General features: G+C 62.8%; 53 protein-coding genes and 1 riboswitch (1 of these 54 cut by a window edge). Of the genes, 29 read left to right on the top strand and 24 right to left on the bottom strand.

All coding sequences use genetic code 11. The features are described from left to right. On the bottom strand, positions 1 to 195 hold the 5' end (the start) of the coding sequence (locus tag LXM96_RS09720) for a DUF1993 domain-containing protein (protein ID WP_317208208.1). The gene continues 396 nt to the left of window position 1, outside the view; 195 of the gene's 591 nt are visible here — the first part of the coding sequence; its start codon is at positions 193 to 195; its stop codon lies off the left edge, out of view. Positions 196 to 270: 75 nt separating this feature from the next. Between LXM96_RS09720 and LXM96_RS09715 the strand changes: the two genes are divergently transcribed. From LXM96_RS09715 to LXM96_RS09700, 4 genes are all read left to right on the top strand, one after another. Then, positions 271 to 1,344: an ABC transporter substrate-binding protein gene (locus LXM96_RS09715; protein ID WP_239998284.1), complete on the top strand. Its 1,074-nt coding sequence runs from the start codon at positions 271 to 273 to the stop codon at positions 1,342 to 1,344. Between the two features lie 195 nt (positions 1,345 to 1,539). Beyond that, positions 1,540 to 2,484 carry a Bug family tripartite tricarboxylate transporter substrate binding protein gene (locus LXM96_RS09710; protein WP_239998558.1) on the top strand — a complete coding sequence of 315 codons (945 nt, stop codon included), beginning with the start codon at positions 1,540 to 1,542 and terminating at the stop codon, positions 2,482 to 2,484. Next, positions 2,481 to 2,975, top strand: coding sequence for a tripartite tricarboxylate transporter TctB family protein (locus LXM96_RS09705; protein WP_239998283.1), 495 nt, complete (start codon positions 2,481 to 2,483; stop codon positions 2,973 to 2,975). Before LXM96_RS09710 ends, LXM96_RS09705 begins: the two co-directional genes overlap by 4 nt. A gap of 24 nt (positions 2,976 to 2,999) precedes the next feature. Further along, the gene (locus LXM96_RS09700) at positions 3,000 to 4,517 is read left to right on the top strand and encodes a tripartite tricarboxylate transporter permease (RefSeq protein ID WP_239998282.1); all 1,518 of its coding nucleotides are present in this window, start codon (positions 3,000 to 3,002) and stop codon (positions 4,515 to 4,517) included. Positions 4,518 to 4,584: 67 nt separating this feature from the next. Here LXM96_RS09700 and LXM96_RS09695 read toward each other — a convergent pair whose 3' ends face one another. Next, the gene (locus tag LXM96_RS09695) at positions 4,585 to 5,553 is read right to left on the bottom strand and encodes a glutaminase (protein WP_239998281.1); all 969 of its coding nucleotides are present in this window, start codon (positions 5,551 to 5,553) and stop codon (positions 4,585 to 4,587) included. Between the two features lie 212 nt (positions 5,554 to 5,765). Here LXM96_RS09695 and LXM96_RS09690 point away from each other — a divergent pair, with 212 nt between their 5' ends. The 5 genes from LXM96_RS09690 to LXM96_RS09670 all read left to right on the top strand — a co-directional run bounded on the left by LXM96_RS09690 (position 5,766) and on the right by LXM96_RS09670 (position 10,675). Further along, complete coding sequence (locus tag LXM96_RS09690; protein ID WP_317208207.1) at positions 5,766 to 7,499, top strand: catalase; 1,734 nt, start codon at positions 5,766 to 5,768, stop codon at positions 7,497 to 7,499. A 56-nt stretch (positions 7,500 to 7,555) separates the two neighbouring features. Further along, positions 7,556 to 7,738 carry a hypothetical protein gene (locus LXM96_RS09685; RefSeq protein WP_239998280.1) on the top strand — a complete coding sequence of 61 codons (183 nt, stop codon included), beginning with the start codon at positions 7,556 to 7,558 and terminating at the stop codon, positions 7,736 to 7,738. Positions 7,739 to 7,797: 59 nt separating this feature from the next. Then, positions 7,798 to 9,009: a TIGR03862 family flavoprotein gene (locus tag LXM96_RS09680; RefSeq protein WP_239998279.1), complete on the top strand. Its 1,212-nt coding sequence runs from the start codon at positions 7,798 to 7,800 to the stop codon at positions 9,007 to 9,009. Positions 9,010 to 9,130: 121 nt separating this feature from the next. After that, positions 9,131 to 9,850: a YoaK family protein gene (locus LXM96_RS09675; RefSeq protein ID WP_239998278.1), complete on the top strand. Its 720-nt coding sequence runs from the start codon at positions 9,131 to 9,133 to the stop codon at positions 9,848 to 9,850. A gap of 33 nt (positions 9,851 to 9,883) precedes the next feature. Continuing rightward, entirely contained in the window at positions 9,884 to 10,675 is a 792-nt protein-coding gene (locus LXM96_RS09670; protein ID WP_239998277.1) for a YdcF family protein, read from the top strand. 3 nt (positions 10,676 to 10,678) lie between these two features. Here the strand turns inward: LXM96_RS09670 and LXM96_RS09665 are convergent, their stop codons facing one another. Next, positions 10,679 to 11,152: a hypothetical protein gene (locus LXM96_RS09665; RefSeq protein WP_239998276.1), complete on the bottom strand. Its 474-nt coding sequence runs from the start codon at positions 11,150 to 11,152 to the stop codon at positions 10,679 to 10,681. Positions 11,153 to 11,270: 118 nt separating this feature from the next. On the opposite strand from LXM96_RS09665, the gene LXM96_RS09660 reads away from it, so the two are divergent. After that, a complete protein-coding gene (locus LXM96_RS09660) occupies positions 11,271 to 11,915 on the top strand; it encodes a trimeric intracellular cation channel family protein (protein ID WP_239998556.1) in 645 nt (214 codons plus the stop codon). 7 nt (positions 11,916 to 11,922) lie between these two features. Here LXM96_RS09660 and irrA read toward each other — a convergent pair whose 3' ends face one another. Further along, entirely contained in the window at positions 11,923 to 12,339 is a 417-nt protein-coding gene (gene irrA / locus LXM96_RS09655) for an iron response transcriptional regulator IrrA (protein WP_239998555.1), read from the bottom strand. A gap of 289 nt (positions 12,340 to 12,628) precedes the next feature. Here irrA and fabA point away from each other — a divergent pair, with 289 nt between their 5' ends. From fabA to fabI, 3 genes are read left to right on the top strand one after another with little or no spacing between them, the layout of a single operon-like run. Next, a complete protein-coding gene (gene fabA, locus LXM96_RS09650) occupies positions 12,629 to 13,144 on the top strand; it encodes a 3-hydroxyacyl-[acyl-carrier-protein] dehydratase FabA (RefSeq protein ID WP_239998275.1) in 516 nt (171 codons plus the stop codon). Between the two features lie 42 nt (positions 13,145 to 13,186). Then, on the top strand, positions 13,187 to 14,410 hold the full coding sequence (fabB, locus tag LXM96_RS09645; protein WP_239998274.1) for a beta-ketoacyl-ACP synthase I: 1,224 nt from the start codon (positions 13,187 to 13,189) through the stop codon (positions 14,408 to 14,410). A gap of 6 nt (positions 14,411 to 14,416) precedes the next feature. Beyond that, positions 14,417 to 15,223 carry an enoyl-ACP reductase FabI gene (fabI, locus tag LXM96_RS09640; protein ID WP_239998273.1) on the top strand — a complete coding sequence of 269 codons (807 nt, stop codon included), beginning with the start codon at positions 14,417 to 14,419 and terminating at the stop codon, positions 15,221 to 15,223. A gap of 76 nt (positions 15,224 to 15,299) precedes the next feature. Here fabI and LXM96_RS09635 read toward each other — a convergent pair whose 3' ends face one another. The 5 genes from LXM96_RS09635 to rbfA form a co-directional block, all read right to left on the bottom strand. After that, positions 15,300 to 16,307: a class I SAM-dependent methyltransferase gene (locus LXM96_RS09635; protein ID WP_239998272.1), complete on the bottom strand. Its 1,008-nt coding sequence runs from the start codon at positions 16,305 to 16,307 to the stop codon at positions 15,300 to 15,302. A 79-nt stretch (positions 16,308 to 16,386) separates the two neighbouring features. Further along, positions 16,387 to 18,534, bottom strand: a complete 2,148-nt coding sequence (gene pnp, locus LXM96_RS09630) for a polyribonucleotide nucleotidyltransferase (protein ID WP_239998271.1) — start codon at positions 18,532 to 18,534, stop codon at positions 16,387 to 16,389. A 300-nt stretch (positions 18,535 to 18,834) separates the two neighbouring features. After that, a complete protein-coding gene (gene rpsO / locus LXM96_RS09625; RefSeq protein WP_239998270.1) occupies positions 18,835 to 19,104 on the bottom strand; it encodes a 30S ribosomal protein S15 in 270 nt (89 codons plus the stop codon). Between the two features lie 156 nt (positions 19,105 to 19,260). After that, positions 19,261 to 20,193, bottom strand: a complete 933-nt coding sequence (gene truB / locus LXM96_RS09620; RefSeq protein ID WP_239998269.1) for a tRNA pseudouridine(55) synthase TruB — start codon at positions 20,191 to 20,193, stop codon at positions 19,261 to 19,263. A 9-nt stretch (positions 20,194 to 20,202) separates the two neighbouring features. After that, positions 20,203 to 20,613 (bottom strand): 30S ribosome-binding factor RbfA, encoded by a 411-nt coding sequence (rbfA, locus tag LXM96_RS09615; protein ID WP_239998268.1) that lies wholly within the window; start codon positions 20,611 to 20,613, stop codon positions 20,203 to 20,205. Between the two features lie 419 nt (positions 20,614 to 21,032). On the opposite strand from rbfA, the gene LXM96_RS09610 reads away from it, so the two are divergent. After that, entirely contained in the window at positions 21,033 to 22,118 is a 1,086-nt protein-coding gene (locus LXM96_RS09610; RefSeq protein ID WP_239998267.1) for a DUF475 domain-containing protein, read from the top strand. A gap of 68 nt (positions 22,119 to 22,186) precedes the next feature. Here the strand turns inward: LXM96_RS09610 and LXM96_RS09605 are convergent, their stop codons facing one another. Next, complete coding sequence (locus tag LXM96_RS09605; protein ID WP_239998266.1) at positions 22,187 to 23,203, bottom strand: GntR family transcriptional regulator; 1,017 nt, start codon at positions 23,201 to 23,203, stop codon at positions 22,187 to 22,189. 224 nt (positions 23,204 to 23,427) lie between these two features. Between LXM96_RS09605 and LXM96_RS09600 the strand changes: the two genes are divergently transcribed. The 13 genes from LXM96_RS09600 to scpA all read left to right on the top strand — a co-directional run bounded on the left by LXM96_RS09600 (position 23,428) and on the right by scpA (position 37,525). Then, the gene (locus tag LXM96_RS09600; RefSeq protein WP_239998265.1) at positions 23,428 to 24,171 is read left to right on the top strand and encodes an SDR family oxidoreductase; all 744 of its coding nucleotides are present in this window, start codon (positions 23,428 to 23,430) and stop codon (positions 24,169 to 24,171) included. Next, positions 24,168 to 25,256, top strand: a complete 1,089-nt coding sequence (locus tag LXM96_RS09595) for an Ldh family oxidoreductase (protein WP_239998264.1) — start codon at positions 24,168 to 24,170, stop codon at positions 25,254 to 25,256. The genes LXM96_RS09600 and LXM96_RS09595 overlap by 4 nt, the downstream gene beginning before the upstream one ends. A gap of 80 nt (positions 25,257 to 25,336) precedes the next feature. After that, complete coding sequence (locus tag LXM96_RS09590) at positions 25,337 to 26,326, top strand: C4-dicarboxylate TRAP transporter substrate-binding protein (protein WP_239998263.1); 990 nt, start codon at positions 25,337 to 25,339, stop codon at positions 26,324 to 26,326. A gap of 33 nt (positions 26,327 to 26,359) precedes the next feature. Then, positions 26,360 to 26,845, top strand: a complete 486-nt coding sequence (locus LXM96_RS09585) for a TRAP transporter small permease (protein WP_239998262.1) — start codon at positions 26,360 to 26,362, stop codon at positions 26,843 to 26,845. A gap of 9 nt (positions 26,846 to 26,854) precedes the next feature. Continuing rightward, complete coding sequence (locus LXM96_RS09580; RefSeq protein WP_239998261.1) at positions 26,855 to 28,138, top strand: TRAP transporter large permease; 1,284 nt, start codon at positions 26,855 to 26,857, stop codon at positions 28,136 to 28,138. A 146-nt stretch (positions 28,139 to 28,284) separates the two neighbouring features. Next, positions 28,285 to 28,983, top strand: coding sequence for a ParA family protein (locus LXM96_RS09575; protein ID WP_239998260.1), 699 nt, complete (start codon positions 28,285 to 28,287; stop codon positions 28,981 to 28,983). A 351-nt stretch (positions 28,984 to 29,334) separates the two neighbouring features. Next, entirely contained in the window at positions 29,335 to 30,867 is a 1,533-nt protein-coding gene (locus LXM96_RS09570; RefSeq protein ID WP_239998259.1) for an acyl-CoA carboxylase subunit beta, read from the top strand. A gap of 8 nt (positions 30,868 to 30,875) precedes the next feature. Then, positions 30,876 to 31,112: a DUF4160 domain-containing protein gene (locus tag LXM96_RS09565; RefSeq protein ID WP_239998258.1), complete on the top strand. Its 237-nt coding sequence runs from the start codon at positions 30,876 to 30,878 to the stop codon at positions 31,110 to 31,112. Continuing rightward, on the top strand, positions 31,093 to 31,371 hold the full coding sequence (locus tag LXM96_RS09560) for a DUF2442 domain-containing protein (protein ID WP_239998257.1): 279 nt from the start codon (positions 31,093 to 31,095) through the stop codon (positions 31,369 to 31,371). Before LXM96_RS09565 ends, LXM96_RS09560 begins: the two co-directional genes overlap by 20 nt. A gap of 108 nt (positions 31,372 to 31,479) precedes the next feature. Further along, positions 31,480 to 32,397, top strand: a complete 918-nt coding sequence (gene yghU, locus LXM96_RS09555) for a glutathione-dependent disulfide-bond oxidoreductase (protein ID WP_239998256.1) — start codon at positions 31,480 to 31,482, stop codon at positions 32,395 to 32,397. Positions 32,398 to 32,421: 24 nt separating this feature from the next. Next, positions 32,422 to 32,799, top strand: coding sequence for a hypothetical protein (locus LXM96_RS09550; protein ID WP_239998255.1), 378 nt, complete (start codon positions 32,422 to 32,424; stop codon positions 32,797 to 32,799). 2 nt (positions 32,800 to 32,801) lie between these two features. After that, positions 32,802 to 34,808 carry an acetyl-CoA carboxylase biotin carboxylase subunit gene (locus tag LXM96_RS09545; RefSeq protein WP_239998254.1) on the top strand — a complete coding sequence of 669 codons (2,007 nt, stop codon included), beginning with the start codon at positions 32,802 to 32,804 and terminating at the stop codon, positions 34,806 to 34,808. 581 nt (positions 34,809 to 35,389) lie between these two features. After that, complete coding sequence (gene scpA / locus LXM96_RS09540) at positions 35,390 to 37,525, top strand: methylmalonyl-CoA mutase (RefSeq protein WP_239998253.1); 2,136 nt, start codon at positions 35,390 to 35,392, stop codon at positions 37,523 to 37,525. 40 nt (positions 37,526 to 37,565) lie between these two features. Here the strand turns inward: scpA and LXM96_RS09535 are convergent, their stop codons facing one another. Then, complete coding sequence (locus LXM96_RS09535) at positions 37,566 to 37,928, bottom strand: hypothetical protein (protein WP_239998252.1); 363 nt, start codon at positions 37,926 to 37,928, stop codon at positions 37,566 to 37,568. Between the two features lie 63 nt (positions 37,929 to 37,991). Further along, the gene (locus LXM96_RS09530; protein WP_239998251.1) at positions 37,992 to 39,098 is read right to left on the bottom strand and encodes an NAD(P)/FAD-dependent oxidoreductase; all 1,107 of its coding nucleotides are present in this window, start codon (positions 39,096 to 39,098) and stop codon (positions 37,992 to 37,994) included. A 196-nt stretch (positions 39,099 to 39,294) separates the two neighbouring features. Here LXM96_RS09530 and LXM96_RS09525 point away from each other — a divergent pair, with 196 nt between their 5' ends. Then, positions 39,295 to 41,445: a DUF294 nucleotidyltransferase-like domain-containing protein gene (locus LXM96_RS09525; protein WP_239998250.1), complete on the top strand. Its 2,151-nt coding sequence runs from the start codon at positions 39,295 to 39,297 to the stop codon at positions 41,443 to 41,445. 31 nt (positions 41,446 to 41,476) lie between these two features. Here the strand turns inward: LXM96_RS09525 and LXM96_RS09520 are convergent, their stop codons facing one another. The 7 genes from LXM96_RS09520 to LXM96_RS09490 form a co-directional block, all read right to left on the bottom strand. Further along, positions 41,477 to 42,475, bottom strand: coding sequence for a TRAP transporter substrate-binding protein (locus LXM96_RS09520; RefSeq protein WP_239998249.1), 999 nt, complete (start codon positions 42,473 to 42,475; stop codon positions 41,477 to 41,479). A gap of 10 nt (positions 42,476 to 42,485) precedes the next feature. Further along, on the bottom strand, positions 42,486 to 44,246 hold the full coding sequence (locus LXM96_RS09515) for a TRAP transporter large permease (protein ID WP_239998554.1): 1,761 nt from the start codon (positions 44,244 to 44,246) through the stop codon (positions 42,486 to 42,488). A gap of 104 nt (positions 44,247 to 44,350) precedes the next feature. Continuing rightward, positions 44,351 to 45,295, bottom strand: coding sequence for an ABC transporter substrate-binding protein (locus tag LXM96_RS09510; protein ID WP_239998248.1), 945 nt, complete (start codon positions 45,293 to 45,295; stop codon positions 44,351 to 44,353). Further along, positions 45,292 to 46,074, bottom strand: a complete 783-nt coding sequence (locus tag LXM96_RS09505) for an ABC transporter permease (RefSeq protein ID WP_239998247.1) — start codon at positions 46,072 to 46,074, stop codon at positions 45,292 to 45,294. Before LXM96_RS09505 ends, LXM96_RS09510 begins: the two co-directional genes overlap by 4 nt. A 137-nt stretch (positions 46,075 to 46,211) precedes the next feature. Then, a riboswitch (TPP riboswitch) is annotated at positions 46,212 to 46,315 on the bottom strand. Positions 46,316 to 46,384: 69 nt separating this feature from the next. Further along, entirely contained in the window at positions 46,385 to 48,358 is a 1,974-nt protein-coding gene (locus LXM96_RS09500; protein WP_239998246.1) for a protein-L-isoaspartate(D-aspartate) O-methyltransferase, read from the bottom strand. Between the two features lie 66 nt (positions 48,359 to 48,424). Continuing rightward, the gene (locus tag LXM96_RS09495; protein ID WP_239998245.1) at positions 48,425 to 48,931 is read right to left on the bottom strand and encodes a DUF4142 domain-containing protein; all 507 of its coding nucleotides are present in this window, start codon (positions 48,929 to 48,931) and stop codon (positions 48,425 to 48,427) included. 113 nt (positions 48,932 to 49,044) lie between these two features. Next, entirely contained in the window at positions 49,045 to 49,260 is a 216-nt protein-coding gene (locus LXM96_RS09490; protein ID WP_239998244.1) for a hypothetical protein, read from the bottom strand. Between the two features lie 272 nt (positions 49,261 to 49,532). Between LXM96_RS09490 and bcsN the strand changes: the two genes are divergently transcribed. Further along, complete coding sequence (gene bcsN, locus LXM96_RS09485; protein ID WP_239998243.1) at positions 49,533 to 50,564, top strand: cellulose biosynthesis protein BcsN; 1,032 nt, start codon at positions 49,533 to 49,535, stop codon at positions 50,562 to 50,564. An 89-nt stretch (positions 50,565 to 50,653) separates the two neighbouring features. On the opposite strand, the gene LXM96_RS09480 is transcribed toward bcsN, so the two are convergent. From LXM96_RS09480 to LXM96_RS09460, 5 genes are all read right to left on the bottom strand, one after another. After that, a complete protein-coding gene (locus LXM96_RS09480; RefSeq protein WP_239998242.1) occupies positions 50,654 to 51,499 on the bottom strand; it encodes a formate/nitrite transporter family protein in 846 nt (281 codons plus the stop codon). Positions 51,500 to 51,529: 30 nt separating this feature from the next. After that, positions 51,530 to 51,883: a nitrite reductase small subunit NirD gene (nirD, locus tag LXM96_RS09475; RefSeq protein ID WP_239998241.1), complete on the bottom strand. Its 354-nt coding sequence runs from the start codon at positions 51,881 to 51,883 to the stop codon at positions 51,530 to 51,532. Continuing rightward, positions 51,880 to 54,336 carry a nitrite reductase large subunit NirB gene (gene nirB / locus LXM96_RS09470; RefSeq protein WP_239998240.1) on the bottom strand — a complete coding sequence of 819 codons (2,457 nt, stop codon included), beginning with the start codon at positions 54,334 to 54,336 and terminating at the stop codon, positions 51,880 to 51,882. Before nirB ends, nirD begins: the two co-directional genes overlap by 4 nt. Positions 54,337 to 54,706: 370 nt before the next feature. Further along, complete coding sequence (locus LXM96_RS09465) at positions 54,707 to 55,987, bottom strand: CmpA/NrtA family ABC transporter substrate-binding protein (RefSeq protein WP_239998239.1); 1,281 nt, start codon at positions 55,985 to 55,987, stop codon at positions 54,707 to 54,709. Between the two features lie 42 nt (positions 55,988 to 56,029). Next, entirely contained in the window at positions 56,030 to 56,617 is a 588-nt protein-coding gene (locus LXM96_RS09460) for an ANTAR domain-containing response regulator (protein WP_239998238.1), read from the bottom strand. Between the last annotated feature and the right edge of the window lie 270 nt (positions 56,618 to 56,887).

Here is a 56,887-nt window from a genome sequence, read left to right as displayed (position 1 = left end):
ATGCGGGATGCCGTTTTCGTCGGCGAAGGCCTCGCCCTTCTTCAAAATCTCCGAGAGGTTCTGGAAGGTGCGCAGGAAGACCGGAATGCTGATGTCGTACAGCGAAAGAGACATGATGGGGTCCTTGTCGAGGGCTTGAGGCTGCGAGAACCGCTGACAGGTAAGCAGGCCGGCACCGAAAACAAGCGCGCCCATCGTTCTCTCCTGATCACCATCACAGGCGCTGCACCGCTTCTTGTTTCCCGCCGGGGGCTGGTGCATGGTCGGCGCATGTCACTGCTGCTCTTCCTCGCCGTTCTGCTGGAGCTTCTGATGCCGGTTGCCGCCCAGGGTTCCGCCACGAGCTTCCCTGCTTTGTCCGGGCGATCTGATGCTCCCGTGCTCGTGGTCTATTCGTCGCTGGACGAGCCCTTGGCAAAGCCGATGATCGCCGGCTTCCAGGCCGCCAATCCCGATGTTGCCGTGCGTTACGAGGAGATGCTGACGGGGGAGATCTACGACCGGATCGTCCGTGAAACCGATGCCGGCAAGTCGAGCGCCGATTTCGCCTTCTCCTCCGCCATGGACCTGCAGGTGAAGCTCGCCAACGATGGCTATGCGCAGCGAAGCGATCTGCCGATGAGCGACCGCTGGCCCTCCTGGGCGAACTGGCGCAACACCGCCTATGCCCTCACCTTCGAGCCGGCCGTCTTCGTCTACCACAAGCCAAGCTTCGCAGACGAACCGCCGCCCTCGACGCGGGCGGAATTCGTCGATTTCCTCAATCGGCGTGGCGACGACGTCTACGGGCGGATCGGCACCTATGACATCGAGCGCTCCGGCGTCGGTTTCCTGTTCATGTCGCGCGACCAGGAACAGTTTGGCGACATCTGGTCGGTGATCCGCACCATGGGCTCGGCGGGCGTCAAGCTCTACTCCACCAGCCAGGCCATCCTGGAACGAGTTGCCGACGGGCGCTTCGTGCTCGGCTATAACATCCTCGGCTCCTATGCCGCCGACTGGGCATCCCGCCATCCGGATGTCGGGATCGTGCTGCCGAAGGACTACACGGTCGTCATGTCGAGGATCGGGCTCGTGCCGCAGGCCGCCGCCTCGCCCGATCTTGGACGGCGATACCTGGAGTTCTTCATGTCGAAGGAAGGCCAGACGATCATGGCGCGCGAGCTGCAGATCCCCGCGGTGAGCCCGGAGGTCTCCGGCAACAATACCGCAACGACCATGCGGGAGATGCTTGGCGGGCAGTTGAAGCCGGTGCCGGTCAGCCTTGGCCTGATGGTCTACCTCGACCAGGTGAAGCGCGCGCGGCTCATCTCCAGATGGAACGACGTCCTGCGGCAGCAGTGAACCCTATTCAAGCCATCACAACTGCCATGTCAGGTAGATGTCAGCTTGGTGTGATCGCTTACGCTCATTCGGTTGCCGTGGAGGCGGCGGACCGATGCAACGGGAGGACTGGCCATGCCACATTGGGCAAATGGCAATTCTCCTGCGCACAACCATAATCTTCGCGTCCAGGTGACGCCTACGGAGGATACAGCCTTGAAACCCTTCTTTCTCGCATCCATTCTTGCGGGCGCAATTGCCCTGCCCGCCTATTCTGCCGACTACACAATCATGGCACCGGCCGCTCCGGGCGGTGGCTGGGACCAGACTGCGCGTTCGCTGCAGACCGCACTGCAGGAGGAAGGCATCTCCGGCAACGTGCAGGTCGTAAACGTTCCCGGCGCCGGCGGCACGATCGGACTTGCCCAGTTCGCCAGCCAGCAGAAGGGCAACCCGAACGCCCTCATCGTCGGCGGCTACGTCATGGTCGGCGCGATCCTGACCAACCAGGCACCGGTCACGCTGAAGGACGTCACGCCGATCGCACGCCTTACCGGCGAATATGAAGCGATTGTCGTTCCGGCTTCTTCCGAAATCGAAAACATCGACCAGCTGGTCGAGGCGCTGAAGAAGGATCCGGGCTCAGTATCCTGGGCAGGCGGTTCCGCCGGCGGTACCGACCATATTGCTGTCGGCCTTCTCGCTAAGGCGGCCGGCGTTGATCCGACCAAGATCAACTACATCGCCTATTCGGGCGGCGGCGAAGCGTTGGCCGCGATCCTCGGCAGCCAGGTCACGGCCGGTGTTTCGAGCTACGGCGAGTTCCAGTCGCAGATCGAAGCCGGCACGCTTCGCCTGCTGGCAGTTTCCAGCGATGAACGTATCGAGGGGATTGATGCGCCGACGCTGAAGGAAGCTGGCTACGACGTGGTCCTGCAGAACTGGCGCATGGTCGCCGCCCCTGCCGGCCTGTCGGAAGAGCAGGAAGCTGCGATTCAGGCCGACATCAAGAAGCTCGTCGAGTCGGAGACTTGGCAGGAGACGCTTGAGACCAAGAACTGGGCAGACACCTATCTTGCCGGCGACGAGTTCCAAGAGCAGCTGTCGAAGGACATTGCGTCCACGGAGCAGATCTTGAAGGACATCGGGCTGGTTAAATGAGCTTGAACCACCCGACATCGACAACGAAGCAGCGCCGCCCCGATTGGGCGGCGCTTGCCATCGCCGTCGTTCTTGCCGTGATCGCGGCGGTCATCTTCTTCGACGTCGCCCGCGTCAAGGGCGCCGCAGGCTATTCGCAGGTCGGCCCCGCGACCGTCCCCGAATGGATCGCCTTCGGCCTGATCGGACTTGCGGTGTGGACGGCGATCGAGGCGTTCCGGGGCGAATTCCCTGCGCGCGACCGGCAGGAACTGGGACCGATCGTATGGGTCGTGGCCGGATTGATCGCGCAGATGCTGCTCCTCAACCGTGCGGGCTTTTCCATCGCAACAGGCGTTCTATTCGCCTTGGTCGCTGCAGGCTTCGGCCGTCGCAAGCTGTGGCTGACGATCCCGATCGGCATCATCCTCTGTCTGGGCATCTGGCTGATCTTCGCCGGCCTGCTCCAGCTTTCTCTTCCGGCGGGTCCGCTGGAACACCTGTTCCTCTGACACGACCGCCAGGATATCTCGCTCATGAGCACGTTCGAATTTCTTCTGCAGGGCCTGGTCGCGGCGATGGAGCCGATGAACCTTCTCTACGCCCTGATCGGCGTCACGCTCGGTACAGCGGTCGGCGTTCTGCCGGGGATCGGCCCGGCACTGACGGTCGCGCTGCTTCTGCCGGTCACCTATCGACTCGATCCCACCGGCTCGCTGATCATGTTCGCCGGCATCTACTACGGCGGCATGTATGGCGGGTCGACGACGTCGATCCTTCTCAACACGCCCGGCGAAAGCGCCTCGATCGTCACCGCGCTGGAGGGCAACAAGATGGCCCGCGCCGGGCGCGGCGGTCCCGCACTTGCGACCTCGGCGATCGGCTCCTTCGTTGCGGGGCTCATCGCCACCCTGCTCCTCGCCTTTCTTGCGCCGTACGTGGTGCAGATTGCCATCAAGTTCGGCCCGCGCGAATACTTCGCGCTGATGGTACTCGCCTTCGTGACCGTGTCGTCCGCATTTGGTGACTCCGCCCTGCGTGGCCTCACGGCACTCTTCGTCGGCCTCGCCTTCTCCGTCGTCGGCATTGATCAGTTGACCGGCCAGACCCGTCTTGCCTTCGGCGTACCTGACCTGCTCGACGGCATCGAGGTGACGACGATGGCGGTTGCAATGTTTGCGATTGGGGAAACGCTCTTCATCGCCGCACAGGGCATGCGCGGGCCGGAGACGGTCGAAGCGGTCAAGGGTTCCGTCTGGATGAACGCCCAGGACTGGGCGCGCTCGTGGAAGCCCTGGCTGCGTGGCACCGTCATCGGCTTTCCGATCGGCGCCATGCCGGCCGGCGGGGCCGAGATCGGAACCTTCCTCTCCTATGCAGCGGAAAAGCGGCTGACCAAGCATCCGGAAGAATTCGGCAATGGCGCCATTGAAGGCGTCGCCGGACCGGAGGCGGCCAACAATGCCTCGGCTGCCGGAACGCTCGTGCCGCTCCTGACGCTCGGCCTGCCGACCACGGCGACCGCGGCAATCATGCTGGCCGGGTTTCAGCAGTACGGCCTCCAGCCCGGCCCGCTGCTCTTTGCAACCAACCCGCAGCTCGTCTGGGGCCTGATTGCCTCGCTTCTGATCGCCAACGGCATGCTGCTCGTCCTGAACCTGCCGCTGATCGGTCTGTGGGTGAAGCTTCTCACCATCCCGAAGCCCTGGCTCTATTCGGGCATCCTGGTGTTTGCGACGCTCGGCACGATCGGCGCCAACCCGTCGGTGTTCGAGCTTGGCATGCTGTTGACGTTCGGCCTGCTCGGCTACGTCATGCGCGTGTTCGGCTATCCGATTGCACCGGTGGTGGTTGGCCTGATCCTCGGGCCGCTTGCCGAGCAGCAGCTGCGACGCGCGCTGGCAATCAGCCAGGGCGACGTCACTTATCTCTTCACCTCCCCCATCGCCGCCGTCCTCTTCGTGGTCGCGGCACTCGCCTTCATCGTCCCGCTGATCCTGCGGATCCGCGGTCGCGGCGAGGTTCTTTCGCAGATGGCGGCGAACGAAGACTAGAGCTAGTCCTCCCAGGACGAAGGGAGGTGCAGCTTCGGCTGCGCCTCCCTTTTTTTGCGCCTGTTGATCAGGGTCCGAAGACCGACCAGCCCGTCCGGTGCGCCAACATTTCCAGTGCGAGCGACCCGAGCAGGGAATTGCCGTTGTGGTTGAGGCCGGGCGACCAGACGGCCATTGAGGCCTTGCCGGGTGCCACGGCCAAAATGCCACCGCCGACGCCGCTCTTTCCCGGCAGGCCTACGCGGTAGGCGAAGTCGCCGGATCCGTCATAGTGGCCGCAGGTCAGCATCAGCGCATTGATGCGCCGTGCCCGCTGCCGCGAAACCACCGTATGACCCGTCAGCGGATTGCGCCCCGCAGCCGCCAGGAAGAGGCCTGAGTGAGCGAGCTGCGCGCAGGTCATCGCCAGTGCGCAATGGTGGAAATAGACCCCCAGAACATGGTCGACGGGATGGTCGAGTTTCCCAAAGCCGCGCATGAAGTTGGCCAGCGCGAAATTGCGGTAGCCGGTGGCGAGCTCGGACTTTGCCACCGCGGGATCGATGGCGATCTGCTCGTCGTCGGCAAGATACTGGACGAAGCGGACGATCTCGCCGATTGCCTCGCGGGGCGTGTGCCCCGCCAGCACAAGGTCGCTGACCGCGATGGCGCCCGCATTGATGAAGGGATTGCGCGGCTTGCCCTCCTCATGCTCCAGCTGAACGATGGAGTTGAAGGCCGAGCCGGATGGCTCGCGCCCGACGCGCTTCCAGACGTTTTCGCCGTGCTTGCCGAGCGCCAGCGTCAGCGTGAAGACCTTGGAGATGCTCTGGATGGAGAAGGCTTCGTCGCAATCACCCGCCTTGTAGACGCCACCGTCGACATCGACCACGGCGATGCCCAGCTTGTGCGGGTCGACATGGGCAAGCTGCGGGATGTAGTCGGCGACCTTGCCTTCGCCGAGCCGCGGCGTCAGCGCCTGGTAGATCTCGTCGACGATGCCCTGCAGATCCAAGTGCGTACCCCGGTCGCCATCTACGAGATCTGCAACGTCCATCGGCATTTCCTTCAGCTCAACGAGATGAACAACTACGAAGGCCCTCCCGCCTTGTCAAAGCCTCCTTGCTCCTCCGCCGTTGTTGGGTCGGCAAGCGTTAGAAATCCTCCGTCGTATTTTTCTGGAACCGATGTCCGCGCTGTTGGTTGACTGACGGGAAGCTGCGCCCCGGGGGGCGCCGCACCCTCACGATCTCCAAAACAGGAGGGAAGATGATGGACGAGAAGAACATGTCTCAGGGCGGCAAGAACATGCCCTCCGAAAGCGAAGAGCGGGTGCTCACCAACCGGCAGGGCCACCCGATTGCCAACAACCAGTCGCAGAGGACCGTCGGCTCGCGCGGCCCCGCAACGCTTGAGAACTATCAGTTCCTCGAGAAGATCACCCATTTTGACCGCGAGCGAATTCCCGAGCGCGTCGTGCACGCCCGCGGCTTCGTCTGCTACGGCGAGTTCGAGGCAACCGGCAAGATCGGCGACGAGCCTGCGTCGAAGTATACCCGCGCCAAGCTGTTCCAGCAGGCGGGCAAGAAGACGCCGCTCGCCATCCGTTTCTCCACCGTGATCGGCGGCCGCGATTCCTCGGAAGCGGCGCGTGACCCGCGCGGGTTCGCCGTCAAGTTCTATACCGAAGACGGCAACTGGGACCTCGTCGGCAATAATCTCGCGGTCTTCTTCATCCGCGACGCCATCAAGTTCCCTGACGTCATCCACTCGCTGAAGCCGGATCCGGTCACCTTCCGCCAGGAGCCGAACCGCATCTTCGACTTCATGAGCCAGACGCCGGAATCGATGCACATGCTGACGCATCTGTTCTCGCCGCGCGGCATTCCGGCAAGCTACCGCCACATGGAAGGCTTCGGCGTCAACACCTACAAGATGGTCAACGCCCAGGGCGAGACCTGTCTTGTGAAGTACCACTTCCATCCGCGCGCCGGGCTCGCCAGCCTGACGGCCGAGGAAGCGGCCAAGGTGCAGGGCCAGGATTTCGGCTCCGCGTCGAAGGACCTCTTCACCTCCATCGAGCGCGGCGACTACCCGCAGTGGGACATGTTCGTGCAGATCATGGAGGATCACGATCACCCAGAACTCGACTGGGATCCGCTGGATGACACGAAGATCTGGCCGGAGAAGGACTTCCCGCTCCGCCACGTCGGCACGATGACGCTCAACCGCAATGTCGAGGATTTCTTCAACGAGAACGAGCAGATCGCCATGGGTACGGGCGTGCTCGTCGACGGGCTCGACTTCTCCGACGATAAAATGCTGGTCGGACGCACCTTCTCCTATTCCGACACGCAGCGCTATCGTGTGGGCACCAACTACCTGCAGCTCCCGGTCAACCAGGCAAAGAACGCCAAGATCGCGACCAACCTGTCCGGCGGCACCATGTCCTATCGCCGCGAGATGGCACCGGGGCAGAACCCGCATGTCAACTATGAGCCGTCGATCCACGACGGCCTGAACGAGAGCCCGGTCGAGCTGCCGAACAATCCGCCGGAAATCCATGGTCGGCTGACGCGCAGCGTGCTGGAGCGTCGCAACGACTATGTCCAACCGCGCGGCCGCTACTGCACGATGATGGACTGGGAACGCGATGACCTCGTCTTCAACATGGGCGACCTGCTCGGCCAGTGCGAGCGGGACGTCCAAGAGCGCATGGTCTGGCACTTCTTCCTCGTCCATGACGACTACGGTCGCCGCGTCGGCGAAAAGCTCGGCATCAGCGCGGCCGACGTCAAGGATCTTGGGCCGCTGCCGAAGCAGGTGCTGACCGACGAGGACCAGCGCCGTCTGCAGAACCTCGGCGAAAACGGCGACAAGATCGATCCTTCGGTCTGGGGTCAATGGACCAGCTCGGTCAAGAACCACAAGGCCTCGGCCGAAGAGGTGCTGATGGGCAAGCTGCCGGATGCCGGCATGAGCCAGAGCCAGGCGGCTGAATGACAGGACGGAGGCCGGTGTCCGCACCGGCCTCCTATCTTCTCAGAAAGGAGCAGGTGATGGCTGAACAGGATGAGCTCGCCGGACGCCGCGAGAATACGGACGCCGTACCACCGGGAACGCCGAATTCCGGCGAGAACCTTTGCCGTCGCTGCGGCGGGACGGGCGAAATCGACGGCGCCGATTGCCCAGACTGCCGCGGGACCGGCAAGGTCCTGACCCCGGTCGGCGGCGCCGGCTGAGAAAGCCTCTGCCCCCGCTCCATCCGCCGTGATAGGGAGGCGCGATGGAAGGCAGGTGCATGAGCGGACACGAACTTGCGATCATTGGTGGCGGGCCGGCGGGGCTGATGGCCGCCGAGGTTCTGGCCGAAGCCGGTAAGCGTGTCACGATTTATGAGGCCATGCCGACCTTCGGCCGCAAATTCCTTCTTGCCGGCAAGTCCGGCCTTAACATCACCCATTCGGAGGATTTTGCGCAGTTCCACACCCGCTTCGGGATTGCGTCGGAGCGTTTGAGGCCCGCCCTCCACACGTTTGCGCCGGACGATGTCCGCCGTTGGGCCGCTGATGTCGGCACCGAAACCTTCGTTGGCTCTTCCGGACGCGTGTTTCCCACCGCCATGAAGGCGTCCCCTCTGCTACGGGCCTGGCTGCGCCGACTTGAGGGAGGCGGCGTCCGGCTGATGACACGCCATCGGTGGATCGGGTTTGAGGAAGACAGCTTTGTCTTCGACACGCCCACTGGCCGCCTGTCGGTTCAACCCGACGCCGCGGTTCTTGCGCTCGGTGGCGCCAGCTGGCCACGGCTGGGCTCCGATGCCGCCTGGGCTCCGTGGCTTCAGGCGAAGGGGATCGAGATATCCCCGTTCCGGCCAGCCAATTGCGGCTTCGACGTCGCCTGGAGCGATGTGTTTCGGGAGCGCTTTGCCGGCGCCCCATTGAAGTCGGTCGCCACAACCTCTCCGGCAGGGACCTTTCAGGGCGAATTTGTCGTCTCGAGCCATGGCATCGAGGGAAGCCTCGTCTACGCCCATTCCGCCGCCCTTCGGGATGGGCTGGAGAAAAAGGGGAAAGCGGCCCTTGTCGTTGACCTGGCACCGGGGCGGAGCAAGGGGCGGCTCGCCCGGGAGCTCGACCGCCAGAGCGGCAAGGCAAGCTTTGCCAATCGGCTGCGCAAGGGAGCCAGCTTGGAGGGCGTGAAGGCGGCGCTCCTGCGGGAGCTTGTCCCGGATGCTTCCCGGCTTCCCCCGCAGCAACTCGCCTGCCTGATCAAGGCCCTGCCGATCCCGCTCCTTCGCCCGCGCCCGATCGAGGAGGCAATCTCCTCGGCAGGCGGCATCGCGTGGCGGGAGATCGACGATCGCTTCATGCTCGAGCGTATGCCGGGGCTCTTCGCTGCCGGAGAGATGCTTGATTGGGAAGCGCCGACCGGCGGCTATTTGCTGACCGCCTGCTTTGCCACCGGCCGTACCGCCGCCCGAGGCGTGTTGGAGTGGCTGGCCGCGCGCTGACGCCGGCGCTTGTCACGCGGCAAGACGTCATACCTAGGCATGGCTTCCAAAACCGGGAGATCGGCGCATAGAATGTCCCGGCGCACCCGATCCCGTGGTGCCGCGCCGGGGGCCGCATCGCATGACGCTTGCCAGACGCCGACACCTCGTTCGCACGAGGCGCACCGTGACCGGGCTTGTCCTCGTCGCGGCAATCTCCTTCATCGCCGGCATGACCGATGCCGTCGGCCTGCTCTTGTCCGGCGATTTCGTCTCCTTCATGACCGGCAACACCACGCGGGCAGCCCTTTTCTTTGCCGAAGGCGACTACGGGCACGCAATCATCCTGTTCTTTGCGCTCTGGGTATTCGTCATCGGCAATGCGCTCGGCATCCTCCTTGCCCACACCCTGTCCAGCCGCCGCACCTTCGTCGTGCTGACAGGCGTCGCGGTCACCATCGCCATAGCCGCCCTGGTGCCGGAAACAGGCTATCCGCGCGTCCGCTTCTGCCTCGTGACCCTCTCGATGGGCATGATCAACGCAACGGTCGAGCATATCGAAGGCCTGCCGATCGGCCTCACCTATATCACCGGTGCCCTATCGCGCTTCGGGCGCGGTATCGGCCGGTGGATCGTCGGCGACCGGAACCCGACCGGGTGGGTGATCCAGACCATCCCGTGGACCGGCATGGCCGCGGGCGCCGTGACGGGCGCCTTCCTCACCAACTGGCTCGGCAGCAATGCCCTCTGGGTGGTGGTGCTCTGCGTGGCCGGAGTCGCAATCGCCACGGTCTTCCTGCCGCGGCCGCTGCACCTGCACTTCCAGCAGCCGATCGTTACGAGCAAGCAGCCGCGCCGTTGACAGGCGCCGCCGAATGCTGCGACAGGATCAGCCATGTTCCTCATTTCGAAGCTTTTCTGGCTGGCTGCACAACCGCTCTCCCTTGCCTTCCTGTTTGCGGCGCTCGCAGCCTTGCTCGCGTTTTTCGGCTGGCGGCGTTCCGGTGGCGCGGCAGGCTTGCTCTCCGCCCTTGTGCTCTTCGTCACCCTTTATACCACCGCAGGCGGCGTTGCCCTGCAGGTGCTGGAAGAGAGATTTCCGAAGCCAGAGGTCGAGCCGCAGGATCTATCCTGCATCCTTGTGCTTGGCGGGGCACTGGAGAATGAGGTTACGACCAGCCGTGGCGGCGTCGAACTGAACCAGGCGGGCGACCGCTACCTCGAGGCGCTCCGACTGGCACTGCGCCACCCGAACGCCCGGATCCTCATCTCCGGTGGCGACGGTTCGATCAGCGGCGCCTATGAAGGGGAGGCCGGCGCGTCCGAGCGGCTGTTTTCCGCCTTCGGCCTTCCTCCGGAACGGCTGGTGAAGGAGAACGCTTCGCGCACGACCTACGAGAATGCTCTGCAGACAAAGGATCTTTTAGCGCGCGAGAACCTCTCCGATTGCCTGCTGGTCACCTCGGCCTTCCACATGCCGCGCTCGGTAGGCCTGTTCCGCAAGGCCGACATCCCGGTGACGCCCTGGCCCGTCGACTACCGGACCAGCGGCGTGCTTCGCCTCGGCTTCGACTTTACGCAGCCGACCTCGAATGCGCAGCTGACATCGACGGCCGTGCGGGAATGGATCGGCCTCTTTGCCTATTACCTCACCGGGCGGATCGACAGCCTTTTCCCCGCGGCGTGATCGCTACTTCTTTGAGATCGTGACGAAGCGGCCGCCTCGGACACGGACGGTCATCTCGCAGGGCTTCTCATCTGTGCGCTCGCAGAAGCGAGGATGCATCTTCATCACGAAGACCATGTTGCCGAAGCGCTTGACGAAGTCGTAGCCGTAGATGCGGGCGGTGGCGATCATGAAGTAGCCGCCCTCCTTGGCCCGCAGATAGAAGTTATAGGGGCAGCCGTCTTCGTTGCAGTCCGGTCCGCGCGTGCCGTCGCAGGTCAGTTCGGCATGATTGGTGACGGCATCGACGATGCCGTCATTGTTGATGTCGAGCCGGGTCAGGAACCCGCTGCCGAACTGCGCGATATCGCAGGTCTTGCGGAAATGGTCCTTCTCGTAGATCTCCGGATCGTTGATCAGGTCCTGCTGGGCATGAGCGGCCGCTGGCAGAAAGGCCAGCGCCAGAACTTGGGCAGCGATGATGAAGCTTTTTTTCACGGGCCACGGCTCCTTCACTCTTCGCTCGCTGCGGCAGCCAGCGTAAGAAGTCGAAATTCGGGCGGAGGCTAGCAAGGCGCACTTGCGCGACGCTGATGTCCTTGAGTCGTTTTTGGAGGTGAATGTGCTGATCGTGCTCAATTACGCAGGCGTCGTGGTGTTTGCGGCCACCGGAGCGCTTGCCGCCTCACGAAAGCAGCTCGACCTGATCGGCTTCCTGTTCTTTGCCGCCATCACGGGCGTCGGTGGCGGAACGCTGCGAGACCTGATCCTCGGCCAGGTGCCGGTCTTCTGGGTGCGCGAGCCGGCCTACATCGTCGTCTGCGTCGTGACGGCCATTGTCGTCTTCTTCACAGCCCATCTCATCGAATGGCGTTATCGGCTTCTGATCTGGCTCGATGCGGTGGGGCTTGCCGCCTACAGCGTCATGGGTGCTGCGCTTGGGCTTGCAGCCTCCGGTTCACCGACGATCGCAATGGTCACGGGGACGTTGACCGCCACCTGCGGCGGCGTGCTACGCGATCTGCTGGCGGAAGAGCCCTCGGTACTGCTGCGTCCGGAAATCTACATCTCCGCCGCATTGGCCGGTGCGGGCGCCTTTACCGCCGCCGAGGCCGCGGGCTTGCCATCTTATGCTAGCTCTGCAGCCGGCTTTGCCGTTGCCTTGGCGCTCAGAGGCGGCGCAATACAATACGGCTGGACGATCCCGCGTTACCGTTCACGGCCGGGACGCAATGCAGATGATGCTCTCAAGAAGCGTTGAGAGGGCTTCAGCCCTTCTTTTCCCTCAGGCGGATCACCACGTCCACGTGAGCGATCTCCATGCCTTCCGGCGCCTCGGGCAGATTGCCGATGGCGATGTTGTTGACCGGAATGTCGAGAACCTCGTTGCGGCCTTCGACGAAGAAGTGGTGGTGATCGGAGGTGTTGGTATCGAAATAGGTGCGCGCGCCTTCCACCGCCAGCACGCGGATCAGCCCCGCCTCGGTGAACTGGTGCAGCGTGTTGTAGACTGTGGCGAGCGAAACGGGCACGTCGGCTTCGATGGCTTCCTCGTGCAGCTCTTCCACGGTCAGGTGGCGGTCGCCCTTGGCGAAAAGAAGATCGGCCAGCGCGATACGCTGACGCGTCGGGCGCAAGCCGCAATCCCGCAACCTTGTCTCAATGCTGATCATGGCTTCTGCCATCGCGCCTGCACGCCCCACGTCCGTCTGCGACATCTATCTTGACTGTCGGATATAACTTTTGCAGCCACGGCTTTCAATAGGCCCGTGAAAGCGCCTGTGCTGCCGCAAAAAGATGTTATTTGCCCACCAACCTCTGGTTTGCAGTGATGGCTTCCTATATGCGAACTGAAAAAGGGGCAGCGCCACTTGCGCAAGCTGGGCGGCCTGTCATCTAAACAGTGATAAGCTTCAAATCCGGCAGAATGTGCAATAAAAGGTCACACGCCGACGAGAAGGGACCCAGAGGTTAATGACGGAAAGACAGTCGAGTTTCAGCTACGAAGAGCTCCTTGCCTGCGCACGCGGCGAGCTATTTGGTCCTGGCAATGCGCAATTGCCGCTGCCGCCGATGCTGATGGTTCACCGCATCACCGATATCTCGGAAACCGGCGGCGCGTTCGACAAGGGTTACCTCAGGGCCGAATACGACGTTCATCCCGACGACTGGTATTTCCCCGTCCACTTCCAGGGCAACCCGATTATGCCGGGATGCCTTGGCCTTGACGGCATGTGGCAGCTGACCGGCTTCTACCTCGGCTGGCTCGGTGAAGAAGGCCGCGGCATGGCGCTGTCCACCGGCGAAGTGAAATTCAAGGGCATGGTGCGCCCGCACACCAAGCTTCTGGAATACGGGATCGACTTCAAGCGCGTGATGCGCGGCCGCCTGGTGCTCGGCACCGCCGACGGCTGGGTTAAGGCCGACGGCGAGACGATCTATCAGGCATCCGACCTGCGCGTCGGTCTGTCGAAGGAAAAGGCCGCCTGAGCTTCGGCACCGGCGCGGCATCAAGCAGAAAAGGTCATCAAGATGAGACGGGTTGTTGTCACGGGTCTCGGCATCGTGTCCTCCATCGGAAACGACGCTACCCAAGTCACCGAATCTCTCCGCCAGGCAAAGTCCGGCATCTCCTTCTCGCAGGATTTCGCCGATCACGGCTTCCGCTGCCAGGTCTGGGGACGGCCTGATCTCGATCCGACGGATCTCGTCGACCGGCGCGCGATGCGCTTCCTTAGCCAGGGCGGCGCCTGGAACCACGTCGCCATGAAGCAGGCGATCGCCGATTCCGGTCTCGACGAGAAGGACTACAGCCAGAACGAGCGCACCGGCATCATCATGGGCTCTGGTGGTCCTTCGACGCGCACGCTGATCGAAGCCGCCGACATCACAATCAAGAACGGCAGCCCGAAGCGCATCGGTCCCTTCGCCGTTCCGAAGGCAATGTCGTCGACGGCGTCGGCAACGCTCGCAACCTGGTTCAAGATCCATGGCGTGAACTATTCGATTTCTTCGGCCTGCTCCACCTCGGCGCACTGCATCGGCAATGCTGCGGAGATGATCCAGTGGGGCAAGCAGGACATCATGTTCGCCGGCGGCCACGAAGACCTCGACTGGACGATGTCGAACCTCTTCGACGCCATGGGCGCCATGTCGAGCAAGTACAACGATGCTCCGGCAAGCGCCTCGCGCGCTTATGACGTCGACCGCGACGGCTTCGTGATTGCCGGCGGCGCGGGCGTCCTCGTTCTCGAGGAGCTGGAGCACGCCAAGGCGCGCGGCGCCAAGATTTATGCCGAGATCGTCGGTTACGGTGCAACCTCGGACGGCTACGACATGGTTGCCCCGTCCGGCGAAGGCGCGATCCGCTGCATGCGCCAGGCACTTTCGACCGTCAAAGGCGATGTCGACTACATCAATACCCACGGCACTTCGACTCCGGTTGGCGACTCCAAAGAGATCGGCGCGATCCGCGAGGTCTTCGGCGATAAGATCCCGCACATCCAGTCGACGAAGTCGCTGACGGGCCACTCGCTCGGCGCGGCCGGCGTGCAGGAGTCGATCTACGGCCTCCTGATGATGCAGGAGAAGTTCATCGGCGAGAGCGCACACATCCAGACGCTCGATCCTGAATTCGAAGGCGTGCCGATCGTCCGCAAGCGCATCGACGACGCGAAGATCGATACCATATTGTCCAATTCCTTCGGGTTCGGCGGCACCAACGCCACGCTCGTCTTTCAGCGCTTGAACGGATAAGAGTTTATGACGGGGATCATGCAGGGGAAGCGCGGCCTGATCATGGGGGTCGCCAACAATCACTCCATTGCCTGGGGAATTGCAAAGACCCTCGCCGCCCACGGTGCGGAACTGGCCTTCACCTATCAGGGCGAAGCGCTGGGCAAGCGGGTCAAGCCGCTGGCGGCGGAACTGGGTCCCGGCTTCCTCCTGCCGTGCGACGTTGAAAACATCGAGACCGTTGACGCCGCGTTCGACGCCATCAAGGAACGCTGGGGCAAGCTCGACTTCATCGTCCACGCGATCGGATTTTCGGACAAGAACGAGCTGAAGGGCCTTTACGCCAACACCACGCGCGACAACTTCTCGCGCACCATGGTGATCTCCTGCTTCTCGTTCACCGAGGTCGCCAAGCGCGCCGCCGACCTGATGAACGAGGGCGGCTCCATGCTGACGCTCACCTATGGCGGCTCGACCCGTGTGATCCCGAACTACAATGTCATGGGCGTCGCAAAGGCGGCACTCGAAGCGTCCGTCCGCTATCTGGCGGCCGATTACGGCCCGCAGGACATCCGCGTCAACGCGATCTCAGCCGGCCCGGTACGCACGCTTGCCGGGGCCGGGATCTCGGACGCCCGCGCCATGTATTCCTGGAACCAGAAGAACGCCCCGCTGCGCCGCACCGCAACCATCGAGGATATCGGCGGTTCGGCTCTCTATCTCCTGTCGGACCTCTCGCGCGGCGTGACCGGCGAGATCCACTACGTGGACGCCGGCTACAACATCACCTCCCTGCCGACGCTCGAGCGGTTGCGCAAGGCGGACGTGGAATAAAGATCTCATTCCTCCAACGTAGAAAGGCCGCTCATACGCACCTGAGCGGCCTTTTGCTTCTCGAATATTTGGTGGTCTACCTCCGCGCCCACAAGACCTTGAACCGGGCATTGCGGCAGGTTTCGCCGCTCTCCTTGAACTCGTTCGCCAGCACCGGCTCGTAGGGCAGCCCGCGGTTGGCCACGAGCATCAGCCGGCCGCCGCTCCTCAGCGCCGCTGCCGCCGTGCGGATCATGGCCTTGCCCAACTCCGGATCCGCCGCCTGCGCCTCGTGGAAAGGCGGGTTCATGATCACGAGGTCGTACTTCTCCTTCGGCGGCTCAGCCGCAAGGTCCTGCCAGAAGAAGCGGGCGTTGAGGTCTGGGCAGTTGCGCGCAACGTTGGCCTTGGCGAACTCCAGCGCTCGGTAATCGGCCTCGAAAAGGTCGATCCGGTTCGTGCGCGGCGCCTTCTCCGCAAGCATTACGCTGAGATAGCCCCAGCCTGCCCCGAAGTCTGCGGCATTTCCGTCGAAGTCCGCCGGCAGGCGGCTCGCCAGGAGCTCGGAGCCGGGATCAACACGGTCATGGGAAAAGATGCCGGGTGCGGCTTCGAACCGTCCCTCCACCTCAACCGTTGCCTTCTTCAGCGCCTTGATGGCAGCTTCAGCATTCTCCGGGCGGCCGAACCAGATCGCCACGCCGTGATACTTCGGTGTGTAGTCGAGCCCGATACCGAGCTTCAGCAGCGTGGTGCGTAGCGTCTGGATACCGTCTTCCTTGCCGCCGGCAACGACGATCACACTGCCTGTGCGAGTGCGCTGCAGCGCCTCGGCGACGCGGTCCTCGTTCTCGCCGCGATGCTTGCCGCACAGCACCAGCGCCATGTCGTAGTGCTCACCCTCGGCAAGCGGTGTCGCCCCGTCCTTCAGCGTCCGGAACAGCGGGCGGAAGGGCTGAACGGCGGAGATCTCACCTTCAAACCCCTCCGGCAGCGTATGACCGCCTTCGGCGCCCAGAAAGAGGATGCGCTCGGACACTTCGGGCAGCGGGACGGAGCCGATGTTGAACGGGTGGAACAGGGTCTTCAATGCGTCGCGGCTCATGGTGCCTCACCTTCGGCGGTAGATATAGAAAAGGCGCGGGAGTTGGATCCCGCGCCTCTAATCTCGGAAAGAGACCGGATTACTCGGCGGCTTCGCCGTCTTCCGACTTCTTCTTCTCCTGGACGATCTCCTGGCCGGTGGCCTGGTCGACAACCTTCATCGACAGGCGAACCTTGCCACGCTCGTCGAAGCCCATCAGCTTGACCCAGACCTTGTCGCCTTCCTTGACGACGTCCTGGGTTTTTGCAACACGCTCGGAAGCGAGCTGCGAGATGTGGACCAGACCGTCACGGGCGCCGAAGAAGTTGACGAAGGCGCCGAAGTCGGCGGTCTTGACGACCGTGCCTTCGTAGATGGCGCCGACTTCCGGCTCGGCAACGATGGAGTGGATCCACTTGCGAGCCGCCTCAATTTCCTTGCCGGAGGAGGAAGCGATCTTGATGGTACCGTCGTCATCGATGTTGATCTTGGCGCCAGTCTTTTCGACGATCTCGCGGATGACCTTGCCGCCCGAACCGATGACTTCACGGATCTTGTCGACCGGAATGTTCATCACTTCGATACGCGGAGCAAACTCACCGAGTTGTGCGCGACCTTCGGTGATGGCATTGGCCATTTCGCCGAGGATGTGCTTGCGACCGCCTTGAGCCTGGCCGAGTGCGACCTTCATGATCTCCTCGGTGATGCCGGCGATCTTGATGTCCATCTGCAGCGAGGTGATGCCGTCGGCAGTACCCGCGACCTTGAAGTCCATGTCGCCGAGGTGGTCTTCGTCGCCGAGGATGTCGGAGAGAACCGCAAAGCGATCGCCTTCGAGGATCAGGCCCATGGCGATACCGGCCACTGGCTTTGCGAGCGGAACGCCTGCATCCATGAGGGCAAGCGAGGTGCCGCAAACGGTTGCCATAGAGGACGAGCCGTTCGACTCGGTGATCTCGGAGACAACGCGCAGCGTGTACGGGAACTGTTCAGCCGAGGGCAGCATCGGACGGATGGCGCGCCATGCGAGCTTGCCGTGACCGATTTCGCGGCGGCCCGGAGAGCCCATGCGGCCCGTTTCACCGACCGAATAGGGCGGGAAGTTGTAGTGCAGCAGGAAGCGTTCCTTGTACATGCCGGTCAGGCTGTCGACATACTGCTCGTCTTCGCCGGTACCGAGGGTCGCGACAACGATCGCCTGGGTCTCGCCGCGGGTGAAGAGCGCCGAACCGTGGGTGCGCGGCAGGATTCCTACTTCCGATACAATCGGACGGACAGTCTCCAGATCGCGGCCGTCGATGCGGCTCTTGGTGTCGAGAATGTTCCAGCGGACAATCTTCGCCTGCAGGCTCTTGAAGACGGTGCCGACTTCTTCAGCGGAATACTTCGCTTCGCCTTCTTCCGGCAGAAAGTGAGCCTTCACCTTCGCCTTGACGGCGTCGACGGCTGCGTAGCGCTCTGCCTTCTGCGTGTTCTTGTAGGCGGTACGCAGTTCGGCTTCGAAATGCTGCAGCATTTCGGCTTCGAGAGCAGATTTGTCTTCCGGCTCGAATTCGCGCGGCTCCTTAGCGGCCACTTCGGCAAGCTTGATGATCGCGTCGATCACCGGCTGGAAGCCGCGATGGCCGAACATGACCGCGCCGAGCATCACGTCTTCCGGCAGTTCCTTGGCTTCGGACTCAACCATGAGCACGGCGTCGCCAGTGCCGGCAACAACAAGATCAAGCGTCGATTCATCCATCTCGTCGAGATGCGGGTTCAGCACGTATTCGCCGTTGATGTATCCAACGCGCGCGCCGCCGATGGGACCCATGAAGGGAACGCCCGACAGCGTCAGCGCTGCCGACGCGGCAACCATGGACAGGACGTCCGGATCGTTTTCCAGGTCGTGCTGGACAACGGTGACGACGACTTGTGTGTCGTTCTTATAGCCTTCCGGGAAGAGCGGGCGGATCGGACGGTCGATCAGGCGGGAAACCAGAGTTTCCTTTTCCGACGGACGACCTTCGCGCTTGAAATAGCCGCCCGGAATCTTACCGGCAGCATATGTCTTTTCCTGGTAGTTGACGGTCAGCGGGAAGAAGTCCTGGCCCGGCTTCGGCGACTTGGCCGAAACGACGGTGGCGAGAACAACGGTTTCGCCGTAGGTGGCCAGCACCGCGCCATCGGCCTGACGCGCGATCTTGCCGGTTTCCAGCTTCAGCGGGCGGCCTGCCCACTCGATCTCAACAGTATGAGTATTGAACATGTCTCGTCCTTCATAGCGCCGCGGCTGCCGGTCGGGCAGCATGCGCAAGCGCTGGCTGTGACGTGTCACGGGCAAGACAACGGGAGGCTTTCATTCCCACAGGATGGTGCGACCACCCTCTCGTAGAGCCAGACCAAGCGTCTGGCGAAAGCATCCGGCAATCCTGCCCCATGGCAGGTCAGCGGTTGATTTGGCGAAGCCGGCCCATCCGGTCCGCCAGTCTCCGGCCCTCGGGCCGACCTTCGGTTTCCCGAAGATAAGAATGGCGGGCGCCCTTTATGAGACGCCCGCCATCATAATTTAGCGGCGGATACCCAGGCTGGTGATCAGCTTGGTGTAACGGGCCTCGTCCTTCTTCTTGACGTAATCAAGAAGCGAGCGGCGGCTGGAAACCATTGCGAGAAGGCCACGGCGGGAATGGTTGTCCTTCTTGTGGCCCTTGAAGTGCTCGGTCAGGTTATTGATACGCTCGGTCAGGATCGCGACCTGGACTTCCGGAGACCCGGTATCGCCTTCGGCAGTTGCGTATTCCTTGATCAGCGCAGCCTTGCGCTCAGCAGTGATCGACATCGGACAGATCCTTTCTTGATGAGGAACATGGGGTCGCCAAGGGCCGGGATGTCGTCCAGCCATGGCCGTGAATGAGCAAATGCGCTGCCATAGGCTTTGCCTGCTGGCGGTGCCTATACTCTATAACCTTGCCAAAGGGAAGGGGCGGGCGAACCCTCAGCCGAACACCCGCTTCGGCCGGAACTCGCCCTCACCGATCTCGCCGATCGCCACCAGCTTGCCGCGGGCCGTAGCATAGGCATCCGCCTCCGCCAACGGCGCGTCACGACCGCGGAGAATGATCGGGTTGCCCATGCGCAACCGGTGCGCCTGGTCTTCCGTGATCGCCAGATGTGGCAGGCTCGAAAGCGCCTCGGACGTGTCCATCAATCGGGCGTCGAGCGCCGCCAGGCGTTCGTCGCGATCCTCGATCGCCTCCAGCGCGATGAGATCGGCCAGCGGGACCATGCGGTCTTCAGCGAAGGGTGCCACGAAGGTGCGACGGAGCGCGGAAATATGCCCGAAACAGCCGAGATCGCGGCCGAAATCTCGGGCGAGCGCCCGCACATAGGTGCCCTTGCCGCATTCCACTTCGAAATGCGCCGTGTTCGCGTCCGGACAACCGAGCAGCGTCAGCCGGTGAATCTCCACCTCACGCGAGGGGATCTCCACCGTCTCGCCATCACGAGCGAGATCGTAGGCCCGTTCGCCCGCGATCTTGATGGCCGAAAACTGCGGCGGCACTTGGCTGATCGTGCCGGTATAGTTCGGCAGAAGGTTGCGGATCTCGTCTTCCGTCGGACGACTGTCGGAGGTCTGCGATACCTCGCCCTCCAGGTCGTCCGTGAGGCGCTCTTCACCCCAGGTGACGGTGAATTCATAGACCTTGCGGCCGTCCATCACGTACGGGACTGTCTTGGTCGCGTCGCCGAGCGCGATCGGCAGCATACCGGACGCCAGTGGATCGAGTGTGCCCGCATGTCCGCACTTCTGCGCATTGAACAGCCACTTGATCTTGGAAACGGCCTCCGTCGAGCCGAAATCGACCGGCTTGTCGAGGATCAGCCACCCCGAGATGGGGCGGCCCTTGGGTTTGCGTGGTTTGGACATTCTGCCTTCTTATTCTTCGTCTTCGGATGCCGAGGTACCGAGGTCACGGCTGACCTCGGGCGAACGCAGCAACTGGTCGATCTTTTGATAATTGTCGAAGCTGGTGTCGTCGCGGAAACGCACCTCCGGCATGTACTTCATTTGGCGCAACTGGCCGCCAATCCGTCCCCGGATAAACTTTGCGTTGCGGTTGAGCGCATCGATCACGGCCTTGTGGTCCTGAACGCCCAACGGCGTGACGTAGGCAGTTGCGATCTTGAGGTCCGGCGACATCCGAACTTCTGAGACGGATACGACCGTCTTCTCAAGAAGGTCGTCACGCACTTCGCCGCGCTGGAGCACCTGAGTGATGGCAGCGCGCACCTGTTCGCCAACACGAAGCATGCGCTGGGACGGCGCCGAGGAGGTGGCTTTGGTCATTGTTGTTCTCTTCTGGAGCGGTTGTGGTGGTGCATCACCCGCAGGCGGCACAATGCTCATCAAGTAGGCGTCAAATGCCCCGCAGCGGCGCAAACGTCAAGGACAGTGTGTCATGAAGCCGCCATTCTCTCTCGAGGCATGGCCGACCAAGCGGTCTCTGCTGCTTCTCCACCTTGACGCCTGGAGAGAAATGAACAACTAGAAGATCATCTCCGCGTGGATCATGCTATGCGGATCGGAATATGGTGCCGGGCCCCTCTGGCGAGAGTTTTTCGGCGCTCTCGCGATGTCGGTACCGCCTGCAATCGAGCCGGCGGACTTAAACACATGACGATTCAATTTCCTGTCTGCAGCGGTGCTGACCACAGCACTGCCGCCCTTCTGACCTTGTGCCCACCCGTGCTTGCGGGGGCAAGGGTATGAGCCAGCCACAAACGCACCACTCTCTCCTCGGCTACTTCAAGTGGTCGCTCATCGTCACCTTCGTCGGACTTGCGCTTGGGCTTGTCCTCGGATGGCAAACACACGGCACGGTCGGCGGTATGCTGACGGTATTCTTCATCTGCGCCGTCCTGGCCGTGCTGGAAATTTCGCTTTCGTTCGACAACGCAATCGTCAACGCGAACAAGTTGAAGGACATGACCCCGGTCTGGCAGAAGCGCTTCCTGACCTGGGGCATCCTGATCGCCGTCTTCGGCATGCGCATCATTTTCCCACTGCTGATCGTCGTCATCGCGGCGCGAATCGGACCGATCGAAGCAATTATCTTGGCCGCCAGCCGTCCCGAGGAATACGCGCGGATCATGCATGAGGCGCATCTGCCCATCGCTGCGTTCGGGGGCACCTTCCTGATGATGGTCGGGCTGACCTACTTCTTCAACCACGAGAAGGACATCCACTGGTTCTCCGCGTTCGAGAAATACATGTCACGATACGCCACCATCAAGGGGATCGAGATCGCCTTCGTTCTGCTTCTCGTGCTGATTTTCTCCAGCTTGCTTGAGGGCGAAGATGGCGACACCTTCGTGATGTCGGCGATCTACGGCCTCCTAACCTTTCTCGCGGTTGAGCTGGTCGGCGGCTTGTTGGATGCCTCGCAGAAGACGATGACCGAAGCTGCGCGTGGTGGTCTTGGTGCCTTCATCTACCTCGAAGTGCTGGACGCCAGCTTCTCCTTCGATGGCGTGATCGGAGCTTTCGCTCTGACGCAGAACCTCTTCATCATTGCCATCGGGCTTGGCATCGGCGCCATGTATGTGCGTTCCATGACGATCATGCTGGTGGAGAAGGAAACCCTGACCCAATACCGCTACCTTGAGCATGGAGCTTTCTACGCGATCCTGATCCTATCTGTGATTATGTACGTACAAACGCTCTACCACATCCCGGAAGTCATCACGGGTCTTGGCGGTGCCAGCCTGATCGGCCTCGCGCTCTGGTCGTCCATTCGCTACAATCGCGAGGAGCGAGCGCGCGAGATCGACATGTCCCGCGGCGAAATCTGAGGCTCCTGATCGAGAGCGGCCAAGGGCTTGCAGCCCCGGCCACTCTCGACGCCCCCAACGGCGAAGCATCAGTCCAATTTCTCGAGATATGGCAGGTCATCCGGGCGCACCTCACGCGTTACCCGCTGTATGCGGTCGATGGCCCGTTCTCGTGAAATCTGAAGGTGGCGGCGAAGGGCATCGGCAGCCTCCGCCGTGCTTCCCGACTCCAGTTTGTTGATGATGTCGAGGTGCTCCGGCAAGAAGGGTTCGGCCCCATAGAGTCGAGGCATCCACCGGTAAAGGAAGCGGTGGGCGATGAGCAGCGCCTGGGGCAGGCTGATTGCCTGCATCAGCGGGCCGTTGCCGCTGTAGCCGAGGAGCGTCACATGCAGATCCTCCTCAAGATGATCGAGATCCGGGCCCGTGAGACTGGCCGCGTCGCGCGCTGCATCCTCCAGCCGTTGGCGCATCGCAGCCAGCAAGTCGCGCGGTAAATGCGGGGCGGCCTTTTCCAGCGCAACCGGCTCAAGCAGCCAGCGCAATTCATAGAGCTCCGTCACGTGGTCCGGCGTCATGGCAGGTGCGATCCAGCGTGCTCGTTCATCCTTGCTGACCACTCCACGCTGCTGCAGTCGCGCGACGACATCTCGCGCGACGGTCCGGCTGACGTGATAATAGCGGGCAAGCTCGGTTTCGTTGACGCGCCAGCCGGCAAATGAGGTGCGCGCCGCGATTTCGCTTTCGACCTCCCCGTAGATGCGGGACCAGGTGGACGCCTGCGTCAACCGCAACTCCCGTTCTGGCAGACCTGCCGGAGCTTCACCAGCCGTAGGAGTATCCTTCTGCCGCTTGACCTGATAGCCGCGGCCACTCGCCTTCCCCAGTAGACCCCGCCGCTCCAGTTCCGCCAGCGCCTGCCGAGCCGGAGCGCGGCTGATGCCAAATTGCGCGGCGAGGCCGGTCTCGCTGAGACGGGCGCCTTCGCGCAGCGTGCCCTTCCCGATCTGGGCCGAGACGATGTCGAAAACCTGCTGGTAGAGCCGCGGCACGGTGCCTCCCAAGCTCTTTGCCGTCTCTTCCTCAGCCCGTTCAGCCGGTGTCATCCCGCTCCCCTCGATATGACCTCTTACCCCACGCCGCAAAGCCATTGATGCTCCGCCCGCCATGGACTCGCGACGTTACCAGCTTCATAGACCCCCATCAAACGCGGTCCGAAACTTGCCGACAGCTTATTCATCACTGGAAAGCCGTAAATGCACTTGCCAAACCCGCGGTTATGGCTAGTGTACACACAGGACGTTGTAGCCTTGGCCGCGGAGGAGGACGAATGGCAGGACGGCTTGAGGGAAAGCGCGCTTTCGTAACAGGCGCCGGCCAGGGCATTGGCCGCGCGATCGTGCTTGCCTTCGCTCAGGAAGGTGCAAGTGTCGTGGCGACGAGCCGCACGCGTTCCAAGATGGAGGACTTGCCGCGTCTTTTCGCACCGATCGAAATCGCTGAGCTAGACGTCACTGATGCCGAGATGATCCACAGACGCATCCACGAGGCGGGCCCGCTCGACATCCTCGTCAACTGCGCTGGATGGGTTCAGAACGGCTCCATCCTCACCTGCAGCGAGACCGATTGGCAGCGGAGCATGGAGCAGAATGCGACCTCCGCGTTCCGGACGATGAAGGCGGCTCTGCCGCAGATGGTCGAACGGGGCCGCGGCGCCGTCGTCAACGTCGCGTCCGTTGCCTCCAGCATCACCGGCGTCGCGAACCGGCTTGGCTACGGCGCCAGCAAGGCGGCGATGATCGGGCTCACGAAGGCCGCTGCCAGAGACCTCATCAGCACCGGGGTCCGCGTTAATGCCCTCTGCCCCGGCACCACCCTTTCCCCCTCCTTGCAGAACCGCATCGACGCCAGCCCCGACCCTCAAGAGATGGCGCAAACTTTCGTGTCGCGGCAGCCGATGGGCCGGCTTGGAACCGTCGAGGAAATGGCGGCCGCAGCAGTCTTTCTCGCCAGCGACGAAACCGCATTCATGACTGGGCAGATCTTGATTATCGACGGAGGCCAAACTCTATGAACTCATCCACGAAGCCATCGGCAGGCGAGGCTGTGGTTCACGTCCCCATCGAGGCAGTCGATCGGTTCTGCCGTGAGGTGTTTGCTGCAGTTGGCGCGGATGAGGCGACGGCCGACGCGGCAACGCGCGCGATGATCCACGGTTCGCGTCTCGGTGTCGACAGCCACGGCGTCCGACTCCTCGCCCACTATGTCAAGGTGATGAACGGAGGGCGCCTCAACCGGACGCCGAATGTGCGCATCGTACAGTCCTTCGGCGCCGTGGCATCGCTGGACACGGACCACGGCCATGGCGCACTCGGCGCTTACCGCGCCATGGAGCATGCGGTGGAGCTTGCAGGGACATTCGGCATCGGCGCGGTCTCCATCCGTAACAGCTCGCACTTTGGCCCGGCCGGAGCCTATGTGATGGAAGCCGCCCGCCGGGGCTTCGTTGGGCTTGCGGTGTGCAACTCCGACAGCTTCGTGCGGCTTCACGACGGCGCGATGCGTTTCCACGGCACCAACCCCATAGCCTTTGCCGTACCGGTGGCGGGTGACAATCCATGGCTTCTGGACATGGCGACCAGCGCCGTACCCTACAACCGCGTGCAGCTGTACCGAAGCCTTGGCATGCAACTTCCGGAAGGCGTCGCGTCTGAAGCGGACGGCAGCAATACACTCGACCCCTCGCTGGTCGAGATGCTGGCGCCGGTCGGCGGCGAGTTCGGATTCAAGGGCGCAGGCCTTGCAGGCTTTGCGGAGATCTTGAGCGCGGTCTTCTCCGGGATGAAGCTAAGCTTTGACATCCTGCCAATGAACGGGCCTGATGTCTCGACACCACGCGGCCTCGGCGCCTTCGTGCTGGCGCTGAAACCCGGCGCCTTCGTGAGCGAAGAGACCTTTCAGGCGGGAATGCAGCGCTACGTAGAGGTCCTGCGTACATCGCCGGCGCGCGAGGGTATGACCGTGATGGCTCCCGGAGACCGGGAATGGCGGGTTGCATGTGAGCGCGAGCAGACGGGAGTGCCACTGGACCCGGCAACGCGTGACGCGTTTGCAGAGCTTGCGGAGCATCACCGGCTGACCCCGCCTTTCGGTCAGTAACATCGCGCCGGTCGGATAGGGCCGGCTACGAGATCCCCGGCAAGGGGAGGATGTGTCGAAACACCAAGGAGGAGGAATACATGCGCAATCTGAAAAGGAAAATGCTTCCACTTCTGGCCGCTGTGGGTCTTGCCGTGACGGCAGGCCAGGCAGGCGCTCAAGACACCTATACCCTTCGCTTCAATCACGTCCTCGGCCCCAGCGAACCCTTCCACGAAGGCTTCATGAATTGGGCGAAGCGCGTCGAGGAGCGCACCAACGGCGGGCTGAAGATGGAGATCTATCACAGCGCGCAACTCGGGGTCGAAGAAGACATCATCGAGCAGATCCGCCAAGGCGCCAATGTCGGCCAGAACACGGATTCCGCCCGCCTCGGCAACTATGTGCCAAGCATCGCCGTCATGAACGGGCCTTACTTCGTCAGCTCGCTTGACGACGTCTGGAAGCTCTCCGAGTCACCGACGGTCGAAAAGTGGGAAGAGGAGCTGGCGACACAACATGGGCTCAAGGTCGTCTGCTTCGACTGGGTCCAGGGCTTCCGCCACTTCTTCACCAACAAGCCGATCAGGACCCCGGATGATCTGGCGGGGCTGCGCATCCGCACGCCGCCGGCGCCGATCTGGCAGGAATCGATCCGCGCCATTGGAGCGGCACCGACGGCCATGGCTTTCGGCGACATGTATCCGGCGCTGCAGCAGCAGGCGATCGACGGTGTCGAACTCGTCTACGCAAACATCCCCGGCGGACGCTTCTATGAAGTCTTGAAATACGCCAACGAAACCAAGCACATCATGCTGATCAACTTTCAGGTGGTGAGCTCGCAATGGTTCAATGGCCTGCCGGCGGAGTATCAGACCGCACTGGTCGAGGAATGCAGCGCAGCCGGCCGCGAGACGTCTCAGAGAATCCAGGACATGGCAGAGACGATCAAGGCGGACCTGCAGTCCAAAGGGATGGAGGTCGTCACTGACGTTGACATCGAGGCCTTCAAGGCCGCTGGCGAAAAGGCGTACGAGACGCTCGGCATCACCGACGCCAAGAGCGCCGTTCAGGCCGAACTCGGCAACTAGCACCTAAAAGCAGTCCCGGCCGCAGGAAGTTCGATGCGAAAGATCTACGACATGATCGGCAAGTTCGAAGCGGTGGCGGCCGGGACCTTCCTGACCCTGATGGTCCTGTTGATCTTTCTTGGTGGCCTGGCGCGTCTGGCCGCCCACCCTCTCAACTGGACCATGGATTTCGCCACCTGCTTCTTCGCCTGGGCCTGCTTCATCTGTGCCGACATCGCCTGGCGGCGAAACGCGCTGATGTCGATCGAGCTTCTGAAGGAACGGTTGCCGCCCTCCGGCCAAAGGATGCTCACCTATGTCAACTATCTAATCCTGCTGGCCTTCCTGCTGTTCGTCGCGATCTACGGAACCCAGCTTGCCTGGACAAGCCGGGCGCGCAGCTTCCAGGGCATCCCGTGGATCAGCTACTCCTGGGTCACCGCGAGCCTGCCGTTCGGTGCCCTGCTCTTGACGATGACGACACTCGTCAAGCTGATCGATCTTCGCCGCAGCGGCGACGCTGCCAGCGCCACCGCTTGAGGGTAGGCCATGCTTCTCGTCACCATCGCCTTCCTTGTCCTGATGCTGATCGGAATGCCCGTTGCGTTTGCCATCGGCATCTCCGGCATCGTCTTCTTTCTGCAGCACCCGGAATTGCCCATCACGATCCCGCTGCAGCAGACGATCTCGACCACGCAGAACTTCGCGTTATTGGCGATTCCGCTCTTCATCATGGCCGGCAACCTGATGAACGCCTCCGGAATCACCGAGCGGTTGCTTGATCTGGCCGCGATCATCGCGGGGCGGATGAAAGGAGGGCTGGCGCAGATGTCACTGGCCCTTTCGGGCCTAATGGGTGGCGTTTCTGGCTCAGCGATAGCCGATGCCGCCATGCAGAGCCGCATGCTCGGCAACGAGATGATCAGCCGCGGCATGTCCAGGGGGTTTACTGCAGGCGTCCTGTCGTTTGGCGCCATCCTGACGCCCATAATTCCACCGGGCCTCGGTTTCATCATCTACGGCACGATCGGCCAGGTCTCGATCGGCCGCCTGTTTGCGGCAGGCTTCGTTCCGGCATTTCTGCTCTGGGCGGCACTTGCCTTCACCGTTTCCGTTGTTTCCAGGAAACGGAATTATCCGGCGCAACGGACGCAGCGTCCTTCTGTTCGCGAGGTCGGCGGCGCCTTGCGCGGCGGCATCTGGGCGATCCTGTTTCCGATCATCCTGCTCGCCGGACTTCGGTTCGGCATCTTCACCCCATCGGAAATTGGCGCCTTCGCCGTCATTTATGCCATTTTGATCGGTGCGCTCGCCTATCGGAAACTCACGGCTGCATCCTTCCGCGAAGCCTTGGAAGGCAGCCTCTCAGATGTCGGCGCCGTCATGTTCCTGATCGCGCTGTCGGCTATCTTCAGCTACGGCATCGTGCTGGAACGGGTGCCCGAGCTGATCTCCGGCGCGATCCTGTCCGTCACCGACAACTTCTACGGCGTGCTCGTACTGATCGTCCTGTTCATTGTCGCCTGCGGCTTCTTCATCGACGCGACGGTGCTGATCATCATGCTGACGCCGATCTTCCTGCCGCTGATCCGCAACCTCGGCGGCGATCCGGTGCATTTTGGCGTTGTTTTCGTGGTCGCCGCTACCGTCGGCAATTTTACCCCACCCGTCGGCGCCGCCATGTATGCGGTTTGCTCTATCCTGAAGGTCAAGATCGGCGATTACACTCGAGAATCGTTCCCTCTCCTGATCGCGGTTGCATTGGTGACACTTCTTCTGGTCTTTGTTCCGCAGGTGGTGCTCTTCGTCCCGGACCTGCTGTTCAACCGCTAGGCGGTGGCGCGCCGTTCCCCGTTTGCAAGCCGCGCAACTGGCTGTTCATGATTGGTTAACCATGTTCTGGAAAGACTTCGCCTCGACGGCATCATGAGGGTGCGTGGACGAGCATGACGCGTCGGGACACGCTTCTGAGGACAAGCATGCCAGTTATTACCTTTGCCAATACCAAAGGCGGCGCGGGCAAGACCACTGCCGTGCTGCTGCTTGCAACCGAACTGGTAGAGCAGGGTTACCGCGTCACGATCCTCGACGCCGACCCGCAGCAATGGATCACGCGCTGGCACAAGCTGTCGTCGACAAGTGACCGCCTCACCGTCGTCTCCTATGTCAACGCCTCCACCGTTGAGCGCAACATTGCAGACGCCCGCCTTACGACGGATTACTTCATCGTCGATCTTCCGGGCGCGCGCACGTCGCTGCTGGCGACGGCGATCGGACTCTCGGACCACGTGCTGATCCCCATTCAGGGCTGCGCCATGGATGCCCAGGGCGGCGCCAACGTGCTGGAACTCCTGCAATACCTGGAAAGGCGAGCGAACATCCGCGTGCCACACTCGGTCGTCCTGACTCGCGTCAACCCGATGGTCACGACGCGCGCGCTGCTCGCAGTTAAGGGTCTCTTGGCGCAGCGCAATGTCGACGTCCTCAATACCCCGATCGTCGAACGAGCAGCCTTTCGTGACGTCTTTGATTGCGGAGGCTCGCTGCACACGATGGACGAGGCCCATGTCAGCAATCTCGACAAGGCGCGCGAAAACGCCCGGCTGTTTGCCGAGGAAATGGTCGGCCGCGTGCCGGTGAAGCGCGCCGGCCAACGCCGCAGCCGCCGCGCCGCTTGATCCCTAAGCGCTGTCAGAGAGGCGGATTTCCAGCTTCACGTCGAACGCGTTTTTCCTTGGCGCCCGGCCGAGCCCGCTCGACTGCTTGCCCCAACTGAACCGCGATCTTCACGTCCTAGGGCCACCTCGAGCGGCAGGTCGCTATGCCTCAGCGAAAGCCTGCCCTATTCCTCCAGCACCACTGCCTGCATCCGCCACACTCCTTGTCCTTGCGCTTCCTCGATTATCCGCCCGTGAAGGATACCAAGGTCGAGGATGCCAAGCGGCGACAAATATCCATACTCCGGCGGTCGAGAGTTTGCGCCGGCGACACAAGCCGCTACAAAGACGAAAAGACATCTGGGAGGACGCATGCGCGCAGTGCTGCAGGAGTTGGAAAAACGTCGGGCGGAAGCGCGCCTCGGCGGCGGTGAAAAGCGCATCGCGGCCCAGCACGGCAAGGGCAAGCTGACCGCCCGCGAGCGGATCGACGTGTTGCTCGACGAGAACTCCTTCGAGGAGTTCGACATGTATGTTACCCACCGCGCGGTTGATTTCGGTATGGCGGAGCAGAAGATCGCCGGCGACGGCGTCGTGACCGGCTGGGGTACGATCAACGGCCGCCAGGTCTATGTCTTCTCGCAGGATTTTACCGTTCTCGGCGGTTCGCTCTCGGAAACGCATGCGCAGAAGATCTGCAAGATCATGGATATGGCGGCGCGCGTCGGTGCGCCCGTCATCGGCCTCAACGATTCCGGCGGCGCGCGCATTCAGGAAGGCGTTGCGTCGCTGGCTGGCTATGCGGAGGTTTTTCGCCGCAATGCCGAGGCTTCAGGCGTCATCCCGCAGATCTCCGTCATTATGGGGCCTTGCGCCGGCGGTGCGGTCTATTCCCCCGCGATGACCGATTTCATCTTCATGGTGCGCGACTCCTCCTACATGTTCGTCACGGGACCGGACGTGGTGAAAACGGTGACAAACGAGATCGTGACGGCCGAAGAACTCGGCGGCGCCACCACCCACACGAAGAAATCCTCCGTCGCCGACGCCGCCTTCGAAAACGACATCGAGGCACTTGAGGCCGTGCGCCAGCTGTTCGACTTCCTGCCGCTCAACAATCGCGACAGGCCGCCGGTGCGCCCCTTCCACGACGATCCCTCGCGGCTGGAAATGCGCCTCGACAGCCTGATCCCGGACAGTGCCGCTACCCCCTACAATATGAAGGAGCTGATCACCGCCATCGCCGACGAGGGCGACTTCTTCGAGATCCAGGAGGCGTTCGCCAAGAACATCGTCACCGGCTTCATCCGGCTGGAAGGCCAGACGGTTGGCGTTGTCGCCAACCAGCCGATGGTGCTCGCCGGCTGCCTCGACATCGACTCGTCCCGGAAGGGCGCCCGTTTCGTGCGCTTCTGCGACGCCTTCTCGATCCCGATCCTGACTCTGGTCGACGTCCCGGGTTTCCTTCCTGGCACCGCCCAGGAATATGGCGGCGTGATCAAGCATGGCGCGAAGCTGCTGTTTGCCTATTCCGAGGCCACCGTGCCGATGGTGACGCTCATTACCCGCAAGGCCTATGGCGGCGCCTACGATGTGATGGCGTCAAAGCACATCGGCGCCGACATCAACTATGCCTGGCCGACGGCAGAGATCGCCGTGATGGGTGCCAAGGGCGCGTCTGAAATCCTCTATCGCTCGGAACTTTCCGACGCCGAAAAGACCGCCGCCCGGACGGCCGAATACGAGGAGCGCTTCGCCAACCCCTTCGTCGCCGCCGAGCGTGGCTTCATCGACGAGGTGATCATGCCGCATTCGTCCCGCCGCCGCATCGCCCGGGCCTTCGCATCCCTGCGGAACAAGCAGGTCACGACGCACTGGAAGAAGCATGACACCATCCCGCTGTAGGAGAGGAAATGCCAAACGTGTTCGAATGGCGCGGCTGGAGATTTGAATTCTACAGCCTTTATCGTGATGAACCGCCTCACGTACATATCCGCAAGGATCGCAAGGAAACAAAGATCTGGCTCCAGCGGTTGGCCGTCGCGCGCAACAAGCGCTGTACAGATCAGGAACTCAACGATCTCCTCAAGGTCGTAAGTGATCATCAGCAAGAATATCTGGAGAAGTGGCATGAGCACTTTGGAAATTGATGACGACCTGCTCGAGCCGGTCAGTGCTCGCTGCACCGCCGAGGCGCTGGTCGTGGAACTTGCCGATGGAGCGATGCTGTCTACACCCCTGTGGTGGTATCCGCCCTTGCTTGCAGCCACGCCGGAACAGCGAGAAAAGATAGAGCTGTCGCCCTTCGGAGTTCATTGGCCCGATCTCGACGAGGATCTCAGTGTGGAAGGCATGCTGAAGGGAAAGAAGTATCCCGGCGCCAAACCGCCGGCGGAGGCTGCTGAATAGTCTTGAACCAATCATCAAAAGCATTTCAGGCCGCAGCGGGTCGCAACCGACCTTCCTATATCCTCCCCGTCACCCGCTGACGCCCCCGATCAAAAGGATAGAGTTTTAATGACCGATACCGAAAAGTTTCCGCCCGAAAAGAACCTCCCCGCTGGCTATGTTCCGCCCAAGGTCTGGACCTGGGAGCCCGGCAATGGCGGCGCGTTTGCCAGCATCAACCGGCCGATCGCAGGTGCCACGCACGACAAGGAGCTGCCGGTCGGCAAGCACCCGCTGCAGCTTTACTCGCTCGGCACGCCGAATGGCGTGAAGGTCACCATCATGCTGGAGGAGTTGCTCGCCGCCGGCCATCCGGAGGCTGAATACGATGCCTGGCTGATCAAGATCGGCGATGGCGACCAGTTCGGCTCCGGCTTTGTCGAGGTTAATCCGAACTCCAAGATCCCGGCGCTGATGGACCACAAGCCGAAGGACGGCGGAAAGCCGCTCAGGATCTTCGAATCCGGCTCGATCCTGGTCTACCTCGCGGAAAAGTTCGGCGCTTTCCTGCCGATGGATGTCCGCGCACGCACGGAGGCCATGAACTGGCTGTTCTGGCAGATGGGCTCGGCCCCCTTCCTCGGCGGCGGCTTCGGGCATTTCTATGCCTATGCGCCAATGAAGATCGAATATGCCATCAACCGCTATGCCATGGAGGTGAAGCGCCAGATGGACGTGCTGAACCGACACCTGGCCGACAACGAGTTCATGGCCGGCAAGGACTATACGGTCGCCGACATGGCGATCTGGCCGTGGTACGGACGGCTTGCCGAAAAGGACGCCTATAACGACGCCGGCGACTTCCTGTCGGTCGACGAATACGAACACGTCCAGCGCTGGACGAAGCAGGTGGGCGAACGGCGCGGCGTCCAGCGGGGTTCCATGGTCAACCGCACCTCCGGCGAACCGTCGAGCCAGTTGCACGAGCGCCACGACGCGTCGGACTTCGACACCAAGACGCAGGACAAGTTCGGCGGCAACCCGTAAGCGCAGCAGACCAAGGAGAACGGGATGGCAAACCTGCCCGACATGACGAAACACCGCGGGTTTCCGGGCGGCATGCCGGGCACGGGCATCCAGTTCACCATCCGCCGCGCAAATCCGAAAGGGGTGACGCCGATCAAGGCGCTGCCCCGCCGCGCCCGCCCCGGAACCAAGGAACACCGCATCGACGCCGCCTTCCTCTATGCCCTCTGGCAGCATTTCGGCGACCAGCCCTTCGAGCGCGGCAATCTCGACGCGGCCCGCCTCAACCTACTCTTCGGCCGAGAAGTGGTGGCCGCGGAAAAGGACTTCGACCCGACCTCTTACGAAGCCCTGCTGGTGATCAACGAGAAGGTCGCCCGGCAGAACTTCCCGGAATCCTTTGAAGACGAGTTCGAGGTGTGACGGTGGCCATCAAGAAGATCCTCATCGCCAATCGCGGCGAAATCGCCTGCCGGGTCATCCGCACGGCGCGCAAGATGGGCATCGCCACCGTCGCCGTCTATTCGGATGCCGATGCCAATGCCATGCATGTTCGCGAAGCCGACGAGGCGGTGCATATCGGCCCCGCCCCCTCCTCGCAGTCCTATATCGTCATCGACAAGATCCTCGATGCAATCCGCAAGACGGGTGCCGATGCGGTGCATCCCGGCTACGGCTTCCTGTCGGAGAACCCTCTTTTCGCCGAAGCACTGGAAAAGGAAGGCGTCACCTTCATTGGCCCGCCGGTCAACGCCATCCAGGCGATGGGTGACAAGATCACCTCCAAGAAGCTCGCGGCAGAAGTTGGCGTCTCGACCGTTCCGGGCCATATGGGTCTGATCGCGGATGCCGAGGACGCCGTGCGCATCTCTGCCTCGATCGGCTATCCGGTGATGATCAAGGCGTCCGCCGGCGGCGGCGGCAAGGGGATGCGCATTGCCTGGAACGACGCGGAAGCGCGCGAGGGGTTCCAGTCATCGAAGAACGAGGCGAAGAGCTCCTTCGGCGACGACCGCATCTTTATCGAGAAGTTCGTCACAGAGCCGCGCCACATCGAGATCCAGGTGCTCGGCGACAAGCACGGCACCGTCCTTTACCTCGGGGAGCGCGAATGCTCGATCCAGCGCCGCAACCAGAAGGTCATCGAGGAGGCACCCTCGCCCTTCCTCGACGAAGCGACACGCCGCGCCATGGGCGAGCAGGCGGTCGCGCTGGCCAAGGCCGTCGGCTACCACTCCGCCGGCACGGTGGAGTTCATCGTCGACGGTCAGCGCAACTTCTACTTCCTCGAGATGAACACCCGCCTGCAGGTCGAGCACCCGGTGACGGAACTCGTCACCGGCATCGATCTCGTCGAGCAGATGATCCGCGTTGCCGCTGGCGAAAAGCTCTCCTTCGGCCAAGGGGACGTGAAGCTCGACGGCTGGGCGATCGAAAGCCGGCTTTATGCGGAAGATCCCTATCGAAACTTCCTGCCCTCGATCGGGCGGCTCACCCGCTACCGGCCGCCGGCCGAAGGCGAGCAGGGTGACGGCACGATTGTGCGCAATGATACCGGCGTCTTCGAGGGCGGCGAGATCTCGATGTACTACGACCCGATGATCGCCAAGCTCTGCACCTGGGCACCGGACCGCACGAGCGCGATCGATGCCATGGGGGTCGCGCTCGACGACTTCGAGGTGGAGGGAATCGGCCACAACCTGCCCTTCCTCTCCGCCGTGATGCAGCATCCGCGCTTCCGCTCCGGCAAGATCACCACCGCCTTTATCGCCGAAGAGTTTCCGGACGGCTTTTCCGGCGTCGCGCCGGATGAAGACGCGCTCCGGCGGCTCGCGGCCATCGCCATGGTGATCAACCAGACACTTCAGGAGCGGGCAGCGCAGATCTCTGGCACGATCGGCAACCATCGCCGCAGCGTCGGCCGCGATTGGGTGGTCGCGTTTTCCGGCACCGAGCTCGCAGGCACCATTGAGCCCAGTGGCGAGGCTTCGGTCGCGCGCTTCACCGACGCATCACCGCTGTCGGTCGCGACGCCGTGGCTGCCCGGCCAGACCCATGCCCGCTTTACCGTGGACGGCGAGGTCATGGGCGTGAAGGTGGATCTGAAGGGAGCCGCAATCCGCCTGCGCTGGCGCGGCGTCGACGTGACGGCGCGCGTGCGCAGCCGGCGCGTCGCCGAGCTTGCCCGCCTGATGCCGGTGAAGCTGCCGCCGGATACCTCACAAATGCTGCTCTGCCCCATGCCCGGCGTCATCACCTCGGTGGCGGTGAAGGAGGGCGATACGGTCGAAGCCGGCCAGACGCTCGCCAGCGTCGAGGCGATGAAGATGGAGAACGTCCTGAAGGCGGAGCGCAAGGCGGTGGTCAAGCGTGTCGCCGCCAGTGCCGGCCAGAGCCTTGCCGTCGACGAATTGATCATGGAGTTCGAATAGGCTCGAAAAAGGGGGAAGAGTTTCGGGTGCGGGTTCAACAAAATCAGCGGCTTGAGAAAAATCAAGGCGCAGATCGTCCCCGGACTCAGACTGTGGTGCAGACTTGAGACGTTCCGCTCTCGGATACACCAGGAGGCGTCCTGGCGAGGCGGGGCCGGCGCTGGTGGTGGAGGGACGACGTGCACCTTCACCATCGGGGTCCGCGGAAAATGGTCTCCCTCCGGCGACACGGGGAGAGGCGAAGGGTTACGGACCGGCCCTCGTCTCTTAATGCCCGAAAGTGCGCGCCGGGCGTGCCTGTGCGGCACACATGGGGGTCGACGAGGTTGGTGTCGCCGGATTTTCAAGTCCGACGCGATGCCGGGGTGAAAGCTCCGGCGCCCGGGAAACCGGCGACAAACACCTCCCCGTTCGACCTAGGCAGAGAGACCGGAGTCGCGGGCAAAAACCGCCGAACGGGGCGCTGAGAGGTGCCACATAAAATTATCTTACGAGGCAGCTTTCAGCGCCCCGTCCGAACACTAGCTTTAAGCCACGGCGGAGATCTCCGCGCGTGAATACCGGCGTATGAGGGAGATCCGATGTCCAAGAAGACCCTGAAGGATTGGGAGGAGCTGGCGCAAAAGGAGCTGAAGGCGTCACCGAAGACGCTGGTCTGGGAAACCCCGGAAGACATCGATATCAAGCCGCTCTACACGGCGCAGGATCTGGAAGGGGTCAACCACCTCGACAGCCTGCCGGGCTTCAAGCCCTTCGTGCGCGGCCCGCGGGCAACCATGTATGCCGGCCGCCCCTGGACGATCCGCCAATATGCCGGCTTCTCAACTGCGGAAGCCTCCAATGCCTTCTACCGCCGCAACCTCGCGGCCGGCCAGAAGGGTCTGTCCGTTGCCTTCGATCTGGCCACCCACCGCGGCTACGACAGCGATCATCCGCGCGTGGAGGGCGACGTGGGCAAGGCGGGTGTCGCTATCGACTCCGTGGAGGATATGAAGATCCTCTTCGACGGCATTCCGCTGAAGGAGATGTCCGTCTCCATGACGATGAACGGCGCGGTGGTCCCGATCCTCGCCTCCTTTATCGTCGCCGGCGAGGAACAGGGCTGCTCGCGCGCCGAGCTCTCCGGCACGATTCAGAACGACATCCTCAAGGAGTTCATGGTCCGCAACACCTATATCTATCCGCCGGAGCCCTCCATGCGGATCGTCGCGGACATCATCGAGTACACAGCGAAGGAGATGCCGCGCTTCAACTCGATCTCGATCTCCGGCTACCACATGCAGGAGGCCGGCGCGACGCTGGTGCAGGAGCTTGCCTTCACGCTTGCCGACGGCCGCGAATATGTCCGGGCCGCCCTCGCCAAGGGGCTCAACGTCGACGATTTCGCCGGACGGCTCTCGTTCTTCTTTGCGATCGGCATGAACTTCTTCATGGAGATCGCCAAGCTGCGCGCCGCGCGCCTCCTCTGGTCGTCGATCATGGAGGAGTTCAAGCCGCAGAAGGCATCCTCGCTGATGCTGCGCACCCACTGCCAGACATCCGGCGTCTCTCTGCAGGAGCAGGATCCGTATAACAACGTCATCCGCACCGCCTACGAGGCGCTGTCGGCCGCGCTCGGCGGCACGCAGTCGCTACACACCAACGCGCTCGACGAGGCCATGGCGCTGCCGACGGATTTCTCCGCCCGCATTGCCCGCAACACTCAGCTCATCCTGCAGCACGAGACCGGCATCACCAAGGTCGTCGATCCCCTCGCCGGCTCCTACTACATCGAGAGCCTCACCAACGAACTGGCGGAAAAGGCCTGGGCGCTGATCGAGGAGGTGGAAAAGCTCGGCGGCATGACCAAGGCCGTGGCGGATGGATTGCCGAAGCGGCTGATCGAGGAAGCGGCGACGAAGCGGCAGGCCAGAGTCGACCGCGGCGAAGAGATCATCGTCGGCGTCAACAGGTACCGGCTGGAGAACGAGGACGATCTCGACATCCTGGCGATCGACAACACCGCCGTACGCGCCGCCCAGATCAAGCGGCTGGAGCAGGTACGGCGGCAGCGCGATCCGAAGCGCGTGGAGGAGACGCTCGCTACCCTTACTGAAGTCGCTCGTTCGGGCCAGGGCAACCTGCTTGCGGCCGCCGTCGAAGCGGCGCGGGCGCGGGCCACCGTGGGGGACATCTCGAACGCGATGCGGCAAGCGTTCGGCGATCACGCGGCCGTCCCGGAAGTGGTCGGCGACATCTACGGCGCGGCTTACGAGGACGATCCGGAGTACAGGACGCTTGTTTCGCGCCTCTCCGGCTATGCCCAATCCGCCGGAAAGCCGAAGATCATGGTCGCCAAGCTCGGTCAGGATGGGCACGACCGGGGTGCGAAAGTGATTGCCTCCGCCTTCGGCGACATCGGTTTCGAGGTGCTGGCTGGGCCGCTGTTCCAGACCCCCGAGGAAGCAGCCGATCTCGCGGTTGCGGAGAAGGTACAGGTGGTCGGCATGTCGTCGCTCGCGGCCGGCCACCGGACGCTTGCCCCGCAACTGGTCGAGGCGCTGAAGGCAAAGGGTGCCGAGAATGTCATCGTCGTCGTCGGCGGCGTCGTGCCGCGGCAGGACTATGACTATCTTCTGGAGCACGGCGTCGCCGCCGTCTTCGGTCCCGGCACCAACGTACTGGATGCCGCCAACAAGGTGCTCGACCTCTTGGAGGGCAAGCGCCGCAACATCTAATGCCGGCAAAGCGGCGGGCTCGACTTAGGAACCGCTGAGTTTAGCGATCGCGGTAGGCCTGTCTCCGGTCGTAGTCGCGGTAGCCACCCTCGTCGGATGAGCCGTTGGCCTGCAGCCGGTCGAGAACCTGCAGCAGCAGATCGGCGCAGTCCTGGGCAGGCTCGCCGTCGGGGCAGCGGAAGGAAATTTTCATCCGGCCGTCCTCGATCCTGTAGTGCGCACCCCGGTCGCGCCGTTGCTCGCGGCCCATGTGCCGGTCGTGACTGCGGTCACGCCGATGCATCTGCGCCTCCGGCGGCGGCCCGGCGTCGCGACGGCCGACATCCGTGATGGATTGTGCCGAAGCAAGGCCCGGCAACGACAGCGCGACGGCAGCCGCGGCGAGGGCAAACAGCGTCTTCATGAAAATAACTCCCGTTCTTCACCGGAAGAACAGCAAGGTTAGTGGGTTTGTTCCGAGTGATTCTCAGTCAGCGTCCACCATTGAGGCGACATGATCGGCGATGGCCAGGCAGGCGGTGAGTCCGGGAGACTCGATGCCGAAGAGGTTGACCAGCCCCGGCACCCCGTGCGTCTTGGGCCCCTGGATTACGAAGTCCTGGGAGGCGACCTCCGGCGGCACGATCTTTGGCCGGATGCCGGAATAGGCGGGGATGAGCGAACCGTCCGGGAGCCCCGGGTAATAGCGGCGAATCCCACGGTAGAAGCTTTCCGCCCGCGCCGGATCGACCTCGTAGTCGAGCCCGTCCACCCATTCGACGTCCGGACCGAACCGCGCCTGCCCCGCAAGGTCGAGCGTCAGGTGGATGCCGAGCCCGCCCTTGACCGGCACCGGGTAGATCAGCCGCGAGAAGGGCGTTCTGCCAGTCATGGAGAAGTAGCTGCCCTTGGCAAAATAGGCTTGCGGGACCTGATCCTGCGGCATTCCATGAAGCGACCTGGCCAGAGCAGGTGCACCATGACCGGCAGCATTGACCAGCGTCCTTGCCCGCAGCGTCATCGGCTCCTCGCCGCCGACCTCGATCTCGATCCCGGCCTCCGTCACCCGCCCGGCCAGTATCGGAGACCTGAAGGCAATCAGGGCACCGGCGCTTTCCGCGTCGCCCAAGAGGGAGGTCATCAGCGCATGACTGTCGATAATACCGGTCGAGGGCGAAAGCAGCGCGCCCGTCGCAGCAAGCGCCGGTTCCAGGTCAAGCGCCTCGTCGGCAGAGATCTGCCGCAGATCACCCACGCCGTTCGCCGCAGCCCTGGCCGCAATCGCCGGCAGCACATCGAGCTCTTGCGCCGAGGTCGCCACGATCAGCTTGCCGCAGTTTCGGTGCGGCAGGCCTCGCTCGGCGCAATAGCGGTAGAGCTGCTGCTTGCCGGCGACGCAGAGCTCGGCCATTAGGCTGCCGGCCGGATAATAGATGCCGGCATGGATCACCTCGCTGTTGCGCGAGGACGTGCCGGTGCCGATGGCGCCTTCGGCTTCGAGGATCAGCACCTCACGACCCGAAAGGGCCAGGGCCCGTGCCATCGCCAGACCGACCACGCCAGCACCGACCACCACGCAATCCACATCCTCCACGTCAATCTCCCGGCTGCTATACTGACGGTCACTGATAGCGGAAGCTGGGAGGGAGACAAAGGTATGGAACGTGAGAGGACGGACGACTGCGTCTTAAGTCTACTTGCTCCGCCCTTCGATCCGGTCTTGTCTGCCGGCAAGACACGGTCCGCTTCGGCCTATGCAGAAGCCGGAAAGCGGGGATGGAGGCATTGGCGTGAAGCCACGAAAGCCCGGTGATGCGGCGGCAGGTGCAAGTGCGCCCTTGATTGCGCTGGATGTCGTCGTCCTCGATACCGAAACCACGGGGCTCGACGTCCGCAACGATCGCATCATCCAGATCGGCGCCGTGCGCATGCACGGGCCTGACATCCTGGAGACCCAGGTCTTCGACGTCATCGTCAATCCCGGCATCCCCATCCCGCCCGCCTCCAGCCGCGTGCACGGACTTTCCGATGCCGATGTCGCCGGTCAGCCGAACTTCGCCGAGGTTGCGGCCGCGCTCCGCAACTTCATCGGCACTGCAGTGGTCGTCGGACACTCGATCAACTTCGACCTTTCCATGCTGCGCAACGAGGCCCGCCGTCACGGGGTGCCGTGGAAGGACCCGCGCTGGCTCGATATCGCGCTGATGTCGGTGGCGATCACGCCGGGCCTCATCAGCCCATCGCTGGATAACCTGGCGCTGACCTATGGCGTCGCGATTGCAGGGCGTCATACAGCCCTTGGTGACGCCCGCGCCACGGCGGCCGTCTATGCCGCCATGCAGCCGCGGCTCCTCGAAAAGGGCGTCCGGACACTGGGCGAGGCGGAAAAGCTCGGCCGCTCTGCAACGACGCTGATCGCACAGCAGCAACAGGTGGGCTGGTTCGAGCGGTCGTCGGGCAAGGCAGAATTCGTGCCGACGGCGATCGAGATCGGCAGCCGGCGCGCGATCGACAGCTTCTTGTACCGCCAGCGGCTGGAAGACGTCATGAGCGGTCCGCCGATCACGGTCGGGATCGATACGCCGCTGCAGGAAGCAGCGCGACTGATGGCGGAGCGTGGCATCGGCTGCGTCATCGTCGAGCGGGGCGGCGACGAACCGGGCATCCTGACGGAGCGGGACATCCTGCGGGCGCTTGCCGAGAGAGGCCCAGAGGCAAGCACGGTGGCCGCCGGTACGCTGACGACGGTTCCCGTCATTGCCGCGCCGGCCGAAACTTTCCTGTATCGCGCGCTTGGGCTGATGGCACGCCGCAACCTCCGCTACCTCGGCGTCACGGGGCCGGCAGGCGAGCTTGTCGGCATCTTCACGCTGCGCCGGCTGCTGCGCGAGCGCGCCTTTGCAACCCTGACCATCGGCGACGAGATCGCCACCGCCGGCCGACCACGCGAGTTGGCACGGGTCATGGCCGAACTTCCTTCGCTTGCTGCGGGACTTTTGAGCGACGGTCTCGACGCACGCGCGGTGGCGGCGGTGGTTGCAGCCGAGCGGCGCGCTATGGCAGCGCGGGCCGCCGAGATCGCTGAGGCTGAACTCCTTGTTGCCGGCGCCGGCGGCCCGCCGGCAGATTACGCGCTTCTGGTGCTGGGTTCGGCCGGCCGCGGCGAAAGCCTGCTCGCCCCCGACCAGGACAACGCGCTGGTGATTGCGGATGACTACCGCGGCGACCTCGATGCGCCGGATGACTGGTTCGTGCGCTTCGCCACCCGGATCAACGAGATCCTCGACCGAGCCGGCGTGCCCTATTGCGCAAATGGAATCATGGCGAAGAACCGGCCCTGGCGCCGCCGCCTGTCGGAATGGCTGGAGACGGTGCAAGACTGGGCGGATCGGCCGCGCGCCGAGACGCTGCCGGACGTCAACGTCTTCTTCGACTTCGCGCCCGCCCATGTGTCTTCCAAGGCCGGGGCCAGACTTGCCGAAACGCTGCGGACGGAGGCGATGGCCATCGCCCATGGTTCCCCACGCTTGGCGACTCTGATGGCGGAAGGCACGGGGAGCCGCAATGCCGCACTCGGCCTCTTCGGGCGCATCCGCAAGGATGGCTCCGGGCGCACGGACCTGAAGGCGGCAATGCTGCCGATCGTGACCGGCGCCCGGGCGGCGGCACTCCATCACCGCGTGACGGCACTCACCACTGCGCAGCGGATCCGTGAAGCCGCAGCGGCGGGCGGTGTTTCCGTGGAGCAGGCCGAGCTGCTGGCCGACATCCACGGCTTCCTGATGCGGCTGATCCTGAACCAGCAGATCGCCGACATCGAAGCCGGTGTGCAGCCCAGCAACCGGGTCGACCTCAACACCGTCAGCCGCCAGGACCGGGAGCACCTACGCGAGGCGCTGCAGCACATCCACCTCATCCGCAACCTCGCGAGGGGTTCGTGATGAGCCCGAGGCGCAGAACGTCCAGCAGGCGTCAGGCGGTCGTTCGCACCGTCTCGATCACCTGCGGCCCGCCAACAATCTCTTCGAAAGCCGTCCAGACCGTGCGCGCACCCTCCTGCCACGCGCTGAGCGCTTCCGGCAGGAGCACCGTCTCGCCATTCGCCTGGGCAAGTTCCAGGGATTCCGCCTCGTCCTGCTCCATCAGCGCGTTGAAATAGAGGGCAGCCTCGGCGGAGACCTCTGTGACGATCGCTCTCTCGTCCTCCGTCAGGCTGTTCCAGAAGCTTTCGGCAAAGAAGATCACGCCTGAAGAGCGGATGTGGGCGGTCTTCGTCAGATAGGGGACGACCTCAAAAAGCTTGAAGCCGGCATAGGCCGACGCGGTGAGGTCCATGGCATCGGCCACCCCGGTTGCCAATGCATTGTAAGTCTCGGTGATCGGAATGCCGACCGGCACCGCGCCGAAGGCGCTCCACAATTTCGTGTGCAGCGGGCTCTGGATGACGCGCATCGTCTTGCCCTGCAGCTGGTCCGGACGGGTGACGGCTTCCTTCGCCAGGAGATGGCGCGCGCCATAGTCGATGAAATCGGGAACGACGAAGCCGTTCTCCGCCAGCCGCTGTTTCAGACCATCTCCAATCGGGCCGGAGACGACACGGCGCAGGTGGTCCGCATCCCGAAACAGGAAGGGCAAGTCGAGCAGCTGCAGTTCCGGCACCCAAGCCGACAGCGTCGAGACGGTCGACAGGCTGGCCTGGATGGAGCCAAGGCGGGCGCCGTCGGCGACGTCCTTTTCGCCACCCAGCGCGCCATTGGTGACGATGCGGAAACGAAAGCGGCCAGGCAGCCGCTCCTCGAGACGAGCTTCGATCCGGCGCCAGACCTTCGTTTCCGGCTTGTCGTCGCCCAGCAAGGACGCGACCGCGAGTGCAGTGGTGCGGGCGCTGGCGGAGCGAAGGAATACGGGGGCCGCGAGGACGGGAGCAAGGGCGGCGGCCGAGACCAAAGCGCGGCGGGTGATGGAAACCATGAAAAACCTCTCAGAGAACGAGTGCGGCAAGGCAGAGGAGAAGGAGCGCGACAAGGAGCGCGGCGAGATAGGGCGTGACCGCCCGGAAAAGTTTGCGGGCCTCAACACCGGTGAGGCCGCTCACGACAAAGATCAGAATGCCGACCGGCGGTGTCAGGCCGCCGATCATCAGGTTGACGACGAGGATGACGCCGAAGACGACAGGATCGATACCCGCAGCCACTGCGGAGGCAAGCAGGATCGGCGCGAGAAGCAGGATGGCGGCGCCGATATCGAGCACCAGGCCTGCGGCAAGCAGGACGAGGTTGCAGAGGAGCAGCACAACGACCGCCTGTCCGCCGAGGCTGGTGACGAACCCGGTGACCATGCCCGCCATGTCATCCACCGCCAGCAGGAAAGTCATCGGGGCAGCGGCGCCAATGAGAAGGCCGATGGCGGCGGCCTCGACGGCAGATTGGCGAAAGGTGCTCCAAAGGCTTGCTCGACCGGATCTGTGGGCGACCGCCAGGAGCAACGCGTAGCCTGCTGCGAGTGCCGCGGCTTCCGTCGGCGTCACGAGGCCGATGCGGATGCCACCCACGACGACAAGCACAAGACCCAGCGCCGACAGCGCCGCCAGAAAGGCGCGACGTCGCTCCTGCCCCGTCGCACGGGGCATGGGATCCGTGCCGCGATGAACGAGGTGAATCGCCACCGCAAGGCAGGCGGCCATGACAAGACCGGCATAGGCGCCGCCGAGAAGGAGCGCGCCGACCGAAAGGTCGGTCGCGGCGGCGAGCAGCAGGAAGGCGATCGAAGGCGGTATGACGTTGTCCAGAACAGAAGTCGCGGCAATCACAGCGCCCGCCTGGGCAGGCGGATAGCCATTTTTCACCAACTGCGGATAGAAGGTACCCGCGCCGAAGGCGGCATTGGCGACCGAGGAGCCGGAAGCGCCGGAAAAGAGCAGGCTCGTCAAGAGTGTCGTCTGGGCAAGGCCCGCGCGTCGGTGGCCGACAAGGCTTGCCGCCAGCCGCACCAGGCGCTCGGCGGCACCGGAGACCGTCAGCAGGCCGCCGGCGAGAAGGAAGAAGGGGATGGCAAGCAGCAGGAAGCGGGACAGGCCGCTCGCCGCATTCGTGACCAGCGCCGGCACGGGTAAGACGCTGCCGAAGGGGACGGCCAGAGCCGTGGCCGCCAACAGGCAATGCGCCAGCGGTGCACCAAGCAGCAGACCGATCCCCGCGAGCAGCAGCGCGACGAGGCTCGGCGGCCAACTAATCGCATAGTCGACGGGCAAGGCATAGACGCCGGCCCCAATCAGGACGGAGAGCAGGACGGACAAGCCAAGGCCTTCAGCGGTCCGGCGCAGGAGAAGCAGGGCTATGAGCAACCCACCCCCGACAGCGAGGGCCGCCGGTCGCAGCCAGTCCGGCAGGCCTAGTACCACGGAGGTAGACCCCATCAGACCGGCGGCATCAGTTCCGCCTGCCACAAGAGTCAGTCCGGCGACAACGGTGACGCCATCTGCGGCCATGCCGGCAGGCAGCCGGAGGCGCTGCGGCAAACGCCTCGCCACGAGATCGAGCCGCATCGCGAGCGGACCGGAGGCAGCGAGCGGCATGCCGAGGGAGACCAGCAGCAGGAAGAGCCAGAGGCCTGCCTCCTCCGCCCCGACTAGGCCAGTGGAGAACAGGTAACGGAGTGCGACGGAGCCGAGCACCAGCACCAGCAACACGGCGAGAACGCCAGCGGCAAAGGTCGAGAGAGCGGCTTCTAGAGCCGCTGCCAGTCTTCGGCTTACATCGCGCCAGGGTGCATCGGACGGAGCATTCCGCTGCTCCGCCCCGCGCCGATCTTCCGCGAAGCCGGACCGCCTTCGGCTCCCGCTCGCTGTCACCGGACTTCCACGGCGATCTCGTCGACGGCGGGTGCCGTCCTAATCAGACCGCTTTCCGCCATGAACGCGCCGAAGCGTTCGTAGCGGCCACGGTCGAGCGCTGCCGGGCGCTTGGCAAAGCGCGGCAGCGTGTCGGTGAAGGCCTGGCGGTTCAGCTCGTCGTCGAGGCTCGGATAGGCCTTGATGAAGAGCTGCCAAGCCTCGTCCGGATGGTTGGTCAGGAAGATCGCCGCATCCTCCACCGCTGCAAGGAAGCGCGGCAGCCGGTTGTCAGTCGCCGTCTCCTTGTGGGCGACGAAGATCAGCTCGTCGTAAACCGGAACCCCGTGCTCCTCGGGAAAGAAGGCCTTTGCCTTGCCGCCCTCGAGGCGGATCTGGGTGAGCTCGAAGTTGCGGAAGCCGCCAACAGTCGCGTCTACTTGGCCGCCGAGCAGCGAGGAGGTCAGCGCAAAGTTGACGTTGACGAGCTCGACGTCATCGATCGACACGCCCTCGTCGGAGAGGATGCGCTTCAGCATCGCATCCTCGAAGCCGGAGACCGAGAAGCCTATTTTTTTGCCTTTGAGGTCGGCAAGCGACTTGATCGGGCCATCGGCCAGCACCGTGACTGTGTTGAGCGGCGTTTCGACAAGCGTGCCGAAGCGCACCAGCGGCAGCCCCGCTGCCTGGTCGAGATAGAGGTTGGGCTGGTAATGCACGCCTATGTCTGCCTGCTTCGCTGACACGAGGCGCGGCACGGCCGAGGGATCGGCCGGCGGCACGAGCTCCACGTCAAGTCCCTGCTTCTCGAACAGGCCGCGCTCCTTGGCGATCACCATCGGCGCGTGGTCCGGGTTGACGAACCATTCGAGCATGACCGTCAGCTTGTCGGCCGCATGGGAGGAGGCGGGAGCGGCCAGCATGGCAAGCGCACCAAGCAGCGGCAAGAGGAGTCGTTTCATTTATTGATTCTCCGGCTAATGATCTGGATCGAGTTCAAGGTGATTTCCGGCGCCCACGGCGTCAGATGCGTGGTGAGACGGTCGACGGCTGCGCGAAGGAGGAGCGTCATGGCCGCGAGCAGCCCCATGGCGGCGAACACGGTGTCGGTCTGCATTCGGGCGTTGGACTGCACCATGACGAAGCCGAGGCCGGCAGACGCGCCAACCCATTCGCCGACGACCGCGCCGATCGGGGCGAGCGGTGCGGCAACACGCAGGCCGGAAACGAGAGACGGCAGAGCCAGCGGCAGGCGGATGAGCCGCAGCGTCTGCCAGTGGCTTGCCTTGGTCAGGGCAACGGCATCAAGGATAGCGGGATCTGTGCGGCGCAGGCCATCGGCGAAGGCGGAAGCGACAGGGAAGAAGATGATGATGGTCGCCATCACCGCCTTGGAGGCCATGCCGAAGCCGAACCAGAGGACCAGGATCGGGGCGAGCACGAAGACGGGCAGCGCCTGCAGGATCAGCACCATGGGCCAGAGAAGGCGGCCGAGCGGCGGCAAGGCAGCAATGAGGAGAGCCACAAGAAAGCCGAGAAGGCCGCCGCAGACAAGACCGAGAAGAACCTCCGTCAGCGTGATCAGCCCGTTCTGCAGCAGGAAATGCCACTGGCGCAGCAGGGCCTGCGCCACTTCCAGCGGCGAGGGCAGGATGTAGCGGGGCGGCGCGACCAGCCAGACAATCGCCTGCCAGAGCGCGACCAGGCCTGCCAGACCCGGCAGCATGTGCGGGAGGGACATCGTCCGCTCCTACCGCGTCTGCGGCCGGTTTCTAAGCGCCGGCCTGCGGTCGCGGCCTCTATGGCTTAATGGCATTATCGATCTCCCGACGGTTATATCACGGAGATCCAGGCAAAGCGGAGAAGAGAATTGGCGCCGAAAGTGGCCGTTTCCGTTCCTACGCCGGTATGACCCGGATCAGGTTCAAGGGTCCGGCTCACCGCCATCTCAGCATCGTTACGATGCCCCCCTCGGAATAGGATCATGTTTTGCCCAGCGCAGGCGGGTTGTCAACGCCTTCCTGGACTGGCGTGTATAAGAGCCCGCACTTTCAGAGACCGGACGGGAAGGTTTCCGGGACCTGCGGATGGCATTCGTCCGACGGCAGAGCCTCGACCGGGTTCGTGCGGTCGAACCAAACGAAGGCGTCGAACTGCTTCGGCAGGGAGGCGTACATGTAGTGGCTCCCGCGTTCGGTCTCGGGTCGGTAGACCACGCCGATGAAGCGCTCCAGCCGCGGCTCCTGCAGCCGGCGAGCAAGATCCGGGTGGGCCGCGAAATCAAGAAGAAAGCGCTCCGTTCCTGCATGGTGCATCAACTGCTCGTAGCTGTCGTCGAGCGAGAGGCGCACCGTCTTGATTTCCATCTCGCCGTCCCAGTCCGTCGCTGCAGCCACCTTGCCCTCGTGGGTGCCGAAGCCGATAAGAACAGCGTCACTGCCGAAGCGCTCGCGGCAGAGTTGGCCGATGTTAATCTCCTCTCGCGCCGAACCCATGTCGGTGTGCCGTGCGTCGCCGATGTGGGAATTATGGGCCCAGACGATAGCCTTGGCTTCCGGGCCCCGCGCGTCAAGCAGATGCTCCAGCGTCTCAAACATATGGCGGTCACGAAGATTCCAGGATTCCGCGCCGCCGTAGTACATGACCCGGTAATAGCGTTCGGCCGAGGCGACGACACGCGCGTTCTGGCCGGCGTCCAGAAGGTCCGGATCCTCCCGCTCGCCACGCTTCAGCCCACGCTCCAGCAGCTCTCGGCACTGCGCGACGACTGCCTTTTCGCACCTGCCGTAGCCGGAGGTTAGCGCGGCGCGGCCATAGGTGGAGGGCTCGTTCTGCCAAGGGGTGAGGCACCCGTAACGTTCCTTCGCCACCTGCGCCGCCTCGGGGTCGTTGGCCTGCAGATATTCGATCACAGCCGCAATCGAGCCGCTCATGTTGTACATGTCGAGGCCGTAAAAGCCGGCACCGTTCAGCGGCTGGCCGGTCCGGGAGTTATACTCCCGTATCCAGGCGAGGAGATCCCAGACCTCTCGATTGCGCCACATCCAGGTCGGGAACCTCTGGAATGGCGTTTCCAGCGACTGGCCCGGCCTTTGGCGGACGTAGCGATCGAGTGCGGCGGCATCCGGCCAGTCCGCCTCCACCGCGACAATGTTGAAGCCGTGCTCGGCGATCAGCCGCTTGGTGATCTCCGCCCGGGCGCGGTAGAACTCCGAAGTCCCGTGGCTTGCTTCGCCGAGCAGCACCACGCGCCGGTCGGCAAACCGGTCGAACAGGGCGCCGAAAGAAGGATCGTCGAAATCGGGTAGCGGTTCGGCCGCGGCGGCGATCTGCTGCGGCAGGCTTTGCCCGCGCGTTCGGGCCGGCTGGTGGTCCCGCCAGCCCTCCGCCCCGATGAGCGGCACGAAGCGCACGCCGCCGAGATCTTCCTCTTCGAAGGTCGTTGCCCCGGTGCGGGTGATCCGGATCAGCCGCTGGTCGGTTTCCGAACCAACCGGCATGATCAGGCGGCCACCAACCTCAAGCTGTTCCTTGAGCGTCTGCGGGACAAACGGGCCACCGGCCGCCACAAGGATCGCATTGAAGGGTGCCGCTTCCGGCCATCCCTGCGTGCCATCGCCGACGCGGACATGGATGTTGCGGTAGCCAAGCCGGCGGAAGCGGCGCTCGGCCTGTTGCGCCAGCGTGACATGGCGTTCGACGGTGTAGACATGCTCGGCCATCTGCGCCACAACCGCCGCCGCATAGCCAGAGCCGGTGCCTACATCGAGCACGGCATCCCCGGGTTCGATGTCGGCCCTGTCGATCATGAGGGCAACGATGAAGGGCTGGGAGATCGTCTGGCCTTCGCTAATCGAAAGCGGCGCATCCTCGTAGGCAAATTCCTCGACGCCGGGTTCGACGAAAGCCTCTCGCGGAACGGCGCGGAAGGCCTTCGCCAGCTCCGCGTCGTTGAGGCCGCGGCGGATGATCTGTCCGCGGATCATGCGATCACGGGCAAATTCGAAATCGGGTCTTCCGGCCATGACACGTCCTCCGCCACATCCAACAGAGCCAAGACTCGGAAGTTTCAGGAGCGACGCAATCCCTGCTCAGGGAACGGAAAACTCCTGCGCGCGGATATAGAGCGTACGCATGCCGCCGACATGCATGGCGGCGAAGGTCTTCAGCGCTCCCTCATGTGCGGTCTCCTGATATTCCGTCATAAGCTCGATTATGCTTTCAAGCGCCAGCACCTGGGATGAAAAATAGGCATTGTCGAACTGGATCTGTACGGCGTTCTCCAGCGCCTGCAGCTTGTTTTGATACTCCTGGGACAGTTCCGGCGACGGATCCAGCCCTTCCTGCTCGATCGCCTCAACCAAGGCCCTGCCGAACTTTTGCCGCATCTCCTCAGTCACCGTTTCGGCGAAGGTTTTTACGGACTGCTCCTGCCCGCGCACAGCGGCTACCGCTGCCGATTTTAACATGAAATTGCTCAAGCTCGTCAGCTGATCGGCAAACGCTCTTTTCTCGTCCTGCTGTGCGGCAGCCTGTGTCAGCCCAAGCGGCAGAAGCAGAAGCGCGAGCGTCAAAATACGCGGAAGAGACCTTAACATTGAGAAGCCTTTCATGGCGAGACATTGGTTATTGCGCGGGGGCCGTGGAGGGAACCGGCTGATCCGGTCGAAGTTCCACCCGCGCGCAGATGAAATCTCACGCAGTCGAGATGTCATTGGCCAACCGCGGTGGAATCATCCGTCAGATCTGGATGACTGGTTGCATCGTCCACGGCACTGGGAGGGGCGTCCTCCGTGCGCAGATAAGGTTCCTCCACGATAACACCGGACGTCGAGGCGAAGTCCTGCACGAAGAAGAAGAAGGCGCCAGCGACCACGATGATGACCAAAGCTGCGATGAGAACGATGACTTGCGTACGGTTTTTCATATCTTCCTTCCCTGCTTGCGTGCCTCTGTTCAACCGCCGTGGGGGAGCAAAGTTGCATGACTTAGGAGGGAGTCTCGGAATCAGCCTCCCTTGCGGCACCGACTGGAGGACCTTGGCAGCGACAGAAGAGGGTTGGCTCAAGCTGATACCGCTCGCCATATCAATGGTCACTCATTTACGATTAACGATAGAGGGGGCTAATTCGTCTAGCAGGCGGGTTCGCGTATTGATTTGCCACGTCTTTGTCTAACCTTGGCGAATAGGAACGTGTGGTGTCGGCTGCGAGAACCTGGATGTTGCAGGTCTGTACAGGATTAATCATCTCTGCGGCTGCAGCCGGATGCAGTTCCACGGGCACCGTTTCACGTCCGGTATCCCCATCGCTGGTCGCGAACGAAGAGGCTCTGGCACTTCCCCCACCGGGAGGGCCTGCCGTCATTGGCGTCGTCGAGCGGCAGCGTGCCAATGGCGTGGAACAGACCGTTTCCCTCGCGACGAAGACACGTGTCAGTGGCCAGAATTTTCTCAGGATCGAGTTCTTTGGCCCAGTGGTGTCTCGGGGACCGACGGCCGCGTTCAAAATGGTAAACGAGGGCGCAATCATGCGGGAAGCGGCCTCGGCTATTCCTGGGGTTCGCCTGTCGCGGCGCAACACCTTTCTTCAGAACACTTATGGGCCATTCGCCTATGCCGCAGGGCGAAGCGCACACGGCGATACCTGCATCTATGCCTGGCAGCAGATCCGCGCCAAGACGACATCCAGCGGGATCGGTCGAAACTTCGGGATGATCCAGGTTCGCTGGAGGCTGTGCGATGCCCACGCCAGCGAACTGCAACTGCTGAGCGCGGTTTACCACTACACGATCACCGGGACATTCGACGGCACGGTCTGGGATCCCTTTGGCGAACCGGGAGGGGCAGATCCTCGCCTCGGCGCGACAGGCAATCCGATCTACCCGACGGCATGGGTACCGGCTGGCGCCCCGCGGATGGGCTATGCCGGCGGCGTTGACCTGACCCCTACGGCAAGCGTTGTGCCGCCGCGCGATGAGTTTGCCATCTTTATGCCCGAGCTTGAGTCACGGGAGCAATTGAAGGCTGTGGCGGAACGTCTGCTCGCTCAGCTTCGGGAGCCGCTCACCGTCAACGGAAAGACTGTGCTGACCGGGGCCAGCATCGGGGGTGTCGTCACCTCCCTAGGGACTGCAGACCGAACCAGCCTTTTGTCCACCGTCGACGAGGCGATGTACGAGGCCAAGGCCAGGGGCCGCAATTGCTTTGTGGAGAAAGAGATCGGCGGCTAAAGGAGCGTGCCGAGGCCAAGGCGGCACCTCTCAATCGCAATTGCAGCGGGTCCTGTCGACCGACGGGACCCGCTCGTCTTTTGCCGAGGTTACTCCGCGGCGACCAGCCGGGCCGCTGGCTGCTCGGCCGGCTTTCTGCTCGGCGAGGTCTTGTAGTGCGTGGCGTAGATCATGCCGCCAACGAAGGTAAGGCCGCCAACAAGGTTGCCAACAACGGTCGGGATCTCATTCCACAGCAGGTAGTCCATCCAGGTGAACTGACCGCCGAGCATGATGCCCGAAGGGAAGAGGAACATGTTGACGATGGAGTGTTCGAACCCAAGATAGAAGAAGACCAGGATCGGCATCCACATGCCGATGACCTTGCCGGATACCGAGGTCGACATCATGGCAGCGACGACCCCTGTCGACACCATCCAGTTGCACATCACTGCCCGGACGAACAGCGTGAGCATGCCGGACGCACCTGCTGCGGCATATCCGAGCGTCCGTGCTTCCCCGATGCTACCGATCTTCTGGCCAATCGCATCTGGCGCATGCGTGAAGCCGGTGGTGAAGATGATCGCCATGAAAATGGCTGTCGTCATGGCGCCGGCGAAGTTGCCGACGAAGACCAGGCCCCAATTGCGCAGGACACCCCGAACCGTCACACCCGGGCGCTTGGCGAATAGCGCAAGCGGCGTCAGCGTGAACACGCCGGTCAGGAGATCAAAGCCCATCAGGTAAAGCAAGCAGAAGCCGACCGGAAACAGAAGAGCGCCGAGCAATGGGTTTCCGGTGTTTACGGTGACGGTCACGGCAAAGGCGGCCGCCAGAGCGAGGATTGCTCCCGCCATATAAGCGCGTATCAGAGTATCCTTGGTCGACATGAAGACTTTCGCCTCACCGGCATCAATCATCTTCGTAGCGAGTTCCTGGGGTGCTACATAGGACATGGCAATTCCTTTCACGTGCAGGAGGGCGGCTCAGCGAGCCGGCGTGGTTGGTGTTAGACTGAGGTAGATGTTTTGGTTCTCCAGCCGTACAGGGAAGGTGGGGGTCCTTCCTTGATCGGCGCCCTGAGCCTCCCCCGTTTCGAGCGAGATCACCCAGTTGTGGAGCGGGCAGGTGACGCAGCCGTCATGAACGATTCCCTCACTGAGAGGCCCGTTCTTGTGCGGGCACCGGTCTTCGATCGCGAAAATCCTGTCATCGAGCGTGCGGAAGACAGCAATCCGCATCGACCCGTTCTGGACACGCCGAGATCCCTGGCGCGGGATATCGCCGATGGTGCCGATCATGACCCAAACGGCTTCCATGAGAATGGCATGAGCATTCATTCTGCAGCCTCCTTGTGAACGATGGCCATAGGCTGGAACTCGTGTTTGTCCTTGCCGGACACCCGCTCGGACCACGGGTCCACCTGAGCGAACTTCTGGGAGAAGACGAAGCGCTCGAAAAAGGCTTTGCGCTTGTCGGCATCTGTCATGATCTGGCGGCGGATCTCTTCCAGCCCGATCCGCCTCGCCCATTTGTAGATCCGCTCCAGATAACGGCCCTGCTCGCGGTACATCTGCGTCAGCGCCACGATATGTTCCAGCGCCTCGTCTTCCGTCTTCACGAGGCCGAGGACTTCCGTGCCTTTGATGTCGAGGCCTGCCGCGCCGGCAAAGTGGATTTCGAAGCCGGAGTCGACGCAGATCACGCCGATATCCTTGCAGGTGGCTTCGGCGCAGTTGCGGGGACAGCCGGAGACTGCCATCTTCAGCTTGGCAGGCGTCCATGAGCCCCACATGAACTTTTCAATCCGGATACCGAGCCCGGTGGAGTCCTGCGTGCCGAAGCGGCACCAATCGGTGCCGACGCAGGTTTTCACCGTGCGCAGGCCTTTGGCATAGGCTTGACCGGACACAAAACCGGCTTCACCGAGATCAGCCCAGACCGCCGGGAGGTCCTCCTTCCGGATGCCCAGCATATCGATGCGCTGACCACCTGTGACTTTCACCGCAGGAATAGAGAATTTATCCACCACATCGGCAATCGCGCGCAGTTCCTTTGAGGATGTCATTCCGCCCCACATGCGCGGAACAACGGAATAGGTGCCATCCTTCTGGATGTTGGCGTGCACGCGCTCATTGATAAAGCGGGACTGGTAATCATCGGCATATTCGTCCGGCCAATCGCAGACGAGGTAGTAGTTCAGGGCCGGCCGACATTTGGCGCAGCCACATGACGTCTTCCATTGCAGTTCCTGCATCACCGCTGGAATCGATTTGAGGTTTTTTGCCTTGATCAGGCGGCGCACCTCGTCGTGGCCGAGTTCCGTGCAACTGCAGACCGGCGGGACTGTCTGAGCGTGATAGCTGTCGCCGAGCGCCAGGGTCATCAACTGCTCGACGAGCCCCGTGCACGTTCCGCAGGAGTTGGAGGCCTTGGTATGGGCGCGCACCTCTTCCAAGGAGGTGAGTCCCATCGAAGTGATCGTCGAGCTGATCTTGCCTTTGCAGACGCCATTGCAGCCGCAGATCTCCGCGTCGTCTGGAAGTGCCGCGACCGTGGCGAGAGGATCAAGCGGCGCCCCGCCTTGGTAACCCTGACCGAAGATCAAGGTGTCACGCATGGCAGAAACATCTATGCGCTTCTTCTTCAGATCGTTGAACCAAGGGCCGTCAGCGGTATCTCCGTAGAGTACGGTACCGACAATCCGGTTGTCCTGCAGGACGAGGCGCTTGTAGATGCCGGCCGCCGCATCTCGCAACACGATCTCCTCCCGGTCTTCGCTCTCGGCGAAGTCGCCCAGCGAATAAAGGTCGATTCCGGTGACCTTGAGCTTAGTGGGGGTGTCGGAATGGACGAATTGTGGCTTGGCGTCTCCGGCAAGGCGAGCGGCGGCAACGCGCGCCATCTCGTAGAGCGGGGCGACCAGGCCATAGACCGTCCCATCGACCTCCGCGCACTCGCCCAATGCGAAGATGTTGCCGTCGGAGGTGCGCATGCCGACATCGACGACGATCCCGCGGTTCACAGCCAGGCCGATCTCCTTTGCAAGGGTTGCGTTCGGGCGGATCCCCACTGCCATGACGACCAGCGAGGCTGGCACCAATGTCCCGTCCTCCAACGCTACCCCTTCCACCTTGCCTTGGCCGACGATAGCCTTGGTGTTCGCCTTACAGATAACCCTGATACCGCGTTCCTCGACGGCCTTCTGCAGGAGATAGCCGGCAGCCGGGTCGAGTTGGCGCTCCATCAGGGTTGGCATCACGTGAAGTACGGTCACCTCCATGCCCCGTTCAGCCAGACCGGCCGCGGCCTCCAGTCCGAGCAAACCACCACCGATCACGACTGCCCTTTCACGCGATTGGGCGGCCAGCAGCATGGCGTTGACGTCGTCGAGGTCGCGGTAAGTTAGGACACCGGGCAGGTCGCTTCCTGGCACCGGAAGGATGAAAGGCATCGAGCCGGTTGCAATGACCAGCTTGTCGTAGCTTTCCACCACCCCGTGATCCGAGGTAACCGTGCGCTCATTGCGGTCGATCGACGTGACCCTGTGGCCTTTGTAGAGCGTTATCCCGTGATCGATGTACCAGCCATCGCCATGGATCACGATCTGCTCGTACGTCTTCTCGCCGGACAGCACGGGGGAGAGCATGATGCGGTCGTAGTTTACACGCGGCTCCGCGTTGAAGATCACAATACGGTATCGGTCGGGAGCCTGCTCAAGGAGGTGCTCCAACATGCGCCCTGGAGCCATGCCGTTGCCGATAATCACGAGCTTCTCTGTTTTGCTGTTCATATGCACGCCCTTGAAGGTGAAAACAAAAAAACGCCGCATCGAAATGGCGCTGGCGGAATTACCCGCGCTGCATTTCTTTGCGACGTCGATGTCTGCAGGTGGCGCATCCCCTGCGCCTGAGCCGATCCCCGTTGACCAGCCTGCACATACCTTGCAAGCATCGTGCCAAGCCAGCAAGCCGCAGGTAAACGACGGATCTAATTGTACAATTCTCAACGGGTGAGGGAATGTGGAGGGAGTGCAAGCCGACGGAATGCCAAACTACTCAGCGGCGGGACGAAGCTTGAGCGTCTAAAATAGGCAGATGCGGAACGATATCCGCACCGTCGTCGATGAAGCCGCCGGTTTCGTGACACGGGATAGGCGTCGGTCAGCCTTGATCTCGGGGGCCATCTTGAGTGGGAAGGAGGTGCGCTATGGGAAATCCGCGCACATAGTCGATGATCTTCTGCGGGTCAAAGACATGGCCATCCATGAAACGATCACCGGGCCGCTCTCCCTCGAGGCGCAGATCACCATCCGCCGGTGTTGCTTCCTCGCCGAGCGCAGCCCGATAAAGATCCGGCCGAAACGCGGCATTCACGGCCGCCACGCCAGCCTCCGAGTACGAGGTCTGGCCCCAGCGGATCATCTGGCTATAGATCCAGAGCGCTTGGCTGGGCCGGGGGTAGGCTGCGTGTTCACGGTGGAAGGTGAAGTAGTTCTCGATGATACGGCGATTGCCTCGTGCATCCAGACTGAATTCCCCTGCCAGGACGCGGCGAAGGATATCAACTGGAGCACCGATGTGGCGAGGGTCGGCCAGCGCCTCTGCCAAATGCCCATGGTTTGCCGGTTCATCGCACCAGCGCGCTGCGGCGTCCAGCGCCACAAGCAGTCGCAGGACAGTGTCACGATGAGTCTCCGCCCAGTCCGGCCTTATGCCCAGAACCTTTTCCGGGGCCGAAGGCCAGATGTCTTGTTTTGCGGTGACGATGCGGCCAAGGCCGCGTTCCGAAGCGATCATGTTCCAAGGCGCGCCGACGCAGAAGCCATCGATCGCTCCGGCCGCAAGCGCATCCGAGGTCATCGGCGGTGGAACGACCACCAGCCGCACATCGACATCGGGATCCACGCCCCCTGCGGCGAGCCAATAGCGGAACTCGTAATTGTGGGAGGAGAAGGGATAGGTCATCCCGAACGTCAACGGAGCTTCACTCCTTGCCTTCATCGCTTGAACGACACGTGCAAGCGCACGAGCGTGCTCCAACGCCGTCGCGTCATCTGCCAACTCGGCCACCTGCTCCATTCGAGAAAACAAACGCACGGACAATGTGATCGCATTGCCGCCGCGACCAAGTGAGAACGGTGTGATCGACGGAGATGGATTGGAGCCGAGGCCCAGCATCGAGGCGACCGGCATGGGAGACAGCATGTGGGCGACATCGAACTGGCGGAAGGCCAAACGGTCGCGCACATTCGCCCAGGAGACGTCCCGAACCAGATCCAGACGCAGGCCCTCCCGTTTCGCGAAGCCAAACTCGGATGCTGCGATCAAAACGGAAGCATCCACGAGAGGGATGAACCCCGCACGTAAGACGCGGGACCCTTCCGATGAAGAAATCGAGGGCGCGGACGAAATGGGGCAAATCACGTCAGGCTTGATTGTCATGTTCCTCCGACTTCCTCAGGACGTCTCAACGAAAGTCTCCCGTCACAGCAGCAGGCGGGCGGCCGTCACCACGCTCTGTGCGATATCTGCCATCTTCTTCTTCTCGTTCATTGCCGACTGGCGAAGGAGCGCGAACGCTTCCTCTTCCGACAAGCCACGCATCTTCATCAAGATCCCCTTGGCCCGCTCCACGAGCTTGCGTTCTTCCAATGCTGTTCGTGCGGCCGCAAGCTCCCGCTGCAGCCGGCTGAACGCGTTGAACCGGCTCACGGCCATGTCAAGGATCGACTTCACCCGTTCCTTCTTCAGGCCATCGACGATATAGGCTGAAACACCGGCTTCTACGGCAGCTTCGATTGACGCTTTGTCCGAGCGGTCGACGAACATGGCTATGGGACGCCCCACGGTGCGGGTCAGCTGGAACAGATGCTCCATCATGTCCCGGTTCGGATTCTCGATATCGATGATGATGACGTCCGGCTGCAGCGTCTCGATGATCCGCGCGATGCCGTTCACCTCATGGACTACGGTGACGCGACTGTGCCCGGCTTCGCGCAGCCCTTCTTCAATAATCGAAGCGCGGATCGCGTTCTCGTCAATGATAAGAACCGTAAGTTCTACCTGCGTCATTCGCCATTGATGTCGCAGTGCAACACGCTTTGCAAGACGGTGATGACCATAATCTTTGCATTTCGCAGGTCTGCCTACATTCTAGCCATTTCTGGACAGGACTCGGCGTCCGGCAAGGTGAGTTCGCACCGATGCAACGAGCTCCTCGACGCGACTGCGGAGGAGCTTTCAAGGACGTATGGAGAATGGGAGGTTTGCAAGTCTCAGTGGTTGCGGGGGCAGGATTTGAACCTGCGGCCTTCAGGTTATGAGCCTGACGAGCTACCGGGC

The organism is Rhizobium halophilum (assembly GCF_021648825.1).
GTDB lineage: Bacteria > Pseudomonadota > Alphaproteobacteria > Rhizobiales > Rhizobiaceae > Neorhizobium > Neorhizobium halophilum.
The sequence above is the reverse complement of the archived record's forward strand: the minus strand, read 5'-3'. Positions and strand labels throughout refer to the sequence as shown.

Bases quoted from the DNA above. Each gene is read 5' to 3' on its own strand.
- LXM96_RS09715 (WP_239998284.1), top strand. From the start codon at position 271: ATGTCACTGCTGCTCTTCCTCGCCGTTCTGCTGGAGCTTCTGATGCCG.
- LXM96_RS09705 (WP_239998283.1), top strand. From the start codon at position 2,481: ATGAGCTTGAACCACCCGACATCGACAACGAAGCAGCGCCGCCCCGAT.
- LXM96_RS09700 (WP_239998282.1), top strand. From the start codon at position 3,000: ATGAGCACGTTCGAATTTCTTCTGCAGGGCCTGGTCGCGGCGATGGAG.
- LXM96_RS09695 (WP_239998281.1), bottom strand. From the start codon at position 5,553: ATGGACGTTGCAGATCTCGTAGATGGCGACCGGGGTACGCACTTGGAT.
- LXM96_RS09690 (WP_317208207.1), top strand. From the start codon at position 5,766: ATGATGGACGAGAAGAACATGTCTCAGGGCGGCAAGAACATGCCCTCC.
- LXM96_RS09685 (WP_239998280.1), top strand. From the start codon at position 7,556: ATGGCTGAACAGGATGAGCTCGCCGGACGCCGCGAGAATACGGACGCC.
- LXM96_RS09680 (WP_239998279.1), top strand. From the start codon at position 7,798: ATGAGCGGACACGAACTTGCGATCATTGGTGGCGGGCCGGCGGGGCTG.
- LXM96_RS09675 (WP_239998278.1), top strand. From the start codon at position 9,131: ATGACGCTTGCCAGACGCCGACACCTCGTTCGCACGAGGCGCACCGTG.
- LXM96_RS09670 (WP_239998277.1), top strand. From the start codon at position 9,884: ATGTTCCTCATTTCGAAGCTTTTCTGGCTGGCTGCACAACCGCTCTCC.
- irrA (WP_239998555.1), bottom strand. From the start codon at position 12,339: ATGGCAGAAGCCATGATCAGCATTGAGACAAGGTTGCGGGATTGCGGC.
- fabA (WP_239998275.1), top strand. From the start codon at position 12,629: ATGACGGAAAGACAGTCGAGTTTCAGCTACGAAGAGCTCCTTGCCTGC.
- fabB (WP_239998274.1), top strand. From the start codon at position 13,187: ATGAGACGGGTTGTTGTCACGGGTCTCGGCATCGTGTCCTCCATCGGA.
- fabI (WP_239998273.1), top strand. From the start codon at position 14,417: ATGACGGGGATCATGCAGGGGAAGCGCGGCCTGATCATGGGGGTCGCC.
- LXM96_RS09635 (WP_239998272.1), bottom strand. From the start codon at position 16,307: ATGAGCCGCGACGCATTGAAGACCCTGTTCCACCCGTTCAACATCGGC.
- pnp (WP_239998271.1), bottom strand. From the start codon at position 18,534: ATGTTCAATACTCATACTGTTGAGATCGAGTGGGCAGGCCGCCCGCTG.
- rpsO (WP_239998270.1), bottom strand. From the start codon at position 19,104: ATGTCGATCACTGCTGAGCGCAAGGCTGCGCTGATCAAGGAATACGCA.
- truB (WP_239998269.1), bottom strand. From the start codon at position 20,193: ATGTCCAAACCACGCAAACCCAAGGGCCGCCCCATCTCGGGGTGGCTG.
- rbfA (WP_239998268.1), bottom strand. From the start codon at position 20,613: ATGACCAAAGCCACCTCCTCGGCGCCGTCCCAGCGCATGCTTCGTGTT.
- LXM96_RS09610 (WP_239998267.1), top strand. From the start codon at position 21,033: ATGAGCCAGCCACAAACGCACCACTCTCTCCTCGGCTACTTCAAGTGG.
- LXM96_RS09605 (WP_239998266.1), bottom strand. From the start codon at position 23,203: ATGACACCGGCTGAACGGGCTGAGGAAGAGACGGCAAAGAGCTTGGGA.
- LXM96_RS09600 (WP_239998265.1), top strand. From the start codon at position 23,428: ATGGCAGGACGGCTTGAGGGAAAGCGCGCTTTCGTAACAGGCGCCGGC.
- LXM96_RS09595 (WP_239998264.1), top strand. From the start codon at position 24,168: ATGAACTCATCCACGAAGCCATCGGCAGGCGAGGCTGTGGTTCACGTC.
- LXM96_RS09590 (WP_239998263.1), top strand. From the start codon at position 25,337: ATGCGCAATCTGAAAAGGAAAATGCTTCCACTTCTGGCCGCTGTGGGT.
- LXM96_RS09585 (WP_239998262.1), top strand. From the start codon at position 26,360: ATGCGAAAGATCTACGACATGATCGGCAAGTTCGAAGCGGTGGCGGCC.
- LXM96_RS09580 (WP_239998261.1), top strand. From the start codon at position 26,855: ATGCTTCTCGTCACCATCGCCTTCCTTGTCCTGATGCTGATCGGAATG.
- LXM96_RS09575 (WP_239998260.1), top strand. From the start codon at position 28,285: ATGCCAGTTATTACCTTTGCCAATACCAAAGGCGGCGCGGGCAAGACC.
- LXM96_RS09570 (WP_239998259.1), top strand. From the start codon at position 29,335: ATGCGCGCAGTGCTGCAGGAGTTGGAAAAACGTCGGGCGGAAGCGCGC.
- LXM96_RS09565 (WP_239998258.1), top strand. From the start codon at position 30,876: ATGCCAAACGTGTTCGAATGGCGCGGCTGGAGATTTGAATTCTACAGC.
- LXM96_RS09560 (WP_239998257.1), top strand. From the start codon at position 31,093: ATGAGCACTTTGGAAATTGATGACGACCTGCTCGAGCCGGTCAGTGCT.
- yghU (WP_239998256.1), top strand. From the start codon at position 31,480: ATGACCGATACCGAAAAGTTTCCGCCCGAAAAGAACCTCCCCGCTGGC.
- LXM96_RS09550 (WP_239998255.1), top strand. From the start codon at position 32,422: ATGGCAAACCTGCCCGACATGACGAAACACCGCGGGTTTCCGGGCGGC.
- scpA (WP_239998253.1), top strand. From the start codon at position 35,390: ATGTCCAAGAAGACCCTGAAGGATTGGGAGGAGCTGGCGCAAAAGGAG.
- LXM96_RS09535 (WP_239998252.1), bottom strand. From the start codon at position 37,928: ATGAAGACGCTGTTTGCCCTCGCCGCGGCTGCCGTCGCGCTGTCGTTG.
- LXM96_RS09520 (WP_239998249.1), bottom strand. From the start codon at position 42,475: ATGGTTTCCATCACCCGCCGCGCTTTGGTCTCGGCCGCCGCCCTTGCT.
- LXM96_RS09510 (WP_239998248.1), bottom strand. From the start codon at position 45,295: ATGAAACGACTCCTCTTGCCGCTGCTTGGTGCGCTTGCCATGCTGGCC.
- LXM96_RS09505 (WP_239998247.1), bottom strand. From the start codon at position 46,074: ATGTCCCTCCCGCACATGCTGCCGGGTCTGGCAGGCCTGGTCGCGCTC.
- LXM96_RS09500 (WP_239998246.1), bottom strand. From the start codon at position 48,358: ATGGCCGGAAGACCCGATTTCGAATTTGCCCGTGATCGCATGATCCGC.
- LXM96_RS09495 (WP_239998245.1), bottom strand. From the start codon at position 48,931: ATGTTAAGGTCTCTTCCGCGTATTTTGACGCTCGCGCTTCTGCTTCTG.
- LXM96_RS09490 (WP_239998244.1), bottom strand. From the start codon at position 49,260: ATGAAAAACCGTACGCAAGTCATCGTTCTCATCGCAGCTTTGGTCATC.
- LXM96_RS09480 (WP_239998242.1), bottom strand. From the start codon at position 51,499: ATGTCCTATGTAGCACCCCAGGAACTCGCTACGAAGATGATTGATGCC.
- nirD (WP_239998241.1), bottom strand. From the start codon at position 51,883: ATGAATGCTCATGCCATTCTCATGGAAGCCGTTTGGGTCATGATCGGC.
- nirB (WP_239998240.1), bottom strand. From the start codon at position 54,336: ATGAACAGCAAAACAGAGAAGCTCGTGATTATCGGCAACGGCATGGCT.
- LXM96_RS09465 (WP_239998239.1), bottom strand. From the start codon at position 55,987: ATGACAATCAAGCCTGACGTGATTTGCCCCATTTCGTCCGCGCCCTCG.
- LXM96_RS09460 (WP_239998238.1), bottom strand. From the start codon at position 56,617: ATGACGCAGGTAGAACTTACGGTTCTTATCATTGACGAGAACGCGATC.